At 55.8% G+C, this 57,671-nt stretch carries 42 protein-coding genes and 2 pseudogenes; 17 read left to right on the forward strand and 27 right to left on the reverse strand.

Going from position 1 to position 57,671, the window contains the following annotated elements; translation table 11 throughout:
* Positions 1 to 86 precede the first annotated feature (86 nt).
* The 4 genes and pseudogenes from XcyCFBP4188_RS08710 to XcyCFBP4188_RS08725 all read right to left on the reverse strand — a co-directional run.
* Positions 87 to 1,415, reverse strand: a pseudogene (locus XcyCFBP4188_RS08710) (DUF6538 domain-containing protein); the annotation flags it as partial.
* 313 nt (positions 1,416 to 1,728) lie between these two features.
* The gene (locus XcyCFBP4188_RS08715; protein ID WP_104591934.1) at positions 1,729 to 3,738 is read right to left on the reverse strand and encodes a DUF3732 domain-containing protein; all 2,010 of its coding nucleotides are present in this window, start codon (positions 3,736 to 3,738) and stop codon (positions 1,729 to 1,731) included.
* The gene (locus tag XcyCFBP4188_RS08720) at positions 3,735 to 4,247 is read right to left on the reverse strand and encodes a three component ABC system middle component (RefSeq protein WP_218972676.1); all 513 of its coding nucleotides are present in this window, start codon (positions 4,245 to 4,247) and stop codon (positions 3,735 to 3,737) included. Before XcyCFBP4188_RS08720 ends, XcyCFBP4188_RS08715 begins: the two co-directional genes overlap by 4 nt.
* Positions 4,244 to 5,560, reverse strand: a complete 1,317-nt coding sequence (locus XcyCFBP4188_RS08725; RefSeq protein ID WP_218972677.1) for a hypothetical protein — start codon at positions 5,558 to 5,560, stop codon at positions 4,244 to 4,246. The genes XcyCFBP4188_RS08720 and XcyCFBP4188_RS08725 overlap by 4 nt, the downstream gene beginning before the upstream one ends.
* Before the next feature lie 634 nt (positions 5,561 to 6,194).
* Between XcyCFBP4188_RS08725 and XcyCFBP4188_RS08730 the strand changes: the two genes are divergently transcribed.
* From XcyCFBP4188_RS08730 to XcyCFBP4188_RS08750, 4 genes are all read left to right on the forward strand, one after another.
* The gene (locus XcyCFBP4188_RS08730; RefSeq protein WP_104591936.1) at positions 6,195 to 7,028 is read left to right on the forward strand and encodes a vWA domain-containing protein; all 834 of its coding nucleotides are present in this window, start codon (positions 6,195 to 6,197) and stop codon (positions 7,026 to 7,028) included.
* Between the two features lie 2 nt (positions 7,029 to 7,030).
* Positions 7,031 to 7,777 (forward strand): hypothetical protein, encoded by a 747-nt coding sequence (locus XcyCFBP4188_RS08735; RefSeq protein WP_104591937.1) that lies wholly within the window; start codon positions 7,031 to 7,033, stop codon positions 7,775 to 7,777.
* The gene (locus XcyCFBP4188_RS22535) at positions 7,774 to 9,432 is read left to right on the forward strand and encodes a phosphotransferase (protein WP_233397282.1); all 1,659 of its coding nucleotides are present in this window, start codon (positions 7,774 to 7,776) and stop codon (positions 9,430 to 9,432) included. The genes XcyCFBP4188_RS08735 and XcyCFBP4188_RS22535 overlap by 4 nt, the downstream gene beginning before the upstream one ends.
* Before the next feature lie 104 nt (positions 9,433 to 9,536).
* Positions 9,537 to 10,475: a phospholipase D family protein gene (locus tag XcyCFBP4188_RS08750; protein WP_104591938.1), complete on the forward strand. Its 939-nt coding sequence runs from the start codon at positions 9,537 to 9,539 to the stop codon at positions 10,473 to 10,475.
* 250 nt (positions 10,476 to 10,725) lie between these two features.
* Here the strand turns inward: XcyCFBP4188_RS08750 and XcyCFBP4188_RS23765 are convergent, their stop codons facing one another.
* Positions 10,726 to 12,369 (reverse strand): MobA/MobL family protein, encoded by a 1,644-nt coding sequence (locus tag XcyCFBP4188_RS23765; protein WP_104591939.1) that lies wholly within the window; start codon positions 12,367 to 12,369, stop codon positions 10,726 to 10,728.
* Positions 12,370 to 12,865: 496 nt separating this feature from the next.
* Here XcyCFBP4188_RS23765 and XcyCFBP4188_RS08760 point away from each other — a divergent pair, with 496 nt between their 5' ends.
* From XcyCFBP4188_RS08760 to XcyCFBP4188_RS08770, 3 genes are all read left to right on the forward strand, one after another.
* The gene (locus XcyCFBP4188_RS08760; RefSeq protein WP_104591940.1) at positions 12,866 to 14,680 is read left to right on the forward strand and encodes a protein adenylyltransferase SelO family protein; all 1,815 of its coding nucleotides are present in this window, start codon (positions 12,866 to 12,868) and stop codon (positions 14,678 to 14,680) included.
* Positions 14,670 to 15,101 carry a toxin-activating lysine-acyltransferase gene (locus XcyCFBP4188_RS08765; protein ID WP_104591941.1) on the forward strand — a complete coding sequence of 144 codons (432 nt, stop codon included), beginning with the start codon at positions 14,670 to 14,672 and terminating at the stop codon, positions 15,099 to 15,101. The genes XcyCFBP4188_RS08760 and XcyCFBP4188_RS08765 overlap by 11 nt, the downstream gene beginning before the upstream one ends.
* Positions 15,102 to 15,163: 62 nt before the next feature.
* On the forward strand, positions 15,164 to 16,441 hold the full coding sequence (locus tag XcyCFBP4188_RS08770; RefSeq protein WP_104591942.1) for an MFS transporter: 1,278 nt from the start codon (positions 15,164 to 15,166) through the stop codon (positions 16,439 to 16,441).
* Positions 16,442 to 16,590: 149 nt separating this feature from the next.
* Here the strand turns inward: XcyCFBP4188_RS08770 and XcyCFBP4188_RS08775 are convergent, their stop codons facing one another.
* From XcyCFBP4188_RS08775 to XcyCFBP4188_RS08815, 8 genes are all read right to left on the reverse strand, one after another.
* Complete coding sequence (locus XcyCFBP4188_RS08775) at positions 16,591 to 17,115, reverse strand: hypothetical protein (protein ID WP_104591943.1); 525 nt, start codon at positions 17,113 to 17,115, stop codon at positions 16,591 to 16,593.
* A 40-nt stretch (positions 17,116 to 17,155) separates the two neighbouring features.
* Positions 17,156 to 17,968, reverse strand: a complete 813-nt coding sequence (locus tag XcyCFBP4188_RS23360; protein ID WP_006450247.1) for a hypothetical protein — start codon at positions 17,966 to 17,968, stop codon at positions 17,156 to 17,158.
* A 106-nt stretch (positions 17,969 to 18,074) separates the two neighbouring features.
* Complete coding sequence (locus XcyCFBP4188_RS08785) at positions 18,075 to 20,291, reverse strand: peptidase domain-containing ABC transporter (RefSeq protein ID WP_104591944.1); 2,217 nt, start codon at positions 20,289 to 20,291, stop codon at positions 18,075 to 18,077.
* Complete coding sequence (locus XcyCFBP4188_RS08790) at positions 20,288 to 21,586, reverse strand: HlyD family secretion protein (protein WP_104591945.1); 1,299 nt, start codon at positions 21,584 to 21,586, stop codon at positions 20,288 to 20,290. Before XcyCFBP4188_RS08790 ends, XcyCFBP4188_RS08785 begins: the two co-directional genes overlap by 4 nt.
* Positions 21,587 to 21,890: 304 nt before the next feature.
* Entirely contained in the window at positions 21,891 to 25,694 is a 3,804-nt protein-coding gene (locus XcyCFBP4188_RS08800) for a zeta toxin family protein (protein WP_174705837.1), read from the reverse strand.
* Positions 25,687 to 26,274: a hypothetical protein gene (locus XcyCFBP4188_RS23365; RefSeq protein WP_225306966.1), complete on the reverse strand. Its 588-nt coding sequence runs from the start codon at positions 26,272 to 26,274 to the stop codon at positions 25,687 to 25,689. The genes XcyCFBP4188_RS08800 and XcyCFBP4188_RS23365 overlap by 8 nt, the downstream gene beginning before the upstream one ends.
* Positions 26,271 to 27,968: a type IV secretory system conjugative DNA transfer family protein gene (locus XcyCFBP4188_RS08810; protein WP_104591947.1), complete on the reverse strand. Its 1,698-nt coding sequence runs from the start codon at positions 27,966 to 27,968 to the stop codon at positions 26,271 to 26,273. Before XcyCFBP4188_RS08810 ends, XcyCFBP4188_RS23365 begins: the two co-directional genes overlap by 4 nt.
* A gap of 263 nt (positions 27,969 to 28,231) precedes the next feature.
* The gene (locus XcyCFBP4188_RS08815) at positions 28,232 to 28,585 is read right to left on the reverse strand and encodes a helix-turn-helix domain-containing protein (protein ID WP_174705838.1); all 354 of its coding nucleotides are present in this window, start codon (positions 28,583 to 28,585) and stop codon (positions 28,232 to 28,234) included.
* A gap of 190 nt (positions 28,586 to 28,775) precedes the next feature.
* Here XcyCFBP4188_RS08815 and XcyCFBP4188_RS08820 point away from each other — a divergent pair, with 190 nt between their 5' ends.
* From XcyCFBP4188_RS08820 to XcyCFBP4188_RS08830, 3 genes are all read left to right on the forward strand, one after another.
* A complete protein-coding gene (locus tag XcyCFBP4188_RS08820) occupies positions 28,776 to 29,087 on the forward strand; it encodes a hypothetical protein (RefSeq protein WP_011269839.1) in 312 nt (103 codons plus the stop codon).
* Between the two features lie 49 nt (positions 29,088 to 29,136).
* Positions 29,137 to 29,529 carry a hypothetical protein gene (locus XcyCFBP4188_RS08825; protein WP_104591948.1) on the forward strand — a complete coding sequence of 131 codons (393 nt, stop codon included), beginning with the start codon at positions 29,137 to 29,139 and terminating at the stop codon, positions 29,527 to 29,529.
* Positions 29,530 to 29,595: 66 nt separating this feature from the next.
* Positions 29,596 to 29,823 (forward strand): hypothetical protein, encoded by a 228-nt coding sequence (locus XcyCFBP4188_RS08830; protein WP_104591949.1) that lies wholly within the window; start codon positions 29,596 to 29,598, stop codon positions 29,821 to 29,823.
* On the opposite strand, the gene XcyCFBP4188_RS08835 is transcribed toward XcyCFBP4188_RS08830, so the two are convergent.
* Positions 29,815 to 30,660, reverse strand: coding sequence for a MobA/MobL family protein (locus tag XcyCFBP4188_RS08835; RefSeq protein ID WP_104591950.1), 846 nt, complete (start codon positions 30,658 to 30,660; stop codon positions 29,815 to 29,817). The genes XcyCFBP4188_RS08830 and XcyCFBP4188_RS08835 overlap by 9 nt on opposite strands.
* Before the next feature lie 484 nt (positions 30,661 to 31,144).
* On the opposite strand from XcyCFBP4188_RS08835, the gene XcyCFBP4188_RS08840 reads away from it, so the two are divergent.
* Positions 31,145 to 32,536: a site-specific integrase gene (locus XcyCFBP4188_RS08840; RefSeq protein WP_428977234.1), complete on the forward strand. Its 1,392-nt coding sequence runs from the start codon at positions 31,145 to 31,147 to the stop codon at positions 32,534 to 32,536.
* A gap of 208 nt (positions 32,537 to 32,744) precedes the next feature.
* Positions 32,745 to 33,029: pseudogene (locus XcyCFBP4188_RS08845) on the forward strand (integrase); the annotation flags it as partial.
* A 581-nt stretch (positions 33,030 to 33,610) separates the two neighbouring features.
* On the opposite strand, the gene XcyCFBP4188_RS08850 reads toward XcyCFBP4188_RS08845, so the two are convergent.
* The 8 genes from XcyCFBP4188_RS08850 to XcyCFBP4188_RS08880 all read right to left on the reverse strand — a co-directional run bounded on the left by XcyCFBP4188_RS08850 (position 33,611) and on the right by XcyCFBP4188_RS08880 (position 47,134).
* Positions 33,611 to 34,582: a hypothetical protein gene (locus XcyCFBP4188_RS08850; RefSeq protein WP_104591952.1), complete on the reverse strand. Its 972-nt coding sequence runs from the start codon at positions 34,580 to 34,582 to the stop codon at positions 33,611 to 33,613.
* 34 nt (positions 34,583 to 34,616) lie between these two features.
* On the reverse strand, positions 34,617 to 38,717 hold the full coding sequence (locus XcyCFBP4188_RS08855) for an NACHT domain-containing protein (protein ID WP_104591953.1): 4,101 nt from the start codon (positions 38,715 to 38,717) through the stop codon (positions 34,617 to 34,619).
* A 297-nt stretch (positions 38,718 to 39,014) separates the two neighbouring features.
* Positions 39,015 to 39,785: an IS3 family transposase gene (locus XcyCFBP4188_RS08860; protein ID WP_104591954.1), complete on the reverse strand. Its 771-nt coding sequence runs from the start codon at positions 39,783 to 39,785 to the stop codon at positions 39,015 to 39,017.
* The gene (locus XcyCFBP4188_RS23650) at positions 39,706 to 39,870 is read right to left on the reverse strand and encodes a hypothetical protein (RefSeq protein WP_325176177.1); all 165 of its coding nucleotides are present in this window, start codon (positions 39,868 to 39,870) and stop codon (positions 39,706 to 39,708) included. Before XcyCFBP4188_RS23650 ends, XcyCFBP4188_RS08860 begins: the two co-directional genes overlap by 80 nt.
* The gene (locus tag XcyCFBP4188_RS23555; RefSeq protein ID WP_104591955.1) at positions 39,813 to 40,010 is read right to left on the reverse strand and encodes a transposase; all 198 of its coding nucleotides are present in this window, start codon (positions 40,008 to 40,010) and stop codon (positions 39,813 to 39,815) included. Before XcyCFBP4188_RS23555 ends, XcyCFBP4188_RS23650 begins: the two co-directional genes overlap by 58 nt.
* A gap of 132 nt (positions 40,011 to 40,142) precedes the next feature.
* The gene (locus XcyCFBP4188_RS08870; RefSeq protein ID WP_104591956.1) at positions 40,143 to 41,129 is read right to left on the reverse strand and encodes a ParA family protein; all 987 of its coding nucleotides are present in this window, start codon (positions 41,127 to 41,129) and stop codon (positions 40,143 to 40,145) included.
* Positions 41,130 to 41,239: 110 nt separating this feature from the next.
* Positions 41,240 to 41,470, reverse strand: coding sequence for a hypothetical protein (locus tag XcyCFBP4188_RS08875; RefSeq protein WP_146094038.1), 231 nt, complete (start codon positions 41,468 to 41,470; stop codon positions 41,240 to 41,242).
* Positions 41,471 to 41,533: 63 nt separating this feature from the next.
* Positions 41,534 to 47,134, reverse strand: a complete 5,601-nt coding sequence (locus tag XcyCFBP4188_RS08880) for a DUF3320 domain-containing protein (protein WP_104591958.1) — start codon at positions 47,132 to 47,134, stop codon at positions 41,534 to 41,536.
* A gap of 114 nt (positions 47,135 to 47,248) precedes the next feature.
* Between XcyCFBP4188_RS08880 and XcyCFBP4188_RS08885 the strand changes: the two genes are divergently transcribed.
* The gene (locus XcyCFBP4188_RS08885; RefSeq protein WP_104591959.1) at positions 47,249 to 47,998 is read left to right on the forward strand and encodes an abortive infection family protein; all 750 of its coding nucleotides are present in this window, start codon (positions 47,249 to 47,251) and stop codon (positions 47,996 to 47,998) included.
* Between the two features lie 114 nt (positions 47,999 to 48,112).
* Here the strand turns inward: XcyCFBP4188_RS08885 and XcyCFBP4188_RS08890 are convergent, their stop codons facing one another.
* The 4 genes from XcyCFBP4188_RS08890 to XcyCFBP4188_RS08905 all read right to left on the reverse strand — a co-directional run bounded on the left by XcyCFBP4188_RS08890 (position 48,113) and on the right by XcyCFBP4188_RS08905 (position 51,070).
* Positions 48,113 to 49,180 (reverse strand): ankyrin repeat domain-containing protein, encoded by a 1,068-nt coding sequence (locus tag XcyCFBP4188_RS08890; RefSeq protein ID WP_104591989.1) that lies wholly within the window; start codon positions 49,178 to 49,180, stop codon positions 48,113 to 48,115.
* Positions 49,181 to 49,272: 92 nt separating this feature from the next.
* On the reverse strand, positions 49,273 to 49,506 hold the full coding sequence (locus tag XcyCFBP4188_RS08895; protein ID WP_104591990.1) for a hypothetical protein: 234 nt from the start codon (positions 49,504 to 49,506) through the stop codon (positions 49,273 to 49,275).
* 170 nt (positions 49,507 to 49,676) lie between these two features.
* On the reverse strand, positions 49,677 to 50,327 hold the full coding sequence (locus XcyCFBP4188_RS08900) for a hypothetical protein (protein ID WP_104591960.1): 651 nt from the start codon (positions 50,325 to 50,327) through the stop codon (positions 49,677 to 49,679).
* A gap of 107 nt (positions 50,328 to 50,434) precedes the next feature.
* Positions 50,435 to 51,070 (reverse strand): DUF6988 family protein, encoded by a 636-nt coding sequence (locus tag XcyCFBP4188_RS08905; protein WP_104591961.1) that lies wholly within the window; start codon positions 51,068 to 51,070, stop codon positions 50,435 to 50,437.
* A 621-nt stretch (positions 51,071 to 51,691) separates the two neighbouring features.
* On the opposite strand from XcyCFBP4188_RS08905, the gene XcyCFBP4188_RS08910 reads away from it, so the two are divergent.
* From XcyCFBP4188_RS08910 to XcyCFBP4188_RS08925, 4 genes are read left to right on the forward strand one after another with little or no spacing between them, the layout of a single operon-like run.
* Positions 51,692 to 53,755 (forward strand): ferritin-like domain-containing protein, encoded by a 2,064-nt coding sequence (locus XcyCFBP4188_RS08910; RefSeq protein WP_104591962.1) that lies wholly within the window; start codon positions 51,692 to 51,694, stop codon positions 53,753 to 53,755.
* A 15-nt stretch (positions 53,756 to 53,770) separates the two neighbouring features.
* Positions 53,771 to 54,739: an MNIO family bufferin maturase gene (gene bufB, locus XcyCFBP4188_RS08915; RefSeq protein WP_104591963.1), complete on the forward strand. Its 969-nt coding sequence runs from the start codon at positions 53,771 to 53,773 to the stop codon at positions 54,737 to 54,739.
* 49 nt (positions 54,740 to 54,788) lie between these two features.
* Entirely contained in the window at positions 54,789 to 55,625 is an 837-nt protein-coding gene (locus XcyCFBP4188_RS08920) for an HvfC/BufC N-terminal domain-containing protein (RefSeq protein ID WP_104591964.1), read from the forward strand.
* 32 nt (positions 55,626 to 55,657) lie between these two features.
* On the forward strand, positions 55,658 to 56,926 hold the full coding sequence (locus tag XcyCFBP4188_RS08925; protein ID WP_104591965.1) for a phosphatidylserine decarboxylase family protein: 1,269 nt from the start codon (positions 55,658 to 55,660) through the stop codon (positions 56,924 to 56,926).
* A 49-nt stretch (positions 56,927 to 56,975) separates the two neighbouring features.
* On the opposite strand, the gene XcyCFBP4188_RS08930 is transcribed toward XcyCFBP4188_RS08925, so the two are convergent.
* Positions 56,976 to 57,455 (reverse strand): JAB domain-containing protein, encoded by a 480-nt coding sequence (locus tag XcyCFBP4188_RS08930; protein ID WP_104591966.1) that lies wholly within the window; start codon positions 57,453 to 57,455, stop codon positions 56,976 to 56,978.
* Positions 57,456 to 57,671: the final 216 nt, after the last annotated feature.

Below are 57,671 nucleotides of genomic sequence, written 5' to 3' on the forward strand. Positions count from 1 at the left end.
GCTCTTGCGCATGGTGGTCTCCTTGGTGGCTAGTGTGCCGGAGACCTCTAGATTATGGCTGGATCAATTTTACGGGAGGCTGACAGTGACACCACCCCCGCTCCCTGTAACTCTTGAATGAAAGTCTTACGAAGCGAGTGGAAACCGCGCTTGGCCGGCGCCCAGCCTTTCCCAACCTCGGCCAGGTGTCGACTGAAGGCCTTAGTGATCCAGTTGCCCTGCCCGTTTACCGCCGTTGCTTTAGCTGCAGGGAACAACCTGGTTTCGCCAGCTCCACGCTTGCCATCGACCCACTTGAGAAAACCAATCTTGATTAGCTCTGGATGGAGGGGGACCGTGCGAAGGCTCACCTCAGTCTTCACCTTCTGGTGCTCGCCTTCGTCGGAGATGCGGATGCATGGGATGCCGTCCTCTTCGAACACGTCCTTGACGAGAAGCTGGCCGACCTCAGAGGCCCGGGCACCGGTATAAAGCCCAATGAGCGAGGCCCACCGCGCCGATTCGGATAGTCTGGCCAGCGCCTCTGGTGCAAACAGCGCCTGTATTTGGGCGCGATCGTATGCCTTGAAGCCCAGCTTCTTACGGGCGCGCTTTTCTCGCTGTGAGTAGCTCACATGGCCGGACGCAGGGTTGTCGCCTCGCGGGTAATGGCCCGACGCCATGGCCCATTCGAAAAAGCCTCCTCGCCCGCCGATATAGCTCTGCTTGTTGGTGAGCGTGGGCGTAGATGCCCCTTTCTCGCGCATGTCCTGATACCAGCGGGCCAGGTCCGAGCGCGTAATGGCATGGACCTTGGCCTTCTCGCCGAGGAAGCTCACCAGAGCCTCAATGGCGGTCTTCTTGATCGTGTAGGTCTTGGGCAGCGTCGAGCCCTTGAGTGTCGCCAGAAAGGCGTCACGGGCTTTGCCCAGCGTCATCGTTTCGATGGAGGACGCAGAGGCCTGCCTCATTGGGCTGGCATGCGATGAGGAGCCAAACATCGTCGGCACGGCTACCGGGAAGGCCCGAGCCTGCAAGGCAGCGCCGGCCATCGCTTCCAGTTCCATGAGCTGCCGATAGAGCTTCAAATCCTTCGGGCTGTCGATCTGCCACTGCTCCGTGACGCTGCCGTCAGGAGCACGCGTCCGATTCAACGTGAGCTCTTGAAGATTCTCGGCGCTCGTCAGACGCGCAATAAGGAGGTCAGCGTCCGTCTTGCTCAGCTTGTCCACGCGTTGATCCGTCAACTGTGCGAAGAGCCGAGCATAGCCCGCCCCCAGCACGACCGCACGCACGTGAGCCTGCGGCAAGTCCTTCGTTTGCAAGGTGCGTTTGATAAGCCGGCAGCCCATCACGGTTTGCAAACCGATGGGCACACGTTGGACGAACGACCAGCGGCCGGTGGACGACCGACTCAAATGATGAGGGATGCGCATGCGAGTTTTTCCTCTGCATGCTTCCTGCCTCCAATCAGTTCGCCTAAAAAATTAGTGATTAAAATCAATAACTTAGACGTGACTGGCGGAGAGAGTGGGACTAAACGTTCCACACCCTAACCTTTTGATCTGCCTGCAAAAACAAACCGAGCCGTGTCCTGGTGAGTGTCCCTAAAGAATACGCCCGCCGCTGCACAACAGGCAACGTGACTGTTGATGGTTGGCAGAATTGGGGGCTAGTCTAACGGGCGGGCGGCACCCAAGAAGGGCCGCCCCCGTTTAGAGACAGGGCCCCTGCCCTGCACTACTGATGTCACTTTGGTGCTGTGCCTTCGGCAATGAAGCCCCTTGTTCGCCAAGTAGCGCGAACAAAGCTCTTGAAGTCATAGCCGTCTCCCAAGGTCAACTTGTCTGCGTGGTCAGATACGATAATCTGCGGCATCACCCCCGTGTCCCTTGCAGTCTGATCACAGAACCTGGCGAGCTGGGTAAACATGTTGTTCACGGCGTTCATGTCTTCGTCAACTCGAGTCTCGCGCCTGGACTGCTTCGCCAGATCCTCGGGGTCGAAATGCTCAGCATCATCCAAGGCGGCCGGGAAGTAGACCTGAGTGGGCTGATCTAAGAAAAGGATGGGTGGGATCTTGCACTTTGCCTCCGCCGCAAAGTGGTAATGCAGCGCCAAGAAAAGGGCCAAGTGTGAGTAGAGCCAGTTCGCTCCGCTTCCCATAGAACGGAGATAGACACGGCTTTTTTCGTCTTGCTGATACCAAAGCTCAAAGGTCTCCATATCGAAGCGCAGCTTCGAAGGCTTGTAAGTGTCTTCAAAACTGAAGAGATCGCCAAACTCGCACAACTTGGCATCGATGCTCTTACTCAACAAAGCAAGACTATTATCAACCCCATACTGTGCCAACAAGTGACTCACGCGATTGATTTCCTCTTCCCAGCGCTTCGCCTGCGCGGAAAGCTCGGACTCCGGATTATTCAACTGATCTTCAATTGCAATCTCAAGCAACAATTTAGATTTAGTGGCCTGCTCGTCAATTGATCTCGACGAATTGAGCCTTGTAGCTTCTTCGTCAATCGGCTTCATTTCAGCAGCGATCGAGCGCAGCCGATCATCTATTTTACTAATTTCCCCCTGAACTTTTCGCGCCTCTGCTGCAAAGCTTTCACGCGCATACATCGAAAGCCTAAGCTCACCATTCAGCCAATTTATTGCTTCTACGAGCTTATTGGCCTCAACAGCCGGCGTCGCCGTATGAGACTCGCAGATTGGGCAAAGGGCTTCAAAGAGCTCGGTCGAATCAGGCAATCTGTCTGCCTTCATGTCCACGCTAAACTGCGTAGCGGAACCAACAGCCTCTGACACAAGCCTCAGCTGAATTTGCAACTGGCGCTTCTCAAAGAGCGCTTCAGCTCGCCTGCGACTCAGTGCTTCTCTTCTAACCTCATTCTCATTGGACAGCACATCAATTCTGACCTGTCGCCCATATATCTGGGTCAATAACTGGGAGGGACGCGAATAGATCTCCTCTGCGGTGGCCTCAATCAGATCCACTCCGGCAAGCGCTCTAAACTGAGCCAAGAGATCTCTGTATCTGCCAATTGAATTCTCCCTACGCTGCACTTGTTTAGGCATCTGGGCTTGGATTTTTCTCAGCTCATACTTTGCAACTTCGTGCTCTTTGAAAATATCAAAGTAAGCCTCATCCACAAGACCCATAAATATCTTGAAGTGATTAATTGCGTGATCGCGCTTTTCTTTCTCGTCGAATCTATAAAAAATCGCATGCTTGTTGGCAATGAGGTTTTGATGTTGCAGCATGAATGAAGAGAAGCTTCGCACGGAAGGGGTAGCAGATTTTTTTCTTCCGGCAAGCTTGAGATAGGGATCTTCGTCAATATTCGCTAACGTGATTGAGAAATAGCGACCAAGGTTCTTCTTGAACTCATCCAATGGCATGAAGTGCTTTGAAGCGAAGAACGCTGCATGCTGTTCAATTAACTCCATCAGCGCATCTGGATCAGTGCCTTGCTGCTCAAGCAAGAAGCTATGATCCGACTTCTTATTGCGCGCAGCCACCAAAAAATAACCAGGAAACTGCCACACCACGAAAAACACTTCTGCGCGTTCCGTGATGATTCCAACTGGAATTGTGTCCTCACTACTGCCAAGGCAATAATCAAATATTTCGAGAATTGCACTCTTACCGGTAGAAGACTTTCCGGTGATAATGTTAAGACCCGGCTCGAATTTGACTTGATGAAGATCGCCGTCCGTGTCAACAACGCCGATATAGCGGATAAAGCATTTCATAGTGATTTGAACCCCAACATCCTGTAAATTGAGACAACATCCGCTTCCGCAAAAATTAAGGAAAGTCGCCTAGCCGCAGTCAGGTGCTTCTCGACCGCATTGACTCTGCGAACTTCACGAACGGACTTCACTGCTAAATTCTCAGTTATCTCGATGCTCCGCTCAGCTTTTAGAACGAGCAGCGAAGCATGAGTCAGCGCCTTAAACCGGGCAGTGTTATGAACAAGACCGACAAGCCTGGACTGATTATTACAAAGAGTGCGAAGACTACATCTTCCGTTTGCAGCAATGAGGTATTTTTGCGTTGTCGGATACAAAACCATTGGCAGAACCAAATAGCTGAGCAGCAAGCCTCGCTCGCGAGGAGCAGCGCCGTCGTAGAATTCATGAATGGCGGGTGCCAACGCAAACGGTGACCGTTGAAGCGTATAAAGATGGTCGAGTGAGCTAGGCATTCCCAAACCCTTCGGTTGAAGCGTCTTGACATGCTCGACTGGGCTAGGTGTCATTCCCAAAGCCTCCACTGGAAATCAGCAAGCGAACCCACGGCGTCCCGATCGGCTAACATGTGGTAAATACCGTTCCGAAAAGCAACGGGCGTGAAATCATAGCTACCAAATCCAACCACCGGCTGAGCGCATGTCTTGTGATAGAACGTGCGGGAATCCGTCTGCCGCTCAGAGTGGTTAAGGACAGGGCCAATGCGGCCGATCATGGCGAGGCGAGAAGAGCAATGCAATCTAAGGTGATTGCTACTGTATTCTTCAACATCCTCAGACGAGATAGCACCGTCCTTATACAGTTCGACGATGTATTTCTCTGCGGAGAGACGATCAACCGTCGCCTGTCCAATTATGCTGTTATCAGCGCCAATCTCTTCTAACTTCCTCACATATAGCCGTTCGCGCAAACCGATTTTCTGTGCTTCTAGTCCCACCTTGCTGGCGTCAATACGCGGAAACCTAATGTTGCCAACCATGTATCGTTTGGTCAGCTCTGCGATCTTCGAACTGAACTGCGCACTGGTGAAGCTCCAACCTTGGGTTATCTTCATTGCATTGGTCATGAACCCGAAAAGATCATCCAGGAACTCGTCTTGTCGGTGCGATAGCACAGCCCTCAGATACCTCCTTTTATATTGATCAATCAACCCAAGGAGATCAGGCTGGTCGGTAATCAACTTCACTTTGGCCAATACTTGCTTCAATGCTTCCCTCATGCCTGGGGCCATAACAAGCCTCTGGAATTTCAAGACTTCTGGTATGTGCTCTTGCTTGCCCTTTCTTTCTTTGGCTTTGGACTCCGATACATCTGCGCTATCGCCGTTTCGGGACGCAGAACGGTCCGCATACTTTTTCTCGGCATCTTGATGGATCTTCTCCAGGGCTGCCAGACGCTGATCTAAGTCTAGATCCTCCCAATTCTGGATCGACGCGCGAGCACCAAACCCCTGGGTCGTAAGCAGCACCAAAGAAGCATAGTCTTGGTGTGGAAAGCCGTCGTTCAACCAGTTTTTGAGCGTCTTCCAGAGGTTCTCGTGATTGTCAGTAAGATCACCGCTGTAGTCCTTGACCTCGACCTGTTCTCGCCCCTCGACCGTTACGTCGCCAAACACTTCAATCCAGAGAACATCATCGGGTTGCAATGTATGACAATAGTCTATCGCCACGTGCACTTGATATTTCAGCGCTTCTGAAAGCCGAGTGGCGTCAACTGGCAGCTTATGGCGCACGCTCACCTCGCTCTCGGCCGGCGCGGAGAGGTCTGGGAGATTCAGCGGCAATAGTCCCTGACCAGACGTAGCGATACTTTTTGACGACATGAAAAAAAGTCCCCTTTTATTTGTCACCCGCAGAGTGGCGGTAGTAGGAGCCTAAAGGTCCATCCCATTCGCACTCCAGCGTGAGGCACGGCTTATTCCGTACCTCAACAAGATGGCTGTGGGAAGAAAGTTATTACACTCTACCAAGGCCTACAAGGCCATTCTGGAGGAAGGGCACACAGCTACTTCCAAGCTTTAGATTTCCTCCTCGCTGCCGATATCGCCACTCGGTGCGCCATAGGCGATTGACCACGACTTCGTGTCATTTAAGTAACAAGACCGTGCGGGAGACATAGAAGCGTCTTGACCGTTGGCCATCAAAACATGATCTGTCGCCCTAGCGCCCTTCCTTCACCCCTGTCAGAAGCACATAACCGAGCTCAAGCACAGCCAAGGCTTTTGTCTTCCGTGACACTTAGCTAGCAGGCCTTTGCCCTACCCAAAACAGAGACGGGCAGGCTTCCAGACTGTATTTCCTCCACCGATCAGGCCCGGAACCAGAAGATGGAACACATCGAAGGTGAAGAAAAATATGGGCTAACGGTCACAGGTCAAGCCTGAACGCTCTGGGGGCCTGGCGCTATGATATCTCGCAAGAGCTGGAAGTCTTCTAGCTCGCTTTTTAGGAGTTCTGATGAGCTATACCGCAGAGATTAGTCGCACTAGCCCAACCGCATTCTTGTTTTTGGTTGACCAATCCGGCTCCATGCAGGAAGTAATGACGAATGGGAAGTCCAAGGCGCAGTTCGTCGCTGACGTGCTCAACCGGACCCTTGCAACACTGATCACGCGTTGCACCAAATCGGAAGGAACGCGCAACTATTTCGAAGTCGGTGTGCTCGGCTACTCGAACTCGGACGCGCAGAATGGTCTGGCGGGCGCGCTCTCTCATACCGTGCTCCACCCGATTTCTCAAATCGAAGCCAGTCCTTTGCGCGTTGAAGACCGAGTCAAGCGAGTCGACGATGGCGCAGGTGGCTTGGTCAGCCAGTCCATCAAGTTCCCGGTCTGGTTTGAAGCACGCGCCTCTGGCGGCACCCCGATGTGTAATGCCATCACTAGCGCAGCCGCTGAACTTGTGGCCTGGTGCGATGCGCATCCAGACAGCTATCCGCCCACCGTTCTCCATGTCACTGACGGCGAATCCACTGACGGTGACCCGGAGGGTCTTGCCCAGCAACTCCAGCAAATTGCTACGAATGACGGTAATGTTTTGCTGTTCAACCTGCATGTAAGCGCTAGCGGTGGCGATCCGGTGACGTTCCCGATCTCTGACGCTGGTCTGTCTGACAACTACGCCAAACTCCTTTTCCGGATGTCGAGCCCCCTGCCCCCGCACTTGCAACAAGCTGCTCAGGAAAAGGGAATTAAAGCGACCATGGAGTCACGCGGCTTCATGTTCAACGCAGAGACTGCGGAGATCGTGGATTTCTTCGACATTGGAACGCGAGCAGCCCAGCTGCGCTGACCATGCCCATCCAGATCTTGTTCGACGGCTCTGTTGCAAAACATTTGGACGCGCCGGAAGCCAATGAAGACGCCTATCGTTTGGCAGCGGCGTCCGGACGCATCGTGCTGTCTGACGGTGCATCCGAATCGTTCGACGCCAAGAACTGGGCCGCGCTTCTTGTGGACCAATTCTTGGAGCACCCTGCCAATCTGTCTGATGCGATAGCCACATCCACGCGGCAATACGAAGCGCTCCATGACGCGCCAAATCTGTCTTGGTCGAAGGCTGCTGCCTATGAGCGCGGCAGCTTCGGCACCCTGCTTGTTGCACAAGACGAGGCCGAACAGCTACAGATCAGGGTCACGGCGATTGGCGATTCGTTTGCCGCACTCACCGATGGTGAGCAGATGCTCGCGTGCGCGCCCTATGAAAGCTCGGAGCAGTTCTCCCTTCATCCAACATTGATCAGCACCAAGCCTGATCTCAATGCGCTCTTATTTGAAAATGGCAATGGGGTCCGGACTGAGGTGGCTTGGCCCTACGAAACCTCTGGATATCGGCTTCTCTTGTGCATGACAGACGCGCTAGCCGCGTGGCTGCTCGAACACCAGGAGCGCAGTGATCCCACTGCCCTTGAACGACTTCATGCTGTCAGGGAGTTGGAAGAGCTTGTCAGCCTTGTCGAAGAAGAGCGAACCAAAGGGAGCATGAGGCGGGATGACACCACCCTCATCATCGCCGCGTTGACTGGCGCCGGACATCTATGAACTATCCATCGCTTGAGAAATACAACGAAGCACTACAAGCGCCTGCGCGTGCGATTCAAGATCCACAGCTTAGAGCCGGGCAGTTGCGGACCACCGGACTGGGGTTGCCATTGGCTTTGTGTGGCGGCTTTGCACTGACCTATACGGTTGATACGGGCGGAAAGCGTTTTGCGCTGCGTTGTTTTCACAAAAAATCCAACGATCTGGAACGGCGCTATCAGGCCATTGCGCTCCGACTCAAGCAACTTGCGAGTCCCTACTTCCTGCCGTTCGATTTCATCCCTAACGGGATCCTGATCGATAGGAACCTCTACCCTATCGTCAAGATGGAGTGGGCTCAGGGCACCACGCTTGCCGAGTTCTTGGAACGCAACCACGGAAATGCTGCTGCGCTAACCAGGCTTCGCCAGGCGCTTGCAGCTCTTTCCGCGTATTTGGAAGCACAGCAGATTGCTCATGGCGACATTCAGCCTGAAAACCTGATGGTCAACGCAGACGGTAGTTCCGTCCAGCTCATTGACTATGACGGCATGTTTGTCGAAGCACTACGTGGGAGTGGTGCAACTGAACTTGGCCAAGCTAACTTCCAGCACCCTAAGCGCACGGCGTCCAATTTCAACGAGCAGCTTGATCGCTTTTCTTTCATCACACTTGATGTCGCTTTACAGGCCCTGGCCGTATCTCCGGGACTTTGGAAAGCCTCGAACTCCGAACCCAGCGCTATCGTTTTTCGGCGGAACGACTTCCTTGACCCCGGCACCTCCGTCATCTTCAATCAGGTTCTAGGCCTTCCGGGGCTAACGGTCCCGGCGCAGTCGCTTGCACAGCTCGCGGATGGGCCTTTTGATCAAGTTCCGACACTTGCCGACTTCCGTGTTCAGCGCGGACTGGGACCGAACACAATTGTGTTCAACCCACAGGGTAAGCCCAAAGACATTGCCTACCAAAGCCCTTATACGGTCTGTGATGCGGCGAACTTTGCCCAAGTCGAAGCTCAGGTCGGCAGCCGCGTGGAGTTGATTGGCAGGATCGTTGATGTCACTCAAAAACGATACGGCAGGAACAAAAAGCCTTTCATCTTCATCAATTTTGGCGATTGGACAGGCAAGTCCGTAAAACTTTCAATTTGGTCTGAGGCATTGCGGCAGTTCCCCTCGGAGCCCAACAGCAGCTGGAATGGCCGTTGGGTCAGCGTGACCGGACTGGTAGAGCCGCCCTATCACGGTCAAGCCGGGAAGATATCGTATGTCAGCATCGGCATTAGCATCGAAAATCCAGGTCAGATCAAGCAACTTACAGAGGTAGAAGCACGCTTCCGATTGCGCGGCGGGAAAGCACCTGTTGTTACCGCTGGTCGAAATGAAAACATCCTCAAGGGTATGGGTGGAGCGGGAAATACAGTTCCTCGAAGCACGAGCCAACAAGCTCCGAAGCCACTTCCCCCGCCAAGCACTCCTAACGCTCAAGTCCTTCAAAGGATGCAGCGACAGACGCCTCAGGCTGTTCCAAGGCCAACTGGGTCCGCGCCCCGCCCCAGCTCTCATCAGGTATCACCGGGACCTCGCAGAACTAGCTCACCCAAACGCATGGGCGCAGGAGCTTGGATCGCGCTCATTGTCTTTGTTCTGATTGTCTTGCGTTGGTGTTCTGGCTAGTCAGTGCCCCATGGCGTGCACGCAATAAGCACATGTAGCCAAGCTCAAGAGCATGCTTTAACGACAGGTGTATTTCTCAAAACGACATCATCAAGGAGGAGCGGATGACAAAGCTCATCAAGGATCAGCAGGAACTTGTGACATGGGTTCGCGAGCACGGAGGGAAGCTCGACTTAGCTGTTGCATTTTGGGGAAAGGGCGCTTCGAAGGCGTTAGGGCTCCATGATCGCGCGCACCGATCCCGCATTCTGCTTGAACTGAGCCAAGGTTGCTCATCACCCGATGAAGTCAGGCAGCTGATGAGGCTTCCTAACGTCGAAGTAAAAGCTTTGGATCGACTGCATGCCAAAGCCTACATCGGCGAGAACGAAATGATCGTCGGAAGCGCCAATGCTTCTGCAGGAGGATTAGGCATCGTAGGAAGAGAGTCTGTCCATTGGACAGAGTTAGGCGTCAAGGTGGCAGAAGAAAGCCCCCTCCACGAAGCGAAAAGCTGGTTCGATGCGGCTTGGATCAGGGGAAAGCGCATCACCAAAACGATGCTAGATGACGCCCAGCGCTTGATCAACGAACGCAATTCAAAGCTTCTTCCAAGTAACTCTGGCGGCCTCTCCATTTTGCAAGCGGTCAAGCAAGATCCCGATGCGTGGAAAGATGCGCGAATTTGGGTCGTCGTTGCGACGCGCAACCTAGGATTGGAAGGGCGAAAACTGCTTGAGGAGGCTCGCGCTTTCAATTCAACCCCTGCGATCTATGCCTACGAGAACTGGCCTGACATACCGCGAGCAGCAACGCTCATTAGTTTGACAAAGTATGAGAACGAGAAAATTGAACTAGACGATCCGCCGACGTTTAGAACGCCTGAAGAAAAGCAACCAGGCAAGATCCAACTGGTCTTTCCAGAAAAAATCCCTGGCTACACGATCGGCACCATCTCCGAATGGAGGCCACTTGTAGAGCGTGCGGAGAAGACCTACACAGGTTGGATCAAGCACGGTGGAATTTCCTTGCGCATCCACGAGTTCGTCAGGCGCTACGGTTAGTATGTTAATCGCCTTAAACAAGCCTTAAAGACTAGCGAATTACTGAGTCTTGCACACGAAAAAGAGCCCCGCATGCGGGGCTCCTTTGTCGCTGGCGTTAAAGCCTCAATCTCGGCGCCGAGTGCCAATGGCGGGCGGCGTTGTTCCGATCATTTGGCGGGAACCTTCTGCGACAACCCCAGCTTCCAGCCAAATCCCTAGGCGCACCATCAGTCTGCAGCGCGGTCAACGGTCAGAAATATCTGAGCCATCATAGACTTGGCTTCGGGGGACGGAATTTCAACTCCCAATGCCCTGCCTCACCCTCGGCCTGCGGTGGATGTGCATCCTCTCCAGATGCCTCAGGCGTCAGCACCTCAATCGGCTGCGGAGAGAAGTTCTTCTCCAAGGCCTCAGCCGCCTCCACCATCGCTTTTCGAGCCCGCTTGATCCGCCCCTGCTGGATCGCTTGGATGCGCGGGGAGACATGCCTCTTCGTTCGCGCCAAGCGCCGCTGTGCTCTGGCCACCACTTTCGTATCGGGATCGTATTCTTGCTCATAGAGCTTGGCTTGCGCATCTAGCACGGCCACACGCGCCTTGTAGGGTCGCACCAGCGCATGGGCATACTTGCTGATTGAGCGAGCAAGCATCTCGGTGTCTTCAAAGAAAAATGGCTTGGTGGCGTAGCTATCCGCTCGCCGGCAAACGAGTGTGGAGTGCGCCCGCTGGAACTCGGGTTCAATCTGGATACCCGGGATCTGCCGCAAGACTTCGAGAGACTGCTGAGCCACCTCTCGCTGGGCTTCGAGCCAATCTTCAATCAGTTGCGCCTCCGCATTGAGCACCTCAGCGTCTTGTCGGCCCGAGGAACGAGCCAAACGCGTCACGCGACTAAGATGTCGGGTCTGACCGCTGTAAGGCGTGTAGAGACCCGGGCGAGGCGCTGGCGCACGCGCCAAGCGCTCTTTGATCTGCCGCACCCGCTCTGCGCCTGACAATCGTATCTGCCCAACCGCTGTGCGCCCGTCCAATCCAGAAGCCTGTGCGTTGGCCCGATCCCGAAGTGCTGTCGCATGGCTATGGGACGGCGGCACCTCATGCACCAAACCACCGCTTTTTTTCATATGCTCAGCGACAAGCTTTGAAAGCGCCAAGGCCGCAGCTTGACCGCCCCTACCTCTGACTTCTGCTGTGAACTTCGTTTTGCGCATCACCGCCACTTTGGCTTTGCCCAAGTGCTTGCCAGGCCGGCGCGTGAGTTCGCGGGCGCGTTCAAACTCTCCATTGCGCGCGGCTTCGTGTGCTTGTGCTCGGAGACTGCGATGATCCACTCGAGCCGGGTAGCCCGCATTTTTCAAGTGCGCATTGATGACCATCGCGATGTCTTTGCGGATTTGCCGCAGCGCTCGTGTGCCGCCCCCTTGCCGCGCATCAAACTCAGCGCAAGCGCGCTCCCCCAGTCCTCCTGGGCCGACTTGTCGTGCTGACATCAGCATATGCACATGATGATTGCGCTGATCACCATATTTGCTTGGTGTGTGCACAGCGACCAATACGGCGACTTTGAACCGATTGACGAGCAATTGGCCAAGCGCCAAAGCGAGCGCTCTCCGTTGTTGTGGATCGAGTTGGTGCGGAAGCGACACCTCGACTTCTCGGCAAACGCGTGCGTTCTTGCGCGTCTCGGCCGCTTCGTTCGCGTTCCAAAAATACTGCGCATCAAAGCACCACTCGGGCGCTCCTTTCGGCGCAAGCATCTGATGGAAATCGACACCGCCTCGGTGGGAATAATTGTGGCCAAGCCCTGTGCTCGTATCGAGCAGATCAAACCCTGCGCGGTAAGCAGCTGCTGCGACCGAAGAGTCGCCGTTGCCTCGACTGAAAGACTTCATTGTTGCGTGATAAATCGCCATTTGTGAAACTCCTGTTTGTTTGTGGAGCACACAAAGAAGCGACAGAACATTCCCTGTCGAGAGTTAAGCGAACTCGACAGCAGAGAGACCTTGATCACAAGCTTTTGAAGAGGCCGTGTTGCCTAGCGAAGCATAGGCAACGAGGTGGCGAAAGCCACCGCACCGACGCGCAGCGCTGGCGCACGGTTTCTGCAAAGCAGAAAACCATAAGTGCGCTCTTGCTCTCTAATTTTTCTTTGAATTTTTTTTGCCACAGTTGGATCAACCATGGCTCTTTTTACATATAAATATTAGTTATACCAAAGAATGAATAAGACCTGTACGAATCTGATTACGCCTCACGCCATGTGTCGTTTTACGCTGACTGTCCATGCAGAAGTGATGTTCCGTGGTTTTCAGAAAATCCAAGCAGCAGGACGAATTGCCGTCAGATTGGTAGCATCACCTCTGACGATCGAACGCTAAGTCGCAACAGCTGCGGAAACAAGGAAGCGAAATGCCCAATGACTACTGGGACATGGATGACAAGAACGATCCCAACCTATTGAACCTTGCCAGCGTGAGCACCTCGATGCTCGTGCCCTTTTCAGTGGGAAGGCTGCCGGATGCTTCTTTGCTCTGGCTCAATGAGCGCTGGTTTCACGACTTAGGCATGGCCATCCACGACGCGCCAACTCGGGCCCGCATCTCAGCGTCCTTGCTTGAGCGCTTTGCCGTGACCTCTATCGAAGCTCACTGCGTTGCCGGCACCTTCGGCGGACAGACACTGGGCGCGGATCGCTATGGTGGGAGCGGCGGGGCAATCCACGGAGGGAGTGGCCGCTGTGGCTCCGATGGCATGCTCATCGCCAAAGGAACCGGCCCAACGCCATTGGTGTCCGAGGCCCATGATTGGTCACACTCGCATGGCTGTCTCTATCTTTACGATGCCATTCGCGAGGCAGTCGCCAGCGAAATCCTCAACGCAGAGCTCCCCCACGGGGCAGTCCCCATTGTTGCCATCATCGATGCCGGCTTCTCCCTGGCGCGCACCGATGCCGACGAGCCGGAGCGGTGCGCCATTCTGATCAGGCCTGCTTTCCTGCGCTTGGCGCATTTCGAGCGCAGCCTATATTTCGGGACATCAGGCAGTGCAAACAGCGATCAATTTCAAGATAGCCTGCGAGTCAAAGATGCCATCCACTTTGCGGACGAACACACGCAGCGTGATGCCGGCAATCCCAATGACCTAGGCGTTGACTTGTCTGCGCTCTACCTCCGCCTTGCCGAGCAGATTGCCGCAAGTCGCGCGCATCGCCTCTGGACCGGACGCCCGACAAGCGACAACATCACATCGAACGCGCAGTTCCTGGATTTCGGCGGCTTCCGCGCAGTTCCCAGCTGGAAGCGTGGCACCGATGGACATCGTCACTTCTTCGGCGATGAGATGCGTGATGTTCGCCACTCGCTTCCCTCGCTTGCCTATTTCTTCAAGAAGTATTCCCGCTTCGACAAGGCAATCGCCAACATCGATCAGCTGCTCATCCAGATCGAGCATCACATGGACGCTGCGTTTCTCCATCACTGTGCAGAAGCGTGTGACTTGCCTCAGTCAAGCCCAGAGGCGTTGCATTTCAAAGCGCTCATTGCGCGCTACTACCGCGAGCAACAGCGCATTGACTATGCGTTCGATCAGCCCACAAAGCACAGCGAACGCCACGATTGGCTCTCTGACCACATCAAAGGCAAAGCAACCCAGGGCTCTCAGACAGGCAAGGAGATCAACTCGCTCCTGCGCGCACTTCCGAACGCAGCTGTCCATCTTTGTGCGGCCAACCGCTGGCTGAGACCACGACCGCGCCTTTCCTATCGCGTCTCCAAGCGCCGGGCGATCAAGCTGGTGCCGTCGATATTGGCCGATCGGTCGTCGGCACCCGAGCGGGTCTCGGCCTTTATCGCAACCGAGGTAGCGGTCTCGCGCCGTGTCTGGAAAGGCTTACCGTCGCACTGGCTTGTCCTGGGCTACGCAAGCGATCACGTGTCCACCGCTTTGTATTTCTTTGACACGCACCGCACGGCCTATACAGTCCAGCTGGAGGGGCCACGCGTGCATGGGGGAACACTGTTCTTCGGTGCCCAAGTTGCAGATGAGACGCCAGGCATCATGAATTCTGGCCATAGAACCGTCGTGCTTGTCGATTGCGACCCCACCAGCTACCTGGTGGGTCTAAGCTTGAACGGGCGTGCATCAATTCCTGCCGCACTGCTCACCTTCCCGGACGCTGCAGTTGCGGCGCAGACATTGAGCTCAACCACCGCCCATGCAACCTAATGCCGCTGATGCGCAGGCGCTTGGCCTGGCAATGCAACTTCTGTTCAAGACTGACCGCAAGAGGTTCAGTATCGCAGCAGCTTATGTGTGGCTATGGCCTGCGATTCGCCTAGGCCAGCTCGTCACGATCGAAGACGAAGATGGAGTCTGGACCGGCTACGCCTTATGGGCTTATCTGACGCCTGAAACCGCTAATCATTTGGTTCTGCAAGATCCCCCGTTCTTGCCGATTAGTGACTGGAACGAAGGTGATCAACTCTGGATCCTGGATTTCGTGGCTATGCCAGGGCATCACCGACGCCTGGCTAAAGCACTACGGCACCGCTTGCGCCCTCACTTCAAGCAAGCGCATCGCTTGGTGCGAGATAAGACGGGCGCTATGCTGGGAACCAAGACTCACACACTTCGCAAAGATGGCTGAGGAAGACACGTTGCTTCCTTGATACGAATGGACGAACCGAAGCGACAAGGCAGTTGCAGCCCATGCAGGAAGTGACATCAAGGCCGACCAAGGCCTGGACTGGATTTTTGTTCCTGGGCTTCGGTTCTGGTTTGCCTTATCCGCTGATCGGCAGCACCTTAGGCTACTGGCTCAGCGAAAAGTCGCTTTCGATCGCAGTCATCGGTGCCTTGGCTTGGACCGCACTTCCCTACTCCCTCAAATTCCTATGGGCCCGCAATCTCGACCAACGTCATGCGCCGGTCGTTGGAAGCACCATGTCGCACCGTCAAGGCTGGATTGTCTTGTCTTCGATCATGGTCGCCCTCTCTATCCTGGGCCTTGTCCTGAGCGTCGTCTCCGGGAGCCTTCCGCTGATTGCACTGAGCTGCATCGCAGCCGCGTTTGGCGGTGCGACCCTGGATGCCTCAGTCGATGCGTTTCGGATCGAACAAGAGGCAGTGCACCAGCAGCCAGCCAAGCTCCTCACCGCCTATCAATTTGGCTACCGCGTTGCTCTGCTGCTGAGCGACGGACTGGTGTTCTTGCTCGCAGCGCGGCTGTCCTGGCAAGTTGCTTATGCACTTCTGCTGCCCCTGATGTTGGTGCCCATCTGCGGAACGCTCTTTCTGCGATCTCATCCCGATAGGGTTCTCACCCCAGATCGCGCGAGTGCGAAGAAGCAGGGGTCTCCGCTGATATCCCTTCGACCCTCCACGCTCCAAGGATGGATCGCGGTAGTCGTCTTCATCGGCTGCTATCGCCTACCGGACATTCTTCTGGGTCCCATGATCAATCCCTTCTTCTATGCCCTTGGCATTGGAAAGAGCGTGGTCGGATCCCTGCATATCTGGCTTGGTATCCCAGCAGCCTTCCTCGGAATTTTGGCTGCAGGCACTAGCTTGAAGCGCATGTCCTTGAGCACGACCATCCTTGTTGGCGCAGCTCTCCAAGTCCTTGCCCTCCTCGTTCTTGCATCGCTTTCGTCCAACGAGCGGTCGGCTGAACTGCTTTGGGCTAGCGTTATTCTTCAAAACCTTGCCAGTAGCTATACCGGCATAGCCCTGGTTGCTTACATGTCAAAGCTGGTCACGCTTGGACGAGCAGGTGAGCACTACGCTTGGCTAACCAGCTTCTACTCCATCTTCGGTAGGGTGCTTGCCGGCTTTTCAGGCCTTGCAGTGGCTTATCTCACCACGCTCTATGGAGAAAGCCAGGGCTATGGCACTTTCTTCATTGGCATCTGTCTGACGTGCGTGCCTGCCCTACTCGTCTACTCGCTCATCATTCGGAACAACTTGAAGGAGCGACCCGAACCGTAAGTGCCATCACGCTACTGCTTTGCAATGACTGTCTCCGCTACTTACGGACATGTAATGCTTGAGCTCATTTATTTCAAGCCGATCCTAATGTCTATCCACCTTAGCGCTAGCCAATTAGACGCCTAATTGGCTAGCGCCGGCAAACCTCATCAGTTTCGACTTCTCGTGAGCCCCAGCAAGCACTCGCCCTTCGAACTCGCCTTTACATACACCGACGTTTCACCAAGATTGGTTTTATAGAAAACATCCTTGCTGGCGTCGGCCAATGGCGCATGGGGATTGGGTGGCAGGACATACGGAGTAAGCGCAAATTTTTGCTTGATCTTAGATACCTCGTAACAGCGACCGGGAGCGAGCTCCATATACATAAAACTTACTCCTTTATCAAGTTCAGGCGGGACCCTGAACTCAACAAAGGAGATCGCATACTGATCCCGCGTCTTGAACGCATTTGAGCGAAAAGCAATATTCAAAGATCGACTTGAACTCACCTGATGGAAATCACCAAGTCCAATTTCGCGAAAGGTCTCATAATTTACTGGCTTATTAGGGTCAAAGATTTTACCAATCACTTCATCCAAAACTAGTTCGGAATCTTTGTTCTCAGCGTGCGCGCCCGCACTCACCACCAAAAATAGAACCACAAAGAACGCCAGCTTAATTTTTATAGACATACCAATTTCCCTCGGGAATTAAAGATCTTTACAAATGCCATCAGCCCGCTGGGGGATGCTTACTATCCCAGTAACTCCCATAATATTGCTCATAAGTAATGTCATCAGCGGCATTGGCGGGCGTCCCGTTTACATCAATTCGCTCACCATTCCTGAAAGACTCGCCGATTTGCGCTGAGGCAGCATCCCAGTTTATTTGACCAGCCTGATACGCGTCATATGTTGCATTATAAGACGCCACATTGGCAGGAGCTGCTGGGATATTGAAACTTACACCCTGCGCAGTAAGCTCTCTTTGAACAGCAATGGAATAGATTGTTGCTTCGCCTTCAGTAGCCAAGCCCATATTGATTGCTGACGCTCGATCTGCGACCGTATTCCACTCCCCATCAAAAAGCGTATGTCCCAGCTCATGCGTCAATTGTGCTGCGGTATCGCTCGGACTAGCATAGGTTTTAATATAAACCGTCCCTCCGCCAGTGGCAGCATACTCTGTACGAGAATACGTGTCAGAGGTCTCTATTTGAAAGCCCTTCGCTTGCGCTAACTGAACCAACCCTTCCAGGGTTGCTGACTTGTTAACTATGACGTCGACCTCTGCGCCTAGATCCGTCGTCGTATTTTTGTCTGTGGGATTCGGAAGTCCGCCGCCGCCAGTGCCGGGAGGCGTGATCGGCCCCGGCTGCTCAACTGGCGGTGAAGGAGGAATAGTCGGAGGCGGACTCGGAGGTGGACTCGTAGGCGGGTTAACCACAATTGGTGGAATCTCAGTGGGAGGCTCGCTTGGATCGACGTCCGCAGCGGCCGCTGCACCTGCCACTAGGAACAGCTCTTCGTTTGTCAATTCTCTCATTACAGCGCTCCATCCTGTGAGTAGATTTTTTTCCTGATCGTTTTTTCTATTGAATGTTCCATATCTCTTTTTCCTTTGAACTTATTTTGATAAGCGTTGTAACTCCTCATTGTTGACTGGACTTCTCAGCCGTTTCCCCGGCCTCGTCCTGTTCAAATTTGCTAGGCTGCTCTTTGATCAAAGGCCTTAGGATCCCGCCCACAAAGAGATAGTGCATATCGCACATCCGAGAGATGTTCTTGTCGTGCGTCACGATGACTGTGGTCGCGCCAATGCTCCTGATGTTCTTCATCAGCTGTATGCCCATCTGCTCATCAACCCCAGTCGTTGGCTCATCCATCAACAACAACTTGGTGCGCCTGTAAAAGGCTCTGGCCAAGAAGATCCGTTGTTTTTGACCGCCTGACAGCGTATTTCCCAAGTCGCCGACTCTGGTGTTGAAGCCCATTGGCATGCGCTGAATATCGTCGTGGATGCATGCCAATTTCGCAGCCTGCACGAGGCGTTCTTGATCAATGTGCTCATCGAACATGGAGATGTTTTCCGACAGCGTTCCCGACAACAGATTGTCTCCCTGCATGACGATGCTGACCTTGCTCCGGTAGCTCGACTTACCGACTTTCCGCAGATCCTCTCCATTGACTAAGAAGTCCCCAACTTGAAGATCTTCAAGCCCCGCCAGAACACGGATGAGTGTGGTCTTACCCACGCCTGAGTTCCCGACAATTGCAATCACTTGGCCTGCCGGGGCCCTGAGCTGCAAGGCGCTCATGATCCACTTGTCCGTAGACGAGTAGCGGAAATAGCCGTTGGCAATGGCAATGGCGGGCGCAGCGTCTTCCAGTGCGCCGTTGCCATGCAGAAACGACTCAGGCTCGCTGTGCGTGATGTCTGAAATGCGCTCGGTGTGCAAGCGAAGCAGCCGGAGCTGCATCAAGTAGTCGGCCAGATTGATGCTGCGTTGGCTGAACTGGGTCGCGTAGATCAAAAAGACCGTCAACACCCCGACCGTCATATCCCCACTGAGCACCAGCCGGGTGCCTTCCCAGATTACGAAAATGCGGCACAGGCCCTGAATGAGAAGCTGGACAGAGTCGAACCCAATGCGGATACGCTCGGCCCCGATGGTCGCATTGGTGGCTTTCGCGCTGTAGTTCGTGAAGCGCGACGCCCAGAGCGCTGACTTGTTGAACAGCTTGATGGGCTGGATGCTTCGGACCGTTTCGTAGAGCAAGCTTTGCCGGCGTGCATCAATGTTGATCTGATCAAGGTTGGCTTCTTTCAGTTTGGCGTAGTAGGCGTAGCGCGAACCCACATAGGCAATGGTGAAAGCCAACAAGGCGAAGGCAAGCGGCGCGTCGTAGCTCATCAAGAGCAACAACATGAGGAAAGACATCACCCCATCGATGACCGCTTCCATCATCTTCGTCGTGAGTGACTGTTGGATGGAGTAGATCGACTGGAAGCGGCTTGAAATATCCCCGGTGTGCCGTTTCACAAAATACGACTGGGGTAGCGACACCAAGTGACGGAACAAGTTGCTGCTCCACCGCAAGCCGGTGGTGGAAGAGATCCACAGCAAGGTCCACTTCCTGGCAACGGTCAAGACGAGCTGGACCAGGAGCACGATCGAAAAGCCGATCGCCAATGTGGTGACTAGGCCATCGTCCTTGACGCTGAGCACCTGATCCATGGTCAGTCTCAGATATTGCGGCGCAATCAGCGCACAGCCTTCCAAGAAGAGCGCCAAGATGCCCACACCCCAGAACGCGGGCACCAGGGACCGAAGCGAGCCTGCCAGATCGCGAAGCGATACCGATGGCACGCTCTTGATCTTCTTGAAGGCCGGGCCCGGATGCGCTTCCAACGCAATCCCGCTAAAGAGCTCATCGAACTCATCGAGCTTGATTTTTTTGACGCCCGTTGCGGGATCGCTGATGTGCACGTGCCCTCCCCTCACCGCTGTCAGCACGACAAAGTGCCCGTGGTGCAGGTGGACCATGCAAGGCAACGACAGCTTGGGCAGTTCGTAAAGCTCCAAGCGAAGCGGACGCGTCGTGAGTCCGTTGGCGTCAGCGATTTCAATCAGCGAGGCGAGCGTTGCCCCACTGGTTGACACCGTAAAGCGGTTGCGAAGCTCCCCAAGGCTCGTTTCATGGCCGTAGTAGGAGAGCAGCATCGCAATGCAGGCCAGGCCGCACTCACTCGACTCCGTCTGACGGATATGGGGCACACGGCGCTTCGAGGAGAACACCAGGCTTGGTTCCGCAGAGCGATCTGTCTCGGAATCGCCATTGGCTGATGGCGTCAAGACGTCCTTCATCGCTTTTCACCCGTCAAGCGTGATCCTATGGTTTGGAAGGGGTCAAACATCCACTCCCAGATCTTTCGGCCCTCTAAGATCAGTTCCGCGTCCACTTCCATCCCCGGCAGGAAGGACTTCGCTTCTTGGGCGACGCCGATGGTCTGGGAAGGCAATGCCACTTTGGCGGTGTAAACCGGCTCAGTAGGCGACTGGCGACCATAGCGGCGCTCCAACTCGCCAAGGGGGCTGGTTTGCGTTGACAGCGATGCGATGCGCCCCTGGATGGCGCCATATTTTGCTTTCGGGAATGCGGCGATGTTGAGCAGCACCTCGGTGCCGACATTCACATGTCCGATGGCCCTGGAAGGAATAAGAATTTCAGCTTCGAACACCGACTCGCTTGGGGTGATGGATGCAATGATCGAGTCGGTGCCAATGCGCTGACCTTGGGATGCATAGATCGCTGCAACGGTGCCGCTCAAGGGTGAGGTGATGGTTTGCAGACGATCGGACTTGGCTCTGGCCACTTGATCTTCGATCGTGGATTTCTCACGCTCGATTTCACTCGCTTGTCTGCTGGCGGTTGTCTTTATCTCGGTGATTTCACCCAGCAATGCGGCACGCTGATTACGAAGTGTGGACTGCTGCGCGCGGGCATCCTGGATCTGCGCCTCTGCATCCAAGAGAGCATTTTCGTAGGTGAGGTAGGTGTATTTGGACACATACTTCTCAGCAAGCAGCGGCTCAATGGTCTTCAAGAGTTCTTTGTTCTTGGCGTATTTCTTTTCCAAGATTGAGATCTTGCGAGCGACTTCCTGCATCGCGCCGGTCGTTTCTTCGACTTGACGCGTCAGTTCCCGCTCGCGCTGGCCGGAAAAGTCATGCGTCTGCAATTGCTCCTTGGTCAGCTCTTCTGATCGGGTGAGCGCACGCTTGATCGTCTCATCGGACAAAGAGCGACCCGCTTCGTCGGTGATGTCGGCTGACAGCTCCGCAAGCACTTGGCCCTTCTTGACCAAGGCATTGGGCTTCAATGTCGTCGACAGGATGAGGCCAGGCGTTCCACTGCGGATATCCACTCGCCCATGCGTCGAAATGATCTGGCCCGACACGTGCTCCCGCTTGGAGTAAGACGCGGTCAGAACAAAAGTGGCCAGCAAGAGGAAAAGCGCACAGCCACAGCCAATCCAGATCCGGATGGACGAGGGAAACGCATCTTTTAGGTCGCCGAGTGTGGAAGTTGTCTCCGGCCCCTTTCGCTTGCGAAAGAGCGGTTGTTCTGCGTCATCCGTCTGACCTGACCCGCTATCCATAGCACCTACACTTCGAGATCTACTGCACAACTTGCGTGAGATGAGGCTACCCGCGCAGACATTAAAATTACATTTGCGTTTTGTTGATCTGGCGTTGGCATTGGCGCCAAAACCTAAGGTCGCAAGCCCACGCTATTGCTTTTTCAGCAACCAAGGCTTGCGTCAAGCGAAGGTGCGTTGCGCAAAGCGCAGCCGCACATTGCGGAGTCGGAACACGGCGGATAGCGCACAAAACGCGTCAACATCAACTTAGAGCACGTGCTGCTCCCAATCGTTATCACACCGATCCTAGGCTTCCACCACGTCAGCCACCGCCCCCATCACCACTGGACGTGTCTGACATCGCCTGCTGTTGAGAGCGAGCGGCCATCGTCATCACGGGGCCTGTTGGGTTCTTGTCGATTTCTTCGCGCTCGCGCTGGAATTGCACCATCTCCTGCGCCCGTTGCTGATCCATTGCCTCCGTCTTCTGCAAGGTCTCATTGATGCCAGGCGATGGCGTATTGAGCGAGGTTTCCGAGTGAAAGCCGGGCGTTTTGCCAAAGACAAAGGCGACATCATCTTGGATGGTCACTTTCCGGAGTTCATCCGCGCGTTCGATCCCTGACTCTTTGACGGCATGCAATACCTCAGCCGTCTTCTCATCGGATGTGCCCTTAGGGAGCCGCGCCTGGATGGCAGAGAACAACGCGTAATCCCGATGATCAGAGGGAAACGCCTGCTGAGCGGCATCTTGGAGGGGCCTTGCTTGCTCAACCCGATCCTCATCGTGTTCGTGTGCGTTAGAGCGGGCAGTTGTCCCACCAAAACCTGGCGACGACGCATAGGCAGCGGGTTGGCGCTCCGGCAATACGATCTGCGCCGGCACTTCGCTTTGCGTTGGAATTGCCGGCGACGGCGCTCGCACCGCCTCTTGCTGCTCTGCCTGCAATGGAACAGCCGATGGCGCACCGTTCTGTGGTGCAACTCCTTGCGCTTGCTGCTCGCTGCCCTGCTCCACCGGCCCATTTGCCGATGCCGGCGCTGTGGGTTTCAAGGCATCTCGGCGCGCGCTTTGTGCCTGGGACAACGCCGCATCCAGGTCTTGGCCGGCAACGCCCGTTGCCGGCAAACCTTGGTCTTGCTGGAACTGCCTTACCGCATGTTCCGTCTCTGGACCATAGTGCCCGTCTTGCGGCACGGCCTGACCGTTTGGCCCCCGGGCATCCACTTGCTGCAATCGATACTGCAAGAACTCGACCTCTTGTCCCCGGTCGCCGAGGCGCAGCCCTTCCACCTCATGCGATGACGGCGGCGTTAGAACAGTTGCCTGAGTTGGAGTTTCCTCACGAGACGTGAGAGCTGATGAAGGCGATCCGACACTCGGCGCAGACGCGCTTGCAGAAGCTGGCGCCACTTCCTCTGCCTTCGGCTGGACTGCGCCAGCTGTCGGGGGTGCGGCAACCTCAGGTGTTCGGGTTTCTTCTGGTTCGCGTTGCGGGACAGGTTCGGACTTCGGCTCAGCAGGCTTAGCGACCGGGCGCACGTCTTCCTGCAGAGGCGCGTTGACGGATGCAGGCATCACGACCGGAGCAGGCGTTGCCGTCTCCGCAACAGCAGGCCCGTCGGGTATGCGTGCAACGTCTCGATCTCGCTGCACGTCAATGGCTGCCTGAGGCGCTTGGGTTTCATCCACATGCGGAGCGGTAACGGTCGTTGCGGCGAAGCTTGCGACCTGTTGCGCCTCTTGCGTGGACACACCTTGCCGATTGGCTTCGCGCAACGCTTGCTCGTAGGCGTCGCGCTCCTGAGGCGACTGCGCATCAATGCGCAGCTCTGGTGCGCCGGCCGAAGGCGGTTGCTCCTGCCGAAGCGACTGCACCTCGCCGAGTGCGTGATGGATCTCATCAGTGCTGGTGGTTGCCGCAACACGCACCGCACCATCGGCGTCTCGCCTCAGATGCTGGATGGGGCTGTCCACCGAGTATTGACCGGTCGCATCACGCTCCAATGCCAAAGAGCTGGTCGCTGCATCGATTCCGTTTGCCTCACGTGTCCGTTGCACCGCGAGCTGGATCGCGCCTGCGGTCTGGGCATTGGGCGCAACGCCATAGGCAGCATAGGTCGCCTCGGTATTGGCGTGATCTTGCTGTTGCAGGGTTGGCGTTTGCCGCGCGGGCATCTGTGCCAATGCCTGCTCGTGCTGCTCCAAGGCCGGCTGCAAGCGTTCACGCGTCGCGTTAAGTTCCAACGGGACATTGCCTTCGGCAGCAACGCCATCATGCCGCCACTGGCCTTGCGTATCGCGCTGATACTGCTTGCCGTCCGATGCTTGCAGCGAGTCTGGGTTCAATGCGGCTTGCACGGCCGCTGGCACGGGGCCGAAGTCCTCCCAGCCATTGCGCTGGTGGGCAGCCTGATAAGTCGCTGCAATTGCAGCTGGCCCACGGGCAATGTTGGCTTCTACCACCTGGGCTGCTTGTTGATCCAACGCGGCACTGCGCTCGGGGCTTGCCGGATCAACCGTCCAGACGGGCCGATCGTTCCGATCGACGTCGTCGGCGATCATCCGTGACCACTGGCCACTCGCCGGATCGTGTCGCCAATCACGTGCGTAGAGATGCGCAGCATCTGCCTCACTGGATGGCTGCACATAAGGATTACTGGGTTGCACCTTGCCCAGCGCCTGCTCGGTCGCTTCGCTACTGGCGTGATAGTTCAGCTCGCGCGCCTTTTCGGGCAGTGCGAACATGGCCTGCTTCTGCGGCGCATCCACGCCATCGCTGGGCAGATCGGCCTTTTCTTGTCGCAGCCACTGATTGCCATTGAACTCCCAACTCACGCCCTCCTTGTCGGTCTGCGTATAGATCTGGCGGTTGTCCCAGAGCGTCACCGCCTTGTCGGCAGCAGCACTGAACAAATAACCATCGGCCACCACCAGCGCGACGGGCCCGGCGCCGGTTGTGCCAACAACGGCAGCGGCGGCGGCACCTCCCGCCCAGCCGCCCACGCCTCGGGCACCAAAGTGCAGCGCTTCTGAGCGCGCAGCGGTAAGGTTGTCTTGTGCCAAGAGCGTGCCAACACGTTCTCCGGTTTGCGACGCGTCGTAGGCGGTAGCGGCAACGCCCAAACCCGCGAGCCCTGCCGTCATCCCGGCGCGACGCAAGCCTGGGATTTCAGGTTCCGGCACAGGCACGCGTGCAGGCGGAGCACCTGGCCGCACGAGTTCATCAATGGTGGCAATGCCTTCCATGCGACTAGCAACCACATCGCTCACCCGGAGCTTGGCATGCTCCTCAAGCAATTTTGCTTGGGCAGCAGGATCGGATTTCGGGATCTCTTGCACATGGTTCGGCAAGTCACGGTGCCAATCGACTTGTTTTTGCCAAGCCTCTCGAAGATGCTCGGTGAAAGCGGGATCTTTAAGCCGCGCGTTGCGCGCTTCTTCCATCGCTTGGCCGGGCATGCGTGCATCGGTGCGACTGTCGTAAAGCTCGACGCCCTCACGATTGAAGATGCGGATCGGCACGTTGCTGTTCGCATGGATGGTATCCAAACTGACAGGGAGCTTTCCGTAAATCGCATCACGTGCGCCCTCGGGCACATGGCGACCGTATCCTTGCCTGTCGGTATTTGCAGTGAAACGGCTATCGACACCATGCTCACTCTCCAACTTTGGAGAAGCAACAGCACGCACCTCGACCTCATAGCCCTTCTCTTGCAAGCCTTTGATCAATGTCTCCGATGCCCACTTTCCATCGCTTAATGTGGTGTCGAAAATGAGGTTCTTTTTTTCGGCAGTCGCTGCTACGCGCAGCTCATCGGCCCAAGAGCTGGCATCCCTATGCGTCCGTCCAGACCACTCATAAGGATTATTTCTTTGGAATTCATCTGTGCGAGGATGATACAAACGGAGCTCGTCTGGATCGATCGTCACCGCATCTCCATTTAGCTCATTCAACGCACCCCAAACTAGTCCGCCCTTACCAGCACCGGGCTGCCCAGCCAAAATTATCGCTTTGGGTTGATCATGAGTAATCGCGCTTGTGAAAGTTTTACTTGTTAGTATTTGTTCTCGCAGCACTTTTTCATGAATATCCTTTGGCAACTCATCCGTAGAGTCAGCCATGGTTATTGCCTGCCTTCGGATATCCAAAATAGTCCATTAGACTTCGATCCCTCCAAGCACCAGGGGAGCGACTATGCAGCATCAGGAGAGTTTTCTCTTTCGCCTTTGCGATTGCATCTGCATCCCCACTCGCCTCAGCGACCCTTTCTTGCTCACGAGCCTCGTCTATAAACATTTCCAAACAATCTTCTAGTGCCCAGATCGCAAACTCAAATGGCGGAGTGATTGGCGATGGCTTATCGACCGACTCTTGGAGCGCACTTTCCAACCGCGCGATGTGATCGGGGTAATCCTTGAAGCTTTCGCGCAAGCCTTGTGGCACTGGCGGTCGTTTGCCGACCGAATCAGGGGAAGAATCGTTGGTCTGAGTCATAAAAGCATCCTGATTGAGGCGTTGCATTGGACGTGGAAGATTGGGCTTGCGCTTAGGCGTTGCTACGGACGCACCCGGTTGCAATGGCCCTAACTGCTGCACGGTGCGCGCATTGATTAATGCCAGGTCGCGCAGCAGCTGTTGACTGTGGCTGCCATCAGCCTTCAATCGACTTTGAGGCTTATTGGAAGGTGTGCTATCACTCATGCAAGCGCCATCTGTAAGGCTTCGATCTTCACCTTCGGCAACAAGCGCTTGGTGAAATACGCGTCTTCGTAATACTTGATCTTCTCGCAGAGCACCGGACTTGGGATGCCTTCATAGAGGAAGACTTCCTTGTCAAAGCCCATCGCCTTCAACTCTTGCGGCAGCATCAATGCGCGGCGTTGCTCGGTTTCGGAATAGGACACACTGCTTTGCTTGCCACTGGTGTGCGACTTGTTCTTCTTGCGCACTGTGGTGTAGCCGAGCATGTCCGAGTAGTCGTTGGCGTCTTGCTGCTCGCGCGGGGCATAGACGATTTGCAACGCATGGTTGGTGATGATGGTTCGCGAGACATCCTTGCCATAGGTCGCGTCTAACTGCGCCATGCTCTGGATGATCGGCAGCAAGCGAATGTTGTAGCCAGCCATGTAGCTCACCGCGCTTGCAATGATGTCGACCCGGCCAATTGCCGTGAACTCATCCATCAGCAGCAAGCACTGGTGCTTGAGCGCCGGGTTGTTCTGCGGCAGCTCTTTGGTGTTGAGGTTGATGAGCTGACTAAACAGCAAGTTGATCAACAGGCGGCTTTCGGCCAGCTTGTTCGGCTGGATGCCGATGTAGATGCTCATCTTCTTCTTGCGCACATCAGTCAGCAGGAAGTCGTTGTCGCTGGTTGATGCATCCAGGATCGGGTTGATGAACTGGTTGAGCGGTTCCTTGAACGTGCCCATGATCGAGGCAAAGGTCTCTTCGGCTTGCGAGAGCAAATTGTCGAACGCTGTCTTGGCGTCGCGGCCCAGGAACTCGCGCTGCGAGAGCTTTTTGAGGTAGCCCTTCAAGTCGCTCCCATCCCCAGACGACACGCGATAGAGCAGCCCAAGAGTTGGGAACATCCAGGTGTCTGTCGGGTGCTTGCGCTTGATCTGATCGTCCAGGCTATCGAACAGATAGAGCGTAAACGCCATGAACGCGTTGCGGGCTTGGCTCACCCAGAACTTTTGGGCGTCAGAGCCATCTGGGTAGAGCATCGCCGCAACACTCATCAGATCCGACACACGAAAGGCGGGATCCGGCGAGATGTAGCTCAGCGGATTCCAACGGTGGGTGCGACCGTCTTCGGCAAAGGGGTTGAACAAAAAGACCTCTTGGCCTTGTGTTTTGCGCCAGCCGGAAGTCAGATCAAAGTTTTCCTGCTTGATGTCCAGAACCACCACTGAGCCTTGGTAGTCGAGCAGATTGGGAATGACGATGCCCACGCCCTTACCGGAACGCGTGGGCGCGGCCAGGATCACAAACTGCTGCCCAGGTAGGCGCACCAACTTGCCGCCGTGCTTGCCGACCACGATGCCGGTTGGCGACGGTTTAAGCATGTCCTTCTTGGCCAGATCACTGCCTGAGGCAAAGCGCGCGTTGCCATGCAAGGCGGCTGCTTTCGGCTTGAACAGCGGGATCAGCAGTGCGAACCAGGCCAGGAGCGGCACGCCGAAGCCGATGGCGCCGGCCAGCTTGATCTTGCTGGCATAGGGGGCGAACTGCGGGAGGTCGAGCGCTTTGACGTAAGACCAGTAGGTGTCGAAGCTGAGCGGTCCAGCCACTTTCAACAGCATCAGGATCAACTGACCGGAAAGGTAGACCCCTGCAATGAGGGCAAGAAGCAAGAGCACGGCGGCGAAACTGAGCTTGATCTTGCCGGTCATGACGCGCTGCCTTCCATCTGTGATCCCTGGCTTGTTTGAAAACGACCGTCCGCTCGCAAGATTACAGGATCACATTGCCCGCTCAGATCGGATGGGCGTTGGCATCCGTGTAGGAATTGTCTGATCTGCACGCGTGCCAAGACACCAGCAAGGACCTTCTCACTATGCGCCAGAGGGATCGCTGCGCTGGGCTGAGCCGCAATTTTGCGACGTCCTTCGCTGCTCCCCGAGTTAGACCTTGTCCGTCGCCTAGGTTGTTCGGCCTACTCTTTTTCGGCTTTCGAAGGAGACGATGCGGCGAGTGCCGACAGTTGTTTCACAAGCTCTTCCTGCTGACCCTCGGGCAGCTGGCGCACCAGCTCGATGATCTGACCAAGTCGATCAGACTCGGCGACCAGGGAACTGAGGGACACACCAAGTGCATCGGCCAGATCCAAGGCAGTCTTGAGATCTGGGACATGCGTGCCCGTTTCGTAGCGGCTGATGCGAGCCTGAGCGATGCGACTCTCCAATCCAAGAGCGACACCCAAGTCCTGTTGCACAAGGCCAATTGCTAGGCGGCGCGCTTTAAGCCGCGCAGCGAACAACGACAGGATGTCAGGTTGGGGGATGCTCATCCCTACAAGGATGAACGTGAGTTACGCGCCTTGCAAAAATTCGTTGAACGAATCATTCGTTGAACGCATACTGACGTTGCCCCGGCACGCTGTCAACTGCAACGGGGCCGATGCCTGAGGCGGCCATGCCGGCCTTAAACGGCTATGCATCTGTGCCAATCCGTTTGCTCTCGCTTATCCAAGGATTCCTATGTCCAAAGCTCGCTTTGCCATCATCGGCACGTTGATCGTCTCTCTAGTGGCTTGCTCTGGCGGCGGCCCCGCTGAGACTGAGCGGGAGCACGCTTTTTTGCAGTTCGTCAAAGCGAACAGCAACGAAGAGGCGCGCATCGAAGACTTCGAGAGTAACCAGTGCACGAAGGCGGAAGGTGCGCCCAGCTACACCTGTGACGTAAGTGCCAAGGTTGAAGCCATGGAGCGGGACTTTGGTCATCAAATGGATGGGGTCTACACCTTCACCAAGGTGGGCGGCACTTGGAAGATCACCGGCCGCGTCCAATAGCCATCCGTCTGCAATCAACGATGGTCCCATTCTGTTCTCAGGAGTTCACATGACCGTTAGCACGTTTCTCATCTTGCTTGCCCTGGGCACAGCGGTGCTGGTCGCATTTGCCGTCAATCGGGCTGACCGATTGCGCAACCAACGGGAGGTCTTTGGTCGGGAGTTTGATCACTCCTATTTTGGGCGACAAGGAGCTTTGGCGATCTCGATTGAGCGGTCGCGGTTGAAAATTCGTGTCGGCAGGACAGTGAAGATCTACCCGTTGATGGATGTTCGCTCTTGGGAGAAGCACTGGCACAAATCAAGGCGGGAAGGAACGATCACGGTCAGCGTTCGAGATGTGGATCATCCAGTCTGGACGATCAAGTTCGGCAGCGAGCGCGAGATGAACCAGTGGTATGAGATCTTGAATCAGGCGATCAATGAGGGCGAGAAGCTCTGACCGACTTCTGTGCAGCCATGACGTCGCCGCCTTGACGATTAGTGATTCTCTGATACGAATCATGGCATGAAACAGAACTCAAAAATCCATAACAGAACATTGAAGGCCAGCTCGTCGCTTGACCGCGACGAGCTGCATTTCCGCGAGGAGCTTTTGACGCATTGCGTTGAAGAATTCCTGGAGAAGGGCTTCGGCCTAGATCCTCACCTTGAACAAGCGCTCGACGGATACCGATCTGGCCGCTACGACATGCCTGCCTTGCAGCGCGAGATCATGCGGCCCTACCTACATTGACGTATCCGAGGCCGCCTCGCCCGCTTGACCGTCCGTTCTGACCTCACCGCCTGGGTTCTGGGGCGCGAGCACTTCATTGGCGCTGAGAGCAAGACGTCTGTCTGCAAACGCTCGCTCCGCACTGTGCCCTTCCGGAACATCCATGAGCACCCCGCCAGACCGATAACGGTTGAGCAATGATGCAAAACCCGCTTCGCCTTCGACTAGTGCTGAACGATCAGCTCGCATGGTCTGTGTTGCCGTTGTCACTGGATGAGGCTCATCTACTCTGGCTTGAACACCTGCCCTCGACAGATGAGCATTGATCTGAGCGGCGACCATTGCCCGGATCCACTCCACCTCAGTCCGTCCATTAATGGGTCCATCCAGTTCGCGCGTCTTGGCAGCTAGACCTTCGGGGGTCATCTTCCGTGTAGTGGCAAGCAAGTGCGCATAGAAGTGCCGTGAATCGCCTTGGACCGGGGCGTGTGAGCTTGCCTGGATCGCAAAGCCATACCGATCCACCAAGCGGTGAGCTAAGTTTTCGATGAGATCCCAGCGCTGCGCATCGTTCAGCTCATGCGGGAGCGAAACACAGAAGTTCCGACACAGCGTGCTGTCCTTGCGCTTCTCGGCAGCTTCTGCCGCCGTCCAAAGCGCCTGAGGATCATCAGCCCAGGCCGGGGAACCCGTTGGAACAAAGCATCGAGTTCGGAGCACACCTCGGCGCGCGCGATAGTCGTGCAGTTTTCCGCCCGGCTCAGTGAGAAGCATCGCACCCCGATATGCGGCCGCAGCAATGGCGGATTGATTTTTAGAACGGCTGAATGGTTTGACGCGAACATGAAAGATAGCCATGTGGGACCAAAGAGTGAAGGTCACTCCTGTATGACCTCAAGTTTCTCCCCCAGCAAGAGCAAAAAAGTATAAAAATCGCGCCACAATCGAATGCCTAAAGAGTGATGGTTTTTAAGCCCCGCGACCATCATTTATATGCAGTTCATTTCTAATGAATGTGAATTAAACTCTGCGAAGATCTTCTTCAACGCCTAATCTTGCTCTTATAATAAAATATAATAAGGCGGCCTTTAGGCGTCTATTTTCCAAAAATAAACACTATAAAAAGTTGACTAGTGATGAAACCCGGAAGCGCGCGAAAGCGCCACCCCATAAAGGTTTAGCTCAATTAACCTAATTAACTTTTAAAATGCTCTTGCCACTTATTCGCCTCAATCATTAAGACACCGAGGCGTCGACTAAATCCATTATTTCATTTTTTTTATCATTGACAGTTTAAAGACTGATGTTATCGCTGGATCATCTTCAACCCAAAGGAAAGTCGATGACTCCAAAGCAAAACCAACCACCCGTTGTCCCTCTCATCAATGATGGCGAACACCTTCACTTCAAATCCATTCAAGTCGGAAAAACACTGTTTAATGACGTTACTGTTCGCGGACGACAAGCCGCGATCCAATTAAGCGAGATGCTACAAAGTGCCTGGCAAACTTTCTGTGCATCTCGCACTCGCCGTCCTCGATCACGCTATCCAGAAGCACTTCCCACAGGATCACCTGCCCGGCTGCTCTCTGTGGAGATCGCGGATTACCTCAAAGACATGGCGCGCCGTGATCTGCAGGACACCACGATCAACTCTGCCGCTCGATCCCTCAAAATTTTACGCCTGACCTGTGGAGATGTGCCTGTTTCACAGATCGACCATCAACACATTCACCAGATGTGGGATGTCTTGCGTTGGGCACCACCGGGCCTGACCAGCAACCCACGGTTCGAGTCCATGAGCGCCGAAGACATTATCCGCGAAGGCACAGCACTCAACGTGCCCTGCCCCGCAAGCGCCACGACCGAGCTGCATCGCCGAATGGTGACAAGCTTCTTCAATGCGTTGCTCAAAACGAAAGCTGTTGCGCACTCGCCGATGGCAGCGTTCAAGCCCAAGAAGCCATCACTCCTCACCAACACCACAACACCATCCAGGCTCTTGTCGTCCAGTGATATTCAGAAGATCTTCGATCCTGCGACCTTCAATGCCTGGGCGTCTAAGTTCCCTCATCGGTGGTGGGGGCCGATTTTAGGCCTTTACACGGGGGCACGTATCAATGAAGTCGCGCAACTGAAAGTTGCTGACATCATCTTGGAACAAGGTCAGTGGTGCATGGCTATCCGAATGACGGCAGACGATGATCTCGCCCAGTCTAACGGTGCTCAGACCCGCCAACGCCTCAAAGGCAAGAGCGCAATCCGCAAGATCCCGTTGCATCCTGAGGTGATCAATGCCGGCTTCTTGGACTTCGTTGCCGACATCAAGGCCTGTGGCCATCCCAGACTGTTCCCGCACTTGTCTGCTGGCAAGAACAAGAAAAGCGGCGCGAGCAACTGCCGGTATAGCCAAGGGCTTTTGAACCAATTCAGCGACTACCTCAAAGATCTTGGCTTCGCCAAAGGCATCGGCTTCCATGGCTTCCGACACACCCTGGCCACAGAGCTTCATGCGGCAGGCATCACGCCTCATGACATTGCTTTGCTCACGGGACATTCGCTGGTTAAGAGCGTGCCAGTGCTGCAAGACCACTACATCCATAAGTCCTCTGGCAATGTCATGCAAAGACAACTTGCAGCACTATCGCTTTATCAGCCGAGCGTTCAATTGCCGGTGTATCAGCAGGGCCAGTTCAAAGAGAAGCTGCGTAAGGGCGCGAAGATGTATCCTTAAGACGAGCAATGACAGCTACCAACACCATGCTGCACAGATGCAGCATGGCTTGGGAATTTGTTCAGTGTAGGGGTGAGTCACCTCATCACCAGGGTTTCCACGATCAATTCCCAAATCGGGCTAGATCCTAAAAGCGGGGCACGAAGGCTCACCACTATCAATGAGCAACCACCGAGGTCTACATTGGACCTTGGTCAAACTCAGCAACTACTTGAAAGCCTTGGGCTTCGCGAAGGGCATTGGCTCTCACGCCTTCCAGCATACACTCGATGCCAAAGATGTGCGGGTTGAATACATCGCTCTGATCACAGGTCATGCCCTCAATAAGAAGGCTCCGGTTCTGCAGGACAACTACATCCACCGCTCGCCGCAGCTAGTGCGAGAGCGTCAAATCGCGGCATTGGCAAAATACAACCCGCCCGTGGTGCTTCCTGTATGCCAGCGTGGACAGTTCAAGGAAAAGCTTGGCAAAGGGGCGAGGATGTCTCCCTGAGAACCGAGTTCTGAATTTAGCGGTCGGTTTGACAAACCAGGATCTTGCACTATTTGTATTGCACATCCCCCACGCCGAACCCTATGCGCTACTCCCTCCCCTATGTTGCTACCCTCTTTCACCAGTCGCTCCAAGATGCCGCAAGCGACGCACTTGAAAAGTTACTGGTGAAAGACCGAGATCGCATGGCCCACGAGGCAACGTTGCTCTACATGCAGCAACGAGAAGCGGCTGAGGAAGCCGCGATTGCCGACTATCACCGAGGAGTAGTGATAGAGAGTGTCCAGACACGTCGATGGATGCGATTGTGGGACGCAAGCCGGGAATGGGCGGATGCATTTGCGAATTTTATCGTTCTCGATAACCTCGCCCTGCCTGAAGCAAGTCAGCAAGCGACCGAACACTTGGCCGACGCTTACTCCAGATACCGCTGCCCTACCCTCATCCAAACCGCCAGCGCTTGGCTCACGCCTCATCCATTGCGGCAGGACGTGCTGATTTCACCTGCCGCTGTCCTTTTGGACGACAAGGGGTATGACCTGCACTCCGTTGTGTCGGGAATGCATCGGAGCTGTCCAGCGTCAGGACAAATCATTGGCTCCAGCTTTTGGGGTGATCGGTAGCTCCATCTTCTGCAATGCCATCCAGCTCAATTCCTGGACTTCAAAATGGGTTTGCATCGCTCTATCTGATGCCACCCTGGATGACTCCATCTCTTCCCCAAAAGTGTAGTCATCGTGCTTGACTGCATCAATTCCGCCCCGCTCTTGGGCAAGTCGCAGCGCCTCAACCAAGGCGACCAGTTCACCAGTGTTATTGATAATCCGAACAAAGCCACCAAAATTCATTGCGACCAAATCGACTTCCTCGTGCTCACCTTGGCAAAGGAGGCCCAGATAGCGCTGAAACTCTTGAGCCTTCAAGCCCATCTGAATCCAGCGATTACGGTATGAAACTCCCACACTTTGAGACGCCAAAGCCCTCAAAGAGACGCTGGTGCAAGCTAGTATCTGCTCTGGATCGACACTGTTATCTAGTATCGCAAGTCGAAGCTGCTCTTGAATGCTGAGCCGAACGATCTCCTCCTGATAGGGTCGCGAGGGTTCATCAGTTACGGCCAATATGTATGGTTCAATGCGTAAAGGATGCACCCCACCAGACGTGCTCCTGTCATCCCAGTAGACAAAGTGATGGCAAAGCGACGAGCGAAACAACACATTCAGAGCAGCTGTTGGTCTAGACGACTCTTGATCAGTTGACCTCGCCGCCAACGCCATTAGAACCTGATAGGCCCGCTTGGTCCTGAATTCTTTTTGCTCACCACGATCTTTCTCAACCCACTCTGCCTTTATATCGGATCGGAGCGCCTTAACCTCGAAGAGAAAGAAACGGCTTTCGATAGTCTGGATTAGATCGCCCAACTTAGCCTCGGCGTTTCCAGACATATTGATGGACGCGTCGCACGGCCATCGCCTGTTTTTGGCCCCTACTGCCTGCATCCACTGCACGTCGCGAATTGCGGATACCACTGAAACTTCCCAGAGCTTAGCCATGACGCCTTCTCAAATTTGAAAAATCTCAAAACCTTCAGCCAGTCACATCCATAACCAGCACTTTGATCGACGCTTGCAGATGCGCAGGTAGATCTTCTTCTAGCATGACTTGCATCTCTTTAGCAGAAGCTGGCCGAACTTTTCTATTTGGCGGCAAGGGCTGAACACCTGTTCGTTTTTCGCCATACCAAAAAACCAGATATATTCCGAACCCGCTGGTTTCAGGATCAGATGCATAGAGTCGATGAAGCTGCTCGGATGCAGCCGTCCACACGTCGCTATGGAAGTCCCGCTTGATCTCGATGACACTCTTGATGTTGTTGCCATACACGACGATGTCAACGCGCTTGTCTGCGCTCATATGCCCCTCCGGCTCAGCGCGAAGGCCGTAAGGACGCAAGAGAGACCTCAGCATGCCGAGCAAATTGTCCCGGGCAACCTCCTCCACTTTCGGCTCAACAATTTCGCCATGGGAACCGGTGTTCCAAAATTGCTTGTACGGATCGTCGTTGCGGGTGGAGAGGCCCTGCGCGATGTGCTTTAAGTGGTCGGCGACAAGTCCATGGAGATCTTGCGCAGTGCTGGGCGCCCCGTTCTCCAGGGTTCTCATCGCCTCTTCCCACGTCGGTATTTTGTATTGCGTGTCGGCAAGAACCGTCTTGTGGCTTGCTAACTGGTGCAAGATGCTGGCCCTATAGCTCTTCAAGCCCGATACAACCGCCAGCCGCGCCAGAGTAACTCCAGCTAGAGGATTTGAGTCGGCGCCGAGCCGTGTGAGCATCGTGTTAACCATCGAAGCGGCGTCCCACGGGTTGCGCGTTCCCATCGATGATCCAGTGGGATGCGACATGCTGGGGTAGCGCGATGCGACCCAGGTCACGATGAACTCAATTTGAGTGAGGCTATATCTCCAAGTCTTCTGAGATCCCCATGATGCTTCACCGCCATCTTCAAGGAGAGCCCACATCGCCGACTCTTCTCGATCACCACTGAGTCCTTGCAACACATCAAAGTAAGCTTCCGGACTGAGCGAGAAGCCACACCAAAGCCACGCAGCCAACCCGCCTCTCAAGCCATCCCTCAGGCGCTCGGGGTCGTTGTCCTGCTCACTGAGAAGCTGATCCACCTGGGTTCTTGCCAAGGCCAAGAGGTCGTTCCAGCAGCCATCGGCCTTGCACAAGCGAAGCATCCGAAGCAAGTCAGATTCATCTACTCTTGGGTGCGCTTGGAGCACACGGACAATCGCCTCTCCGCGATCTCGCCCTGCAAGCTCAACGGTGTCTAGCGCCGTAAGCGCTAAAAGGTGATGAGAGCCGATGGCCAGCTCCCCAGCAAGAACCGCCTCATATGCCTGGATGGCAAGCTTTGGCTTGGCCTCTAAGAGCGGGCGGTGCCATACGTGCTCCAACACCCCTGCATGCGAATCCATTTCGACATAGACAGGACGGAGCAATGCAACAGACAAACCTACCGACCAAACAGAGTCTGAAAAATCACTGATCCGGGGTGTTCGCTTCCAATGGTCATCTAGAGCAGCGAGGACCGCTGTCCAGCGGACTTCCGATTGGTCAACTCGCTTTTCTAACAGCTCCGCCACGCCTGGCAGCTCGCCTTTGGTGAGCAGCTGAGAGAAGCCACGCAACGCCGTTGACGCACCGTCGTCACCCATAACATGTTCCAAGCGGGCGCGTGGAGTGAGTGTCTTGTTGAACGAGATCGGAAGCCGTTGGCCAAAGTAGACCCTCGCCAGCACATCAAGCAACAGGCGGTCCTCAGCGGCCGCAACTTCCTGGCTCTTTGCGGATACCTCATCGGCGAGCTCGCGCCGCCAGCGCTCACCCTCAGTTTCGCGCTCTTGTTTGTGCTTGTTCTCGAAGTCCACGACGGGCACATCGCCGTAGCGACCCGAGTAGGCTTCCCTGATCTCGCTCAGTTCCGGGTCTCCCTCGGCCAATGCATAGAGACGCCCCAAAACAGGATGCGACGACATGTCGTACCTGATGGCCTGCCGAAGGCACGCTGCATAAATCTGACCCCGGCGCAGGTCGCAACTGCGTCGCAGAGTGGCCTCCATCTCCCCGAGCAAGCATTGCGGATCCAGAACGGATTCGAATAGCTGCATAAAGCGATCCCAGGTCAGGCTGAATGGGCCAACGAAATCGATGTGCTGCAAAACACCCAGGAGAAGCCTCTGACCTCGTCCGTCGCCTGCGGAAAGCGCAGTGAGCAGCGCCTTGCTAGCGCCTTGTCCTCCCAAATGATGCTGGTAATTCAGATACCAACCGAACACTTCACGACCGTCGCTTTCCACGGCCAGAGCTTTGGCGAACAGTTCGCCATACACATACGCGAACTGTCTGGCATTTCTACTTAGTGGCAGCGGGCTACTGGACAAAGGCAGATCAAGGGAGAGAAGGATCTCAGCAGCATCTGCGGATGTAACAAAGTCGGTCAGCCCCCAACTCGTTCCAATAGGAACGTGTTCGTTCGTGCTGACAAGATCCCGAAGGAGGACGATGATTTCCTTCTTGCCTAGGCCGTCGCCGTAAAGGGCCCGCAATAGCGGGAAGCGAAGCCGGAAGTCATCCGCACCCGTGCCAAGTTGTAGGTAGGCAGCAGCAAGCATTTGATGATGCGCCGGGCTGCCATCCAGCAGTGCTTGGATCGCTTCCATCCGGAGAACGATCATCTGAGTCGGGTCTAGAATTAGTCGTTCGAGCGTCACCTCTATCCCAGGCATCAGCCGCCCCGCCTTCTGGACGACAATAGCCAGCAACTTGGTAGATACCTCCGCACTTGGGCTCTCCAACACCTCATTGTAGCTGACCAGCAATGCCGGGTCGGCAAGCGCATAGGCGCCAGAAGGGAGGTAAGTCTCTCGGAAGAAGAGAGGATTGGTCTTGCTCTCCCAAATCAGCGCGTTGAGCAGGCGCAGCTTCATGGAAGAGGACCATGTGGACAAGTCCCCATACATCAGAAGTCCAGCCAGATCCAGATGGAGCAAGGAGGACGGATCGGGAAGTTGAGATGTAAGCCACGCCACCAGACCTCTAAGCGCTGTCGGTGGACGCTCCTGAACCCCCATCAAAGCCAATACACGGCCGATCGGCAATCCTGCGCGGACACGATCAGCAATCCAGCGCGCTGCCAAGTATTCGGCAACGGTGCGATGGACATAGTCCACTCTATCCACGCCGGTCGCCACAAAAACCCGTCTTTTAAGGCAGGCCAAGAGATGACCCTGGGGTGCCAGCGTCAGCTCTTTGTAGCTCGGAACATCCTTCCCGACAGGCCTCGCCTTCCAAGTAAACCCTGAACAGCTAGAAGTCAGGCGCAGCGCACAAAGTGCACCTGCCGCATCCAGCAATTGGCTTCCAGGAATATGAGCGACACCTTGGTCGCGATCAGCGTGTTGTTCGTTGGCCTCGTCTAGTAACGCCAACGCCGCTCGCCGAAATAGCTCCGTGCGGGTGGCGGGCCAATCCCCTTGGCCTGAGACAGCTGCGAGCATGAGCAACGTCTGTGCATTCCCAAGGAGTTCGCCGTGCTCTCGGCGCTCAGCTTCATCGAGAAAACTGTCTGGGTTCTCAAATCCCTTGCTTACAAGGATCTGAGCTTGTTCAGACCTGCTGAGCGCAAGCAACTGCACCACGACGGTCACCCCACCCTTTCGGAGGTAAGGCTTCAACGCTTCCAGGTCTGTGGTCTGCAACCAATCTGCCGCACGGCACGACAGACGCATTCCACGAGGCGACAACTCTGCCAACTTCCGCGTTAGTTCGTCAACGGGCGATCGGTCCCCGCGCCCACCTTGCGTTTCATCAAGCGCGTCGATCCAAAGCACCTGTTCAGACGGAACGTCACCGATTGGCGTATTGAGCAACTCCCGGACTGTGAAAAAAACCCCACCCGTCGCCAGGGCCTGCGACCGAAAGAGCTCGCTCTTACCAGCGCCTGGATCCCCGAGAACGACGATATTCTTAACTTGCCGGAAGGCGCTAAAAGGCGCCTCTTTGCCGTCTTCCAGCTTAGGCTCAATTTGCTTGACTTGACGATCCAAAACACAGCCTTCGAGTTGTCGGCCTAGTGGCCTGCCCATATCAGCGCCCCAGACGACAGCAAGGCCCACCCTCACGCCGTAATTCTACACGGCACATTGGACGGTGGATGCAATGATGCTGGCGAATATCTAAGAAAAAGCGGCTGCAAGATGGCGGCTAGCCGACGCCCCCCCCGTCCTGAGTAGCGGCTTGGTTTAGAGTCCGGGGTTGATTGACCCACCCCCGATTCCAGGGCCATTAGCTAGTAAAGATTTCGGCCTGATTTGGCGCCTGGGAATTCGCTTGGACCCGTATTTTCGGGCGAATTCTTCAGGGGTTTTCCATGCCAGTGCACTGTGGGGTCACTCCTGGTTATAGAAGCGCCGCCACTGTTAGATTTTGCTCCGTGCGTCGGCCAGTGACAAGAACCAATGCGCGTTGAGACACTCCTGCCGCAGGTGTCCGTTGAAGCTTTCCACCAAGGCGTTATCGGTGGGTGTGACACGCCGGGAGAAGTCCAGCCCCACCCCGTTTTCGTACGCCCACCGATCCATGACCTTGCCGGCAAACTCACTTCCATTGTCCACCTTGATCGCCGCAGGCTTGCCTCTCTGCGCCACCAGTCGCGTCATCGCATCGGCGACGTCGTCGCTTTTCAACGATTGGTCAACAACGATATCCAGGCACTCATGCGTGAAGTGATCCACCACCGTCAGCGACCGGAAACGGCGACCATAGAACAGTGCATCACTCACGAAGTCCATGCCCCAGAGTGCATTCGGTGCAGTGGCCATCTTCAGCGGTTGACGTCGCCGTGCGCTGCGACTGCGGCGCGGCCTGCAATGCCTTAAAGACAGGCCTTCTTCCTTGTAAATGCGGTGGACGCACTTGTGATTGTCTCGCCATCCTTCGTGACGCAGCACCACAAAACCGCGCTCACACCCGTAGCGCACGCGCGTCTGGGTGATCTCGCGCATCCGCTGACGAATGGCGCTGCAATCGCGCGCCTTGGCCTTGTAGGAAAACGCCGAGCGCGACATCGCCATGATCCGCAGCGCATGCCGCTCGCTTACTCCAAAACGCTCACGGAGCTGGCCTACCCAGGTGCGTCGCTGAGCAGGCCTTAGATTTTTTTGTAACGACTTCCTGCAGCATCGCCTTATCCAGGCTCAGGTCTGCCAACAGCTGCTTCAGCTTCCGATTTTCCTCTTCCAGTAGCCGCAATCGCTTGAGCTCAGAGGAGCCCAGGCCACCGTACTTCTTGCGCCAGACGTAGACGTAGCCTCGGCAATTCCCATCTTCCGACAAATCTCCTCGACCGCCATCCCCAACTCGGCCTGCTTGAGCGCGTAGGCAATCTGCTCCTCGGTAAACCGTGACTTCTTCATCGCTTGACTCCTCGTGATGACGGGGGGCCATGTCGGCGAAGTCTCTACTTTACGATGCGCCTGTTCTTAGGGGGTGGATCACCAGTGTGGCCTCCGTCGAAGAGGCTCATTCTCAGGCGAGAGTTATCGCACTTACATTAGTCCCACAAGCGTTTCCGCCATAGTCGAGTAAAGTTCACGTGTATTCCGTGCTTTCGACTGATGTGCGCCACGAAGACCGTCTCGCCCAGTGCAATCAAAAATCGGCTTCCGCGCCTCCTGGGAGTATGGGACAAGACTATGCAAATTGGGTATCCCGCCCAAATCCCAGCCATCATCTGCCCACTGCTGAACTTGGCCGAGCGGTTGCAATTTATCGACAATATTTTGCTGAATTGCAGCCTCGAGACGATTTCCAAACGTTGCCCAGCCCCTCGTCATTCCCTCCTCATTTGATCGCATGTTGTGTTGCTGTCGGACGTAGCCCAGAAAGACCGGAGCGCCACCGGGCAGATCAATGTCCTGAGCTTTAGATGCAGCCTCCACCTGCTCCCATTCTGATCGCCAAGAAACCAATTTATTTCCTAGATTTTGAGTTCCTCGAATAGAAAATAAATCGGGCGCCACTGGCACGATGAAATAATCACACGCGGTTAAAATAGTTCGATTGAGCGGACCAAGGTTGGGCCCCATATCAATAAACGTTATATCCGATCCGACTTTTTGCTCAGCCGCATTGATATAGCGATGAATGGCTGTTTGCTTACGCATATCTGCCGGGCTTCCGCCTTTCGCCCTATTCCATGTATCCGCAAGAACATCTTCAAAATCGCTGAGCATTGGGTCACCAGGAACAAGCCAGATGTTCTCATAACCTTCGCTGATTGATGAAGGACGGCGATCATAGATGTCGCCAATACTTTCATGAACGCGCTCGATATTCTTAAAGAGACTATTTCCTTTCTGCGCCCAAGCCTGCTCAACAGCCTCATCGGCGAGGCAGTAAGCAGACAAATTGCACTGTGGATCCGCATCCACTAGAAGAACGCTTTTTTCCAATCCAGCCAAGACATGCGCTACATGATAGGTATAGGTGGTCTTTCCGACGCCACCCTTATTGTTAAAAATCCCGATTCTCATTTAAAATTATCTCCTAGTGCAAAAGGGTGAACTTTAGCCAAAATTTTATTTTTTAGATAAAGGCAAAAAATATTACCTTTTAACCGCCATAAATCGATAAAATTAAATCATTAGTCACATTCGATTTCATAACTTGAAGTCTTCCCAGAAACAAGGTTGACCCGACATTTCCTGTGACACTTTGCCTCAATCTCTTCTAAAATTTCGGTCTTTCTTAGATCAAGCTGATAATCGCCACCTGCAAGAGTTGGACGCCTATTGTATTCGCTTACCAACTCGCTCAATTTTTCCATCAGCTGATCGCAGCTCATTTGCGTCACGTCACCAAGAAATACGCTCATCTTATAGATCTCCTTACCCGTCACCAAAATGCGCACGCCCGAGAATGCTGGCAACTTTTGCAACTAATTAATGATTAGCACATCTTCTCTCACAAAAATTATATTACTGCGCACCAGCGCATCAATTTGATCCAAGATCAACTGTCGAAGCTGAGTGCTCGTACTTCGATAGCCGAACTGTCGCGAAACAATCGTCACTAGCTCCTCCGGCTTTGCGCCCAAGTTGTCCGCAACCAACTTTGTAATAGCCGCCTTGATCTCAGTTGGTGGCAAAAGCTCCGGACGACGCAAAGTCAATGACTCGACCATTGATCGATCCCGAACACGGATCTCCTTATTAGGCATGGCTAGGAAGCCCTCTCCGATTACTTCCACTCCGCCCAGAGACACCACCGATGCGATGGCATCCTCCACCGCCTGCTGGATGCGCGAGCCTGCGCGCTGTAACCCCCAAAGCGTCCGGACGCGCGTTACGACTTCGCTCCGATGGATTGGGCTTTCAACCTCTACGATCTGCCTAACGATGGTTGCAAGCTGCCCGGTTGGAACCAGATGTAGTTCAAACTGCTTGCTCGGCACAGCAAAGGAGGCTTCAACGTAAAGCTCTATGTCTGGTGGACTTTGCGCCTCGATGAGCGCTATTTCCGCAATCTCACCACGATCAACGGTGAGGATCTCAACCGGCACCGCACGGTGCGAAGCTTTGATTCCTAGCTCCAATCCGCCTGACTCAATTTTTGCACGTTCGATGGCCACAACCAGCTTTTCAAGTTCTGCTTCCGGGCGATGGAACCAATCCGAACTCCAGAGACGGTAAACCTGCCAGCCCTTGTCACGCAGCACGCTTTCACGCAAGCGATCTCGATCTCGCGCACTTCTCGCGTCTCGATACGACTGCCCATCGCATTCAATTCCCAGAATGTAGCGGCCAGGCTCCTCAGGATTAGACACCGCAATGTCGACGAAGAAGCCGGCTAAACCCACATCGGTATGCAGGTCGTATCCGCGTGCGCGGAGCGCTGCGGCAACCTCTTGCTCGAACACACTTTGCTTGGTGTCTCGCGCTTCGGTGGTCAGGTTTAGCCGACCTGTGCGGGCGTAGTTCAAGAAAAGCTTCAAGGCAAAGGTGCCCTTGCCCTTGGCTCGGTCAGTATCGATATCCTCATCGGTGATCGAGGTGAAAACCTCGCAACGCGACTTGGCGCGGCTTATGAGCACATTTAATCGACGCTCGCCGCCATCATTGCTCACGGGACCGAAATTCATCGTCATATGCCGCTGAGCATCGCGCCCATAGCCCACAGAGATGTAGATGACATCGCGCTCATCACCTTGGATATTCTCCAAACTCTTAACGAAGAAGGGCTCAGCCGGGTGATCGGCAAAGAACCCTTCTGTTTCCGGGTGCTGCCGGCGCAAGAGTTCCAACTCGTCGAGAATGGCGCGGCGCTGGGCAGTCGAAAAGGTCGCCACACCCAGCGTGAGCTTGGGCGTGTCCTGCGCATGCGCGAGCACTGCGAGTGCCACAGCCTTTGCTTCTTTAGGGTTGGTGCGCGTGTTGCCCCGGTCGTAGATGGCTTCTGGCAAATGATGCAGCCGCAAGCCCACACCTGCTTCACTGGTGTAGGGGCTTGGAACGATGAAGAGCTTGCCTTCGTAAAACTGCTGATTGGAAACAGCGATCAGCGACTGATGGCGGCTCCGGTAGTGCCAACGAAGCATCCGCTCAGGCAATCCCCGCGCGCGACAAAGCCCCAAGATGCTCTCGACATCTGAGGCCTGCGCCCCGCCCTCGTCGTCATCACGCTCACCGCCATCGCCGAGTGCTTTGGAGAAAAAGCGTGTGGGCGGGAGCTGTCGCTCGTCACCCACGATCACCAACTGCTTGACGCGCGCAATGGCACCCAGTGCATCGATCGGCTGCACCTGGCTCGCCTCGTCAATGACCAGCATGTCAAAATCCAGAGCGCCTGCGGGCAAGAACTGCGCCACAGAGAGCGGACTCATCATAAAGACAGGTTTAAGCGCCTGGATTGCTGGCGCACACTTTTGCATGAGTTGCCGGATCGGAAGATGACCCTTCTTCTTGGCCATCTCGCCAATGAGAACAGCGGTTGGGCCAGTCGCACCACCTTGGCGCGGGATCTTGCTGTGATGCGCCTTGACCACTTCGTAGCGGGCCAGTTGCATGCGCTCTTGGTCAAGGCTCGCAAAGCTTGCAACCACCTGTGACTGGCGCTGCCCGTCAAAGCTTGCCAATGCTCGATCGCGCTGCACCAGCGCTTGGAGCACCGCCTCGTAGTAGGACAGCTCAAACACGCCCAAGGTATCGGCTATTGCAAGCTCGCCACTGGCAAGCGCATCCACCAGAGTGGCGAGGCCCTTGCGCTTAGCCTCTTTGGCAATCGCCAAATAAGCTACCCAACTCCGGAGCCCTTCCGGGTCGGCTTGCCAGCTCGCCAACTGCGCTTGGAGCGTCACCAAAGGAGCATGGCTAGGATTACGCGTGATCTCCGCATTACCCTCAAACTGCAGGCCAACCAAAAGATCCATGACTTCGCCAGCTAGAACGCCCGCAGCAAAAGAGGCGCGCTCAGCTTGTTCTAACAGCAACTGAGGCTCCTCAATACGAACAGCCAACAGGCGAAGCTCCGGGTTGCGCTCAATCCAAGACACCACTTGGCGAAGCTCATGCGCCTTGCTAGCAAGCGCCAGCCAGAATGGGCCAAAAGCGGAGTCCCCATCGGCGACCAGAGCGTCGTAAGCGTTAGTAGCGGCTTGCGCCTGCTTGATCTCGTCAATGACCTCAAGCGCTTGCTCGACCGCGAGTTCCTTGGCACTGACCAATAGTGCTGATTGCTCAGACGCGGCCTGCCAGCGGACCGACTTTTCTGCCAGTTCCGATAGGGCAACGCGCTTGAGGACGGTTTCCTCACCCCAGGGATTACGTTCGGCAGACAACAGAGCTTCATGGATAGGGGCCAAATCGCGCGCAAGTTGTTCCAAGAGTGGCTTCACGCGCTTTGCAATCTCGGTGGCCAGCACCCGGTCACCAATATCGGCCAAACGCTCACGCACCCCGGTACCCAACGGACGAAGCGTTCGCATCCAGGCGACCACACCTCGGAGAAACGATGGGATAGAGCGCTCGCGCTGCCAATTCGAGCCAAACGCCTCTTGTCCTTGGGCGTCATGATCAGCGATCTTCTTCTGAGCGCTCTTTGCATCCAGAAGCACATCGAGCGACCCAAGCACATCTGAGGCGGGAAGCTTGGGGTTAGAGAGGAGCGTGCGGACGGTCTGATTGGCACGACGCCAGTCGCCACTAAAAAAGCGGAACACGCTTGAGCCACGCATCGCTAGCTGCCCGCGTGCATCTTCTAGCTCGGCGTTACCTTTGCTCCATGCAGCCTCTCGGAACACAGCAGCCAAGTTGCTCTTCGCCTGCTGAACCGTTTCAACGGCCATAACGATCTCTTCGACCGCATCGACGCCCCGCTCCCAAATGTGGGCGACCAATGCGTCGCGATCCAATTCCGGGATGCTCGTAGCGCGCTCAGCGATGGCAACCAGTCGAAGCGCCAGATCCAACGTGAGCGGTGCCTTCTCAGCCAGAAGTTGCGTCAATCTGGTGAGGTCTGGAAGGAGCCGAACCAAGATACTGTGCGCGTTGCCGAGCGTGGCGACCTCCTTGCCCAATAGGAAGCTGCCTGGCAACTCGGTCAAAGTGGCCTGGGAAGGCTCCCAATCCTGCGCCGATGCCTCCACTTTGATCTTTGCTTCGACGACCGCCCTGGCCTTTTGGGCGCTTTCTAGCGCGTCGATAACCGCCAAAGCACGCGCAGGCTCGTCCCAGACCTTGCTTTGAAGTGCATCTGAGCCCAGTTTTGGCGCTTCGAGTAGCGCTTTAACACGCAGAACAGCAAAGCCGGCGTCATCAAATCTAACCGGAGGCGGAAGATCCAGCGCGCCGTGAATCTCGGTGGTCGACGCCTCCCAGTGATTCAATCGTCCAGCCAATCCAGCAACCAGAATTAGCAGCCGGTCCCGCTCGTTCGGCAGCAGTCCATCGTTCTGGACGCCACTCCAAGCGTGCTCATCGGGCAGGCCAATCTCTCCAATACGCTCGACCAGTTCCCGAAGCAGCGCTTCGCGTGCCTCTTTCTCATGAGGCGCCCAACTGTTTGGAGCTTCCAAAGACAAGCTTTGGGTCGTATAGCCCAAGCGGCGCAGACGCACCATCTGCCCAAATATTTTGTAAGGCGTCAGCTCAGAGGGCTGATGGGCTTCGTGGAGCCGCGCCACATGAGCATTAAGCGTGTCGCGTCTTTCTGTAAGTTGCTCGATGATTGGCGCAGTGTTGCTCCTCTTGGGATCCCCCAAATTCAGCGTTTGCCGAAATTCTTCCAGTAGAGAACGCTTGTTGGCTTTGTTGCTGTGGAGTTCCAAACAGGCCACACCTACGCCGACATGGTCCAAACGCCGCTTGACCACTTCGAGCGCGGCCATCTTCTCGGCCACAAACAACACGCGCTTTCCTTCTGCCACTGCTGCGGAAATGATGTTGGCGATAGTCTGGGACTTGCCCGTTCCAGGCGGGCCTTGCACCAAGATGTTGTTGCCTTGGAGCACATCGTGCACAACCAAGGCTTGCGAAGAGTCGCAATCGACAACGTGGCGCATCTTCTCTGGCGGAATGATGCGGTCGAGGTCGCTATTTTCATCAGTCAGGCTTGCGCCCGGAAAACCATCTTGAACGACGCCGCGCAGCATCGGGATAGCTTCCAACCCACCGAGCGCTTCCCAGCTCTGCGGATCCAGGTCCCGATACATCATGAATTTGGCGAAAGAAAAAAGCCCCAGGATTGCGTCATCGCGGAGCACGCCCCAGGTCTCTTTCCCTTCCAGCATGGCCTCGACTGCAGCCATATAGGCATCGATATCGAGTGTTTCGAACTCATCAATGTGCGGCAAACGAAGACCAAACTCCCGCTGCAAGAACAACTGCAACGATAAGTTCGCCTGGATGTCGTCTCCGGTCCATTTGAGGTGAAACTTCTCACCTGCTGTGCTGCGCTCCAATTGAACGGGGATCAACACCAAAGGCGCAAAGCGATCGGTTTGCAGAGTGGAAGTAGCACGCCAACGCAAATAGCCAACAGCCAGATACAGCACATTGACGCCCTGCTCCTCTTGAAGCGTGCGAGCATCAGCGTAAAGATCCAATAGGCGCTTTTGTAGCCCGGTTGGGGTCAAACGCGTGGTCAGATGCGCATCCCAGTGCGCCTTGACGCGACCGTTCTCATCCAGCTCAAAGTCCGGTTGCGCTATCAGCTCGGGGTCTTCCGGCGCCTCGTCAAGCAGGACTTCATCAGTGTCATCGCCAAGGCCATCAGTAGCGTTCGCTTGCTTCGGATCCTCCTTGCCAGGAACAAAGGTGAAGCGTTTTCCGTCGATCACCAAGGTCTGATACATCGCCTTGGCAAGCTCGTGGACAACCTCGACCGTCTTGGCGCGCCCGCCCCTCGGCGTATGAAGCAACCGATTGCGTGTAGACAGGTCTAGGAGCTCCAAACGAGCCTTCTCAACCTTGTCCTTCAACCCGCCAGCTCCCCGGAGCGAAGAAGTCTCCTCGCCAGCCTGTGCCACCGCCGTCTGATCCATCGACACCCCTGAGAGGACGCGCGACGCGCGGGATGCAGCGCAGCGCCTTCCCCTAAATGCTTTTGTCTATAATGCGCTCAATGTAACGCGTGTTCCAGCCGATCAGGGGGATCTGTGAGCGACTTGCGCAGCAGCGAGATTCACTGGGTTGTTCACAGCTACATCGGCGTTGAGGGCGGCTACCTGGGCGACTTCTCCTACAAGACACACCGAGAGTTCTATCCGGGCTTTTGTGATCTGGACTTGCATCCAGAAGCCTTCACCGGCAACACAACCCGGGAGCGCTTCACTGCAATCCTGACCAGCGTTGAAGGACATCAACAAGCAGCAATCCTCCGGGGTATCGCTCGCAAATATCCCCAAGGCAGTGAGCATCTCCGAACCCAACAGGCTTACCGTAGGTTGTTGGAACTGGCCAAGCGCTGTGCCGATGGACTCTCGGTCCAAGACAGAAGTCCATCTATCACAAGCGATGTATTGAGGCGTGCGCTTGCTGACGCTAACACACTCATTCAAAGTGCAGGGCCAACTCACGCGGTGGACCGAATCCACACCGCACTTCATGCATACCTCAAAGCGGTATGCCATGCGCAGGGCATTGAAGCTCCACCAAGTGCCACGATCACTAGCTTGTTCAAGCTCCTATGTTCGCAGCACCCAAAACTACGCGAACTAGGTAGCCAGTCTGACACCATGGAACGAGTGCTGAGATGCCTCAGCAGCGTGATCGATTGCCTCAACCCTGCCCGCAACAATGCAAGCCTTGCACACGCAAACGAAACTCTTTTAGAAAAGGATGAAGCGACTTTGGCTATCAATGCCGCTCGAACCGTTTTTCAATACCTGGACGCCAAATTCTGTTAGGACCGAAGCAACGCGCCTAGACACTTAACTGCAAACAAAACCTGAACCCCGCTGGACATGGGTCTATAAATTTGTAAGCTCTTCAAAACGACCAATCCATCGGTCAGCACCCGCTTATAAGCGTGCGCTGCGAGATGAACGCTTATCTAGCGAATTTGATGCATCGGTCTGCGCAACTCTCTGGCGCTCGTTGGATTGAAGCTCTCTGTGCTGCTTAGTTGCGTCAACTCTGGCAATCGCTTCATCAAGCTTGGCTTCTATCTCGTCGTCTGTGATCAGGTCCCGCACATGATCTAAGTTCACTCGGCGAACCAGAATATCCGCCACTTCATCATGGCCATTTCGAAGTGCCGTATGTAGGCCCAACTCGGGATAAGCCGTCTTGTGCGCGAACTCTAAGATGGACTTGACGATACCTACATGCCCAGTTCGTGCCGCAGATTGCAGCGCCTCTTCGCCAAAGTTACGAGGCGCACGGTGGGTTGTCACAATCGCCCCGAGCAAGGTGCGCACCAGGTGTTCATGACCTTTGGTAGCGGCCGCGTTGAGCCCCAATGAGTAGGTGTCTTCCGGATCGGGAAGGCCAGCTTCTATCAAGAACTCAACGACCTCGACATGGTTGTTCCCCGCTGCCGCTGCCAAGCCGTGCTGCGCGCATTGGATCTTGGATGAATAAGGCAACAGATGCTTGACCACACCGAGGTGACCTTCCTGACAGGCGGCAATCAGCGCTCGGCTGTCCTGGGCCTTGGCGTCTGAGAAAATGACCAACTGAAAGACAACATCTGCATGACCATGGCGCGCTGCCTCATACAGCGCAAGTGAGTCGTGTTGCAAAGGGCTGCACTCTCTGAGCAGGCGTTTGACGCACTCCGTGTGCCCGTGCCTAGCAGCAAGCACCAATGCCTCCTCATCCTCTGCGTCGCAAAACGCCATGAGCTGCTCAACTGCCCGCACCGAACCCGCCTTGACAGCGACATCAAGCGGATAGACCGCAAATGATTTCGATAACAGTGGCACCAGTTGATCAACCAAGCTCTCTTTGCCGCTCGTGATCGCCACATCAATGGCATAGCGTGCCGCAGCATCGCTATCGCCTTGAGCCTCACAAAGTGACTGCACATACGCCTCGCTTCCTTGCTTTACTGCCTGTCTAATACTCTTTCTAATTGCCTGTTTCATTTCGTCTCCTTCCATTCAATCTAAGGCCATCACGCTTTTAGTCAAGATCAAAGCGTGACAGCATCAGTCGGTTGGACAAACCGAAAAAGGACTTACAGATCGTCGATGTCAGGAACATGGTCCTCGTAGTCACACGCAATGAGCGTGCCGGCTTCGTCCTCGATACGTTCGATCGCAAGGTCACTGATCCATTGTTCGAACTCGAAGTCACTCTCGGCCACCGCATCGATATCGCACATGGAAAGTGCTTCTTGGGGCGAATTCGCTTCAATCGTTGCCCAGTGGACGACGTGGACGGTGCCGTTGATCTCGATGGTGTATTTCATCTTGCTCTCCGTGCTTGGCGACTTGCCAAGCTTCGGAACGCAATCTATGCATCGCAGCCGCATCGCTACAGGACTGAATTGCCACGATCGCTGAACAACCATTCATCAGTCGCCCACAATACTGGCGACTAGATGTGCCAGACAGCCAATTCGTAGGGCGGGCGGCCGCGCTAAACGGGCTTCGTGTCTTCGTCTAACTCTTGGCGATCCAGCCACGCCATCTTGGATGCATGAACCGCCATCAGATGCGAGCGGTAGGCATTTCGCCAATTCTTTTTCTCGGCATTTGATCGCCAAGGAAGCGCCAAGGCTTGATCGATGGTCAGGGCCAAGATCGTTGCGCCTTGCTGGAAAGCTTCTTCGATCACACTCATGTCGAGCCCAGTGATGCCCGCATGTGAGATCACGCTCTTGATCTTGCCGGCCGACGCGCAGATCACAATGAAGGGGATGCCCTTCCCCGTTCGACCGAAGTTGCCCGAGATCGGCTCTTGGATCTGCTCTCGGGCTTTGGTGACTTGGGCATACCACGTCAAGAGTTCTACCTTAGCAATCGAGCGTGGCGTGCTCTTGCTGATCAGAAACGGATTGCCGTGCTCACGCTTGAATTGGTCGAATTGGCGTCTCGGGATGCCGAGGTAGAACTCCGCCATGGCTTGCGTGAAGCGCGTCGTGCCCGGGGATTGATCAAGCATTTTGCGTAGACTGGCGAAGTCTCTTGCATCGATGATGGCATTGCGCTCATCGCGCTTTGCGATGACTTCAAGCGCTGCGCGTAAAAATCCGTCTTCGAAACTTTCCGCCTTGCTGATATTGGTCATCCAAACCATCCTTCGTTCAAGTCTCACTGCAAGCAACTTGCACCGCAAGCTTTGCCACTCACCAGCCTGACGACCCGTGGGCGATGGTGATGGGGCCGCAATAAAGCCTAACTTGTTCGTGGAGGAAGCACAGCGAAAAAGCCATCCGCCGTCGTAGCGACCCAGTGCACGGCGTCTTTGCTACCTGTGGTGATCGCGAGTTGCGTGTGAGCCATCACGACCAGCGCGTTGCTTTGTTTGACCACAACTTCAACGAGTTCAAGCGGGAAGCCCGTTCGCAACCGATGAAGCGCGTGTGCACCCGCATGGACAAAGGAATTGAGCGCCGCCCAAGAGTATTTCTTAAATTCCATAAACGCGTGCAACGGGTCAGCTGCCTGCGTCACCGCTTCAAGAGCGATCAGCATCTTGGATGCCATGGGTAAACGAGCAGCCACTGACTCACTCGTCGGCGTCAGTTCTTCTTGTAAGCAGGCCACCTCGGTATCGCTTGCGCAATAAAGGACCCACACGGCTCGCACCAGTGCCTCGAACTGCGCTCGATGAACGACCAGGGTGGACGGCTCAGAACCGACTACGAGTAAGCAGCGACTCGCAACAGCGTGCTCAATCGAAAGCAGGCAAAGCGCTCGACAAACTTGCAGTCGATCACTTTGGTCAAACGGCGGAGCCGATGTGATGGGCGACAACGCCTCCAACAGTGCATCGGACCCATCAAAGAGCTTCTCAACTCGCTCAGACATCGCGCTTCCCCAAGCGTTGAAACAGGTGGATCGCATCCAAGCGCATCAACAACTCCCTCCTTCGATTTTTATCCATGCCGTAAAAATTTTCAGCAGCCTCTCTTTCACTTGGATCTTGCCGTAATGGCGTCAGCGGCGAAAGAGCGTGATGAGCGAACTCAAGCGTAACGCCATATCTCTTGCAAGATCAGGCGCACAGGGTGGTCTTCTGCCAACAACTGATGAGAGAGGGAGGGCTATGCCCGCCCCCTAGCTGCCAAGCTGTTGTGCTGACAATCGCCGATGACCAGGTGGTCCCGTGTCTTGATCTGCCAACTTGGCTCAGCCACTGATGCGCTCAGTCACGAAAACCCAGTTGGCTTGGTCACGCATTGCCGTTCCCAGGCGCACTGAGCAATTGACTCACCTTGCGGCCAGGCTTATACGTCGAAGCAATCGACCACACTTTCCGAGGGTTCGCCAAGAAACCAATAGAGCGCCCTTGATCTCCAGGTGTGCCTAGATGCAAGGACTGCACGGACGGATGCAGTTCTCGTCGCCACTGGGATGGATGGATGCGCTACACACGCATGCGATCTCGCCACCCAGCCGAATGCTAGGACATCCATGGAGAAGGTTTGTATGAGCGCGACCGAAACGCACGCCACACTAGGCATTATTCCCAAAGCCCCCCGCCAGATCGTCGAACAACCGCTTGCCAATTTCGAGGCCGATAAAGCGGCATTGCAAGCCTTAGTCCAGGCCGCTGTCAATGTAGAGCTGTTCACCGTCCCGCTTTACATGTGCACGATGAAGTCCATCCAGGGCACGCATGCGATCAATGCCAATGGCATTTCTTACTACAAGGGCCGTCGCTGGCCGGGCATGGCGACCGGAACAATTCCGCTGGGTGCCCCACCCGAAAAGACTGCTCCGCAACGCGCCTACAACTTGCTGTTCTCGGTCTTTATCGATGAGATGCTGCATCTCCAAATGGCCGCAAATCTTTGCGGCGCGGTCGGCGTCACCCCAACCTTCAACAGCCCGCTCCTGCAAGACGCCAATTACAACTGGATCTGCTACGGCCCCACGCAAACCGTCATCCCACACATCATCGATCTGCAAGACCTGGAAGACGGCACGGTCGGCAGCGGGCTGAATGTCGATCTTGCGGGCCTGACTGACGCGCAAGTGGCGCTGTTTACGGTGATCGAGGAAAACCACGACACCGCACGCGTCAAGATCAAGCCCTCCGTGCTCGAAACGACGTATTTTCCGACCGTGCCGTTCAACGGCTGGATTGCGACAAATACGGAAGTGGATCTGCCGAAATTCGGAACGATCGGCTGGATGTATTTTTGTCTATTCCAATACATCACACTCAAATACGAGGACAACCAGACCTTGTGGGAGAAGGTGTTCACCGGCCCTACTGGTCAGCGCGATTTGTTCAACACCGCCACCAGCAAGATCCAAAAAGAATACCCACAGCTCAACACCCAGATCACCGAAACCCATCCCCTGGCTGCCGCAGCGCAGGCCATCTACATGATGTATGCCATCTGCGATCAAGGCGAAGGCGGGATTGACTGGCAGACCACCAGTGCGTTTCTCGGGATGATCCACGAGCGTGCATTGGAAACCGGGGCCGAACTCGCCACCCTCAACAGCGTGATCGTGCAGTTCCAGCCCGACGAAGCGGCGTTGGCCAACAACTATCCGTCCTACACCGACTCTGGCGACCCCGCGCCCTCGGCAGATGCGGCTGCGCGATCAAGCAATGGTGGACAGGATCATTACGAACGCTTCGAGCAACTGCTTGATCTGGTCGATCAGGTGGAGACGTGGAGTGAGTGGCACGCGGTCTCCGGCAACATCTGGACAGAGGCGCTGCTCACCAGTGCGGATTTCGACCCTGCCACCGCGCCGACCAGCATCCCCAAGCCATCCGAGGTGGCGACTGCTCTCAACAACTTGAAGCTGCTCAACCCGGTCGACTTGGACAATGTGGCGCAAGGTTCGCTCGCCGGCATCACCACCGTGCTGACCAAATCTTGGGGCGATCTTTCCGTCGACTTCCCGTTTCCCTCCATGGTCGGCTCAGGTGATCGCATGGGGTTGTATTGGGCCGTCTATGGCAGCGCGCCGACCTTGCGGCAAGGGATGGCGGCACAGCCCACGAGCGCCTTGCAACACGCCTGCCAGGGCCTGGCACTAGATGGGTCCGGCGGGAACTGTGCGGCACCGGCCATCTATCACAGCTGCAAAGGCTCCAATACTTGCGCCACGCAAGGCGGCTGCGGCTTTGCTCATGGGGTGAGCGGTGGCGGCAATTGCTCCCAAGCGATCGGAGGACGCGGCGGGTGTGGCCAATCTGCGCCACGTGCTCCGGCGGTGGGTGGCACCTGCGGCCTGCCGGACTTCTTCAGCGCGCCCGCAGACAACAAATGCGCAGGGTTGGGTGGATGCGCCGTGCCCATCTCCGCCTCGCAGTTGTATCCCACGGCCGGCACCATGGAATTGTTCAATTTCACCGGTTCGGACAACACCCCCACACCGATAGCGGAACTGCCCTTCGCCGTGGGCGACTCCGTCTACGACATCGCATGGCAGGCGTTCGAGAAGGTCATGGCCAACCGCCAGCTGCCGCCCGGCATCAAGCCCAGTCCAACGGATCTGCGCATCGCCCTGCCGCCTTCCACCTGACCGGCCGACACGGTGATGCACGCACGTCCGACTCAACCGCACCACGCCCAGGGCGTGGTGGAGGAACGCTCGCCGTTGCCCCGCTTGGGCTTGCCCAACTTTGGATTCGGTGTGGGACTTCGTCCGCAGCATCTCCCGGCCATCTTGGCCGGGGGAGCGCGGGTGGATTGGTTCGAGATCATCTCGGAAAATTATCTCGATGATTGCGGCTACCAACGCGCGATGTTGCGCAAGCTGGCGGCTGAGGTTCCCATCGTCATGCATGGCGTCAGCTTGTCGATCGGCTCGGACGCGCCACTCAATAACGATTATTTGCACAAGCTCAAACGGTTGGCAGAAGACATCAACGCCATCTGGGTGTCGGACCATCTGTGCTGGACCGGGCTTGGCTCTCACAACTCGCACGATTTGCTGCCCCTGCCCTTCAACGCAGAGTCACTGGCCCATGTGCGCGACCGCGTTCTGCAGGTGCAGGACGTGCTCGGCAGAGCGCTGGTGTTGGAAAATCCATCCAGCTATGTGCAGTTCCAGACATCGACCATGCCCGAGTGGGAGTTCCTGGCGCGCCTGGCCGAAAGCACGGGTTGCGGCATCTTGCTGGACGTCAACAATGTCTATGTGAGTGCCCACAATCACCGCTTCGATCCCGAGGTGTATCTGCGCGCGTTGCCGCACCGGCAGGTCGTGCAGATCCATCTGGCAGGACCGACGCAATATGGCGACTGCCTGGTCGACACACATGACCAACCCGTTCCTGCCCGCGTGTGGGAGTTGTATGCACTGGCGCAGCAATTGACCGGTGGTGTGTCGACACTACTGGAATGGGATGCCAACCTGCCTGACTACGATGAACTCCTGGGCGAATTGGACAAGGCGCGTCAGGTCATGGAAGGCAGCATGCCGGTGATGGCACCTCCCGTTGTGGCCGAACATGCGGTTTCCACACCCCTGCACCATTTGCAGGTGGAGCCCTTAGATGCTTAGTTCTTCAGGCGCTCCAAGTGAGACAGCGCTTGGCGAGGTGCAGCGCTGGATGCTGATGGCAACCACACATCCAGCAGGACTGAAAGAAGGCCTTAGAACTGCGCATGCGAAACAGGGCCTCGATATCCACACGCTGCTTGCCACGCCCGTTGGTATCGACCCACACGCGCGGCTGGCCATTTACGCCAACGGCTATTGGCTCAGGCTGATCGAATGCTTGCAATCCGACTACCCGGCGCTATCGCGTCTGCTCGGACCGGAACTCTTTGCGTTCTTCGCACGCGCGTATCTGAGTAAACATCCATCAAGGTCGCCCACCTTGCATGCGCTGGGTGCACGCTTCCCCCACTTTCTTCGCACATCCCAACGGTCTCGCCCAGGGCAACAACGCCAACGTTTTCCGCTGGAACTGGCCTGGATCGAGCGGGCGCTTTCCGAGGCCAGCCGCGCACAAGGGCTGGAAGACGTAGAGATGGATACAAGCATTGATGCATCCACGCTGACGCTTGGCTGGCCCTGCATCGTGCATGTGCCCGCAACCACCAAGCTTGCCATCGTGTCGCACACCCCGGAGAGCTTTCGCGGTTGGCTGTCAGGCGCAAGGCCAAGCGTTTCTTCGGTCGCTGACCGAACCTTCCTGGCTGTTCGCCGCCACCGATTCCGCGTCGGGATCGAGCCGCTGATCGACTGGCAGTTCTTCGCCTTACGTCACGCTGCGCGTCGTCCACGCATGCTCATCGACTGCGCGCAGGCGGCGGCACGTCGCACCGGACGGTCGGCAGGCGAACTGCACGCACTGCTTGCCCTGTGGCTGCCCACCGCGCAGGCATCGAGCATGGTGATGCTGAGGTCTCCATCAGCAACCGCTGAATTCATCGACACGTAAGTCTGCCCACTACCCCGACCAGGACATCCGCCATGACCAGCGTTACCGGACCATTGTTGGACGCACACTATCAACGCAGCTTTGGCGTGCTGGCCGGATATCTTCCGGAAGATCGCAGCGGGCTTGCCGCGTGGCATGCCGTCATTCGTGAGAAAGCTGCCCAACTGCGCAACGATCAAGGACCCGGCTACGCCAACCAGGCGGTGCAGGATCTGGCTAACCTGATCGATACCAATGGCATCGTGCGCATGTATGTCGCCGAGGCCATCGACCAGACCAGCGCTTTCACGAAAAACATCAAGAACATCCAGGACATGCTGGAGCAACTCGATGTCATCTGCACGACTGCGCCCGAATACAACGTCAACAAGAAGTTGCGGGTGCTTTTTCCGATGTCCGCACTGTTTGTCGACATGATGGCGACGCCTGCCGGCAAGGCGCTGTTCCGTCTTGAGCCGTTCAATGAAGCGCTGAGGGCCATCCTGCAGACATGGTCCGGGTATCTCGATAGCCAGGCCAGCTGCTCGGTGCTCAACAGGGATCCCAGCATTGGCTGGCTGGGCACCGCCGCCATCGCCGAATTCAAGCTCGCCGATTTCGTCATCGATTGGGATGCCGAGTATGGCGGCTTCCAGTCCTACAACGACTTCTTTCATCGCGAAATTCAGGCCAGTTGTCGGCCCCTCGCAGGAGAAGGTGATGCAAACATCATCACCTCGCCCAACGATGGCACGGTGTATCGCATCGCAACCGATGTGCAACAAAGCGCCGTGTTCTGGATCAAGGAGCAGAGCTACTCGCTGCAAGACATGCTCGCTAATCCGGACGCCGCGCTGTTGCAGCGCTTTGTGGGAGGCACGGTAGTGCAGATCTTTCTAAGCGGCGCGGACTATCACCGCTGGCACGCACCGGTAGACGGCGTGGTCACTTACGAAAATATCGACGGGCTGCTTTTCAGCGAAAACGAAGACAGCAGCTTCGATCCCGATGCAGGTGTCACATCGCAAGTCTATGGAGCGGCGGTCAACAATCGCGGCATTGTCTCCATTACCGCCGACGATGCGCGTCTTGGCACCGTCTTTGTCATGCCGATTGGCATTACGGAAATTTCCTCGCTGACGCAGACTGCGGCCAATGGGCAGCATGTCAGCAAAGGCGATGAGCTTGGCTACTTCAACTATGGTGGCTCCACGCTGTGCCTGGTGTTCGAGAACAGCGTGTCATTGAACTTCGGCACCTTGCAGCCGAATCAGACCATAGAGGTCAATGCACAGCTTGCGAGGTTGAACACGCCTGTCTGACGCTGCACAGTTTCATCGTTTGTGCAGTAAAGACCCAAGAGAGGGAGGGCTATGCCCACCCCCTTGCTGCAAGGCTGGTGTGCTGGCGCCCGCCAATGATCAGGTGATCCAGCACCCGGATGTCGAGAAGTGCCAACGCTTGCGTCAAGCGATCGGTGATTTGCTGATCTGCATTGCTTGGCTCCGGATTGCCGCTCGGGTGATTGTGGAAAAGGATGACGGCCGCAGCGTTCAAATCCAGGGCGCGCTTGGCGACCACCCGAGGGTGCACCTCGCAGCCGTCGATGGTGCCGCTGAAAAGGTGCTCGGTTGCCAAGATCTGGTGCTTGATGTCGAGGAAGACAACCCCGAAGACTTCGTGCGGCAGGTGAGCGCAGCGGGCAATGAGGTAGTCGCCAGCTTGGTCTGGGCTGTGGATGCGGCCTTGGCGTTGAAGGCGTTGCTCCAGGATGGTGGCTGCTGCGAGCAAGATGCCCTCTTCGTCCATCTGGAGTTGGTATTGAGCCTTCAGGTCTTGGGTGCGCTTCATCGGTTCTTCTCCACCAGCGCGTTGTGCGCCTCGTGGGAGCCGACAGGCGAAGCGTCCGGCCCTACCGCACCCGGGAGTGAGCACCGCGCAAGCGGCGCACAGTGAAGGGCCGCAACAAAGCGCCAGCGAGGAGGAGGAGGCCTGTCCTTGTGGTCGGGACAGCGAAGCTAAGGTCCCTTTCAGAGGCCCAGCGCTGGTGGAGAGCGTGGTGATGCG

The organism is Xanthomonas hortorum pv. cynarae, assembly GCF_002939985.1.
Taxonomy (GTDB): Bacteria; Pseudomonadota; Gammaproteobacteria; order Xanthomonadales; family Xanthomonadaceae; genus Xanthomonas; species Xanthomonas hortorum_D.

Coding starts and splice junctions, on each gene's coding strand:
- XcyCFBP4188_RS08930 (WP_104591966.1), bottom strand. CDS start 57,455: ATGAAGCGCACCCAAGACCTGAAGGCTCAATACCAACTCCAGATGGAC.
- XcyCFBP4188_RS08925 (WP_104591965.1), top strand. CDS start 55,658: ATGACCAGCGTTACCGGACCATTGTTGGACGCACACTATCAACGCAGC.
- XcyCFBP4188_RS08920 (WP_104591964.1), top strand. CDS start 54,789: ATGCTGATGGCAACCACACATCCAGCAGGACTGAAAGAAGGCCTTAGA.
- XcyCFBP4188_RS08730 (WP_104591936.1), top strand. CDS start 6,195: ATGAGCTATACCGCAGAGATTAGTCGCACTAGCCCAACCGCATTCTTG.
- XcyCFBP4188_RS08905 (WP_104591961.1), bottom strand. CDS start 51,070: ATGTCTGAGCGAGTTGAGAAGCTCTTTGATGGGTCCGATGCACTGTTG.
- XcyCFBP4188_RS08750 (WP_104591938.1), top strand. CDS start 9,537: ATGACAAAGCTCATCAAGGATCAGCAGGAACTTGTGACATGGGTTCGC.
- XcyCFBP4188_RS08835 (WP_104591950.1), bottom strand. CDS start 30,660: ATGGCTATCTTTCATGTTCGCGTCAAACCATTCAGCCGTTCTAAAAAT.
- XcyCFBP4188_RS08875 (WP_146094038.1), bottom strand. CDS start 41,470: ATGAGCGTATTTCTTGGTGACGTGACGCAAATGAGCTGCGATCAGCTG.
- XcyCFBP4188_RS08765 (WP_104591941.1), top strand. CDS start 14,670: ATGCAACCTAATGCCGCTGATGCGCAGGCGCTTGGCCTGGCAATGCAA.
- XcyCFBP4188_RS23365 (WP_225306966.1), bottom strand. CDS start 26,274: ATGAGTGATAGCACACCTTCCAATAAGCCTCAAAGTCGATTGAAGGCT.
- XcyCFBP4188_RS08850 (WP_104591952.1), bottom strand. CDS start 34,582: ATGGCTAAGCTCTGGGAAGTTTCAGTGGTATCCGCAATTCGCGACGTG.
- XcyCFBP4188_RS08810 (WP_104591947.1), bottom strand. CDS start 27,968: ATGACCGGCAAGATCAAGCTCAGTTTCGCCGCCGTGCTCTTGCTTCTT.
- XcyCFBP4188_RS22535 (WP_233397282.1), top strand. CDS start 7,774: ATGAACTATCCATCGCTTGAGAAATACAACGAAGCACTACAAGCGCCT.
- XcyCFBP4188_RS08830 (WP_104591949.1), top strand. CDS start 29,596: ATGAAACAGAACTCAAAAATCCATAACAGAACATTGAAGGCCAGCTCG.
- XcyCFBP4188_RS08895 (WP_104591990.1), bottom strand. CDS start 49,506: ATGAAATACACCATCGAGATCAACGGCACCGTCCACGTCGTCCACTGG.
- XcyCFBP4188_RS08715 (WP_104591934.1), bottom strand. CDS start 3,738: ATGAAATGCTTTATCCGCTATATCGGCGTTGTTGACACGGACGGCGAT.
- XcyCFBP4188_RS23360 (WP_006450247.1), bottom strand. CDS start 17,968: ATGAGAGAATTGACAAACGAAGAGCTGTTCCTAGTGGCAGGTGCAGCG.
- bufB (WP_104591963.1), top strand. CDS start 53,771: ATGCACGCACGTCCGACTCAACCGCACCACGCCCAGGGCGTGGTGGAG.
- XcyCFBP4188_RS08735 (WP_104591937.1), top strand. CDS start 7,031: ATGCCCATCCAGATCTTGTTCGACGGCTCTGTTGCAAAACATTTGGAC.
- XcyCFBP4188_RS08770 (WP_104591942.1), top strand. CDS start 15,164: ATGCAGGAAGTGACATCAAGGCCGACCAAGGCCTGGACTGGATTTTTG.
- XcyCFBP4188_RS08900 (WP_104591960.1), bottom strand. CDS start 50,327: ATGACCAATATCAGCAAGGCGGAAAGTTTCGAAGACGGATTTTTACGC.
- XcyCFBP4188_RS08910 (WP_104591962.1), top strand. CDS start 51,692: ATGAGCGCGACCGAAACGCACGCCACACTAGGCATTATTCCCAAAGCC.
- XcyCFBP4188_RS08825 (WP_104591948.1), top strand. CDS start 29,137: ATGACCGTTAGCACGTTTCTCATCTTGCTTGCCCTGGGCACAGCGGTG.
- XcyCFBP4188_RS08785 (WP_104591944.1), bottom strand. CDS start 20,291: ATGAAGGACGTCTTGACGCCATCAGCCAATGGCGATTCCGAGACAGAT.
- XcyCFBP4188_RS08815 (WP_174705838.1), bottom strand. CDS start 28,585: ATGAGCATCCCCCAACCTGACATCCTGTCGTTGTTCGCTGCGCGGCTT.
- XcyCFBP4188_RS08890 (WP_104591989.1), bottom strand. CDS start 49,180: ATGAAACAGGCAATTAGAAAGAGTATTAGACAGGCAGTAAAGCAAGGA.
- XcyCFBP4188_RS08820 (WP_011269839.1), top strand. CDS start 28,776: ATGTCCAAAGCTCGCTTTGCCATCATCGGCACGTTGATCGTCTCTCTA.
- XcyCFBP4188_RS08790 (WP_104591945.1), bottom strand. CDS start 21,586: ATGGATAGCGGGTCAGGTCAGACGGATGACGCAGAACAACCGCTCTTT.
- XcyCFBP4188_RS08725 (WP_218972677.1), bottom strand. CDS start 5,560: ATGTCGTCAAAAAGTATCGCTACGTCTGGTCAGGGACTATTGCCGCTG.
- XcyCFBP4188_RS08840 (WP_428977234.1), top strand. CDS start 31,145: ATGACTCCAAAGCAAAACCAACCACCCGTTGTCCCTCTCATCAATGAT.
- XcyCFBP4188_RS23555 (WP_104591955.1), bottom strand. CDS start 40,010: ATGAAGAAGTCACGGTTTACCGAGGAGCAGATTGCCTACGCGCTCAAG.
- XcyCFBP4188_RS08880 (WP_104591958.1), bottom strand. CDS start 47,134: ATGGATCAGACGGCGGTGGCACAGGCTGGCGAGGAGACTTCTTCGCTC.
- XcyCFBP4188_RS08760 (WP_104591940.1), top strand. CDS start 12,866: ATGCCCAATGACTACTGGGACATGGATGACAAGAACGATCCCAACCTA.
- XcyCFBP4188_RS08800 (WP_174705837.1), bottom strand. CDS start 25,694: ATGGCTGACTCTACGGATGAGTTGCCAAAGGATATTCATGAAAAAGTG.
- XcyCFBP4188_RS08775 (WP_104591943.1), bottom strand. CDS start 17,115: ATGTCTATAAAAATTAAGCTGGCGTTCTTTGTGGTTCTATTTTTGGTG.
- XcyCFBP4188_RS08870 (WP_104591956.1), bottom strand. CDS start 41,129: ATGAGAATCGGGATTTTTAACAATAAGGGTGGCGTCGGAAAGACCACC.
- XcyCFBP4188_RS23765 (WP_104591939.1), bottom strand. CDS start 12,369: ATGGCGATTTATCACGCAACAATGAAGTCTTTCAGTCGAGGCAACGGC.
- XcyCFBP4188_RS08720 (WP_218972676.1), bottom strand. CDS start 4,247: ATGACACCTAGCCCAGTCGAGCATGTCAAGACGCTTCAACCGAAGGGT.